At 73.7% G+C, this 43,262-nt stretch carries 33 protein-coding genes and 1 tRNA gene; 15 read left to right on the forward strand and 19 right to left on the reverse strand.

Going from position 1 to position 43,262, the window contains the following annotated elements:
- Positions 1-45 precede the first annotated feature (45 nt).
- The 11 genes from QC029_RS24200 to QC029_RS24250 form a co-directional block, all read right to left on the reverse strand.
- On the reverse strand, positions 46-1,521 hold the full coding sequence (locus QC029_RS24200) for a polysialyltransferase family glycosyltransferase (RefSeq protein ID WP_279557891.1): 1,476 nt from the start codon (positions 1,519-1,521) through the stop codon (positions 46-48).
- A 1-nt stretch (position 1,522) separates the two neighbouring features.
- Positions 1,523-2,506 carry a glycosyltransferase gene (locus tag QC029_RS24205; RefSeq protein ID WP_279557892.1) on the reverse strand — a complete coding sequence of 328 codons (984 nt, stop codon included), beginning with the start codon at positions 2,504-2,506 and terminating at the stop codon, positions 1,523-1,525.
- Positions 2,507-2,681: 175 nt separating this feature from the next.
- Positions 2,682-3,380 (reverse strand): GNAT family N-acetyltransferase, encoded by a 699-nt coding sequence (locus tag QC029_RS24210; protein WP_279557893.1) that lies wholly within the window; start codon positions 3,378-3,380, stop codon positions 2,682-2,684.
- A gap of 130 nt (positions 3,381-3,510) precedes the next feature.
- Complete coding sequence (locus QC029_RS24215) at positions 3,511-5,532, reverse strand: CocE/NonD family hydrolase (protein ID WP_279557894.1); 2,022 nt, start codon at positions 5,530-5,532, stop codon at positions 3,511-3,513.
- A 28-nt stretch (positions 5,533-5,560) separates the two neighbouring features.
- A complete protein-coding gene (locus QC029_RS24220) occupies positions 5,561-6,886 on the reverse strand; it encodes an acetyl-CoA carboxylase biotin carboxylase subunit family protein (protein WP_279557895.1) in 1,326 nt (441 codons plus the stop codon).
- A gap of 212 nt (positions 6,887-7,098) precedes the next feature.
- Entirely contained in the window at positions 7,099-8,082 is a 984-nt protein-coding gene (locus tag QC029_RS24225) for an aldo/keto reductase (RefSeq protein ID WP_279557896.1), read from the reverse strand.
- A 103-nt stretch (positions 8,083-8,185) separates the two neighbouring features.
- Positions 8,186-11,734 carry a transcription-repair coupling factor gene (mfd, locus tag QC029_RS24230; protein ID WP_279557897.1) on the reverse strand — a complete coding sequence of 1,183 codons (3,549 nt, stop codon included), beginning with the start codon at positions 11,732-11,734 and terminating at the stop codon, positions 8,186-8,188.
- Between the two features lie 215 nt (positions 11,735-11,949).
- The gene (locus tag QC029_RS24235; RefSeq protein ID WP_279557898.1) at positions 11,950-14,523 is read right to left on the reverse strand and encodes an ABC transporter permease; all 2,574 of its coding nucleotides are present in this window, start codon (positions 14,521-14,523) and stop codon (positions 11,950-11,952) included.
- On the reverse strand, positions 14,520-15,308 hold the full coding sequence (locus QC029_RS24240) for an ABC transporter ATP-binding protein (RefSeq protein WP_279557899.1): 789 nt from the start codon (positions 15,306-15,308) through the stop codon (positions 14,520-14,522). The genes QC029_RS24235 and QC029_RS24240 overlap by 4 nt, the downstream gene beginning before the upstream one ends.
- A gap of 449 nt (positions 15,309-15,757) precedes the next feature.
- Positions 15,758-15,829: transfer RNA gene (locus QC029_RS24245), tRNA-Gln, on the reverse strand.
- 7 nt (positions 15,830-15,836) lie between these two features.
- Positions 15,837-16,538: a hypothetical protein gene (locus tag QC029_RS24250; RefSeq protein WP_279557900.1), complete on the reverse strand. Its 702-nt coding sequence runs from the start codon at positions 16,536-16,538 to the stop codon at positions 15,837-15,839.
- 155 nt (positions 16,539-16,693) lie between these two features.
- Between QC029_RS24250 and QC029_RS24255 the strand changes: the two genes are divergently transcribed.
- Positions 16,694-18,121: a sensor histidine kinase gene (locus QC029_RS24255; RefSeq protein WP_279557901.1), complete on the forward strand. Its 1,428-nt coding sequence runs from the start codon at positions 16,694-16,696 to the stop codon at positions 18,119-18,121.
- On the opposite strand, the gene QC029_RS24260 is transcribed toward QC029_RS24255, so the two are convergent.
- A complete protein-coding gene (locus QC029_RS24260; RefSeq protein ID WP_279557919.1) occupies positions 18,102-18,602 on the reverse strand; it encodes an SUKH-3 domain-containing protein in 501 nt (166 codons plus the stop codon). The genes QC029_RS24255 and QC029_RS24260 overlap by 20 nt on opposite strands.
- 8 nt (positions 18,603-18,610) lie before the next feature.
- On the reverse strand, positions 18,611-19,117 hold the full coding sequence (locus QC029_RS24265) for a YwqJ-related putative deaminase (RefSeq protein WP_279557902.1): 507 nt from the start codon (positions 19,115-19,117) through the stop codon (positions 18,611-18,613).
- 272 nt (positions 19,118-19,389) lie between these two features.
- Here QC029_RS24265 and QC029_RS24270 point away from each other — a divergent pair, with 272 nt between their 5' ends.
- The 9 genes from QC029_RS24270 to QC029_RS24310 all read left to right on the forward strand — a co-directional run bounded on the left by QC029_RS24270 (position 19,390) and on the right by QC029_RS24310 (position 30,096).
- Entirely contained in the window at positions 19,390-20,394 is a 1,005-nt protein-coding gene (locus QC029_RS24270) for an SMI1/KNR4 family protein (protein ID WP_279557903.1), read from the forward strand.
- Positions 20,395-20,400: 6 nt separating this feature from the next.
- A complete protein-coding gene (locus QC029_RS24275) occupies positions 20,401-22,770 on the forward strand; it encodes an SUKH-4 family immunity protein (RefSeq protein ID WP_279557904.1) in 2,370 nt (789 codons plus the stop codon).
- Between the two features lie 289 nt (positions 22,771-23,059).
- Positions 23,060-24,109, forward strand: coding sequence for a cellulose-binding protein (locus QC029_RS24280; protein WP_279557905.1), 1,050 nt, complete (start codon positions 23,060-23,062; stop codon positions 24,107-24,109).
- A 198-nt stretch (positions 24,110-24,307) separates the two neighbouring features.
- Positions 24,308-25,774, forward strand: coding sequence for a bifunctional UDP-N-acetylglucosamine diphosphorylase/glucosamine-1-phosphate N-acetyltransferase GlmU (gene glmU / locus QC029_RS24285; RefSeq protein WP_279557906.1), 1,467 nt, complete (start codon positions 24,308-24,310; stop codon positions 25,772-25,774).
- Between the two features lie 90 nt (positions 25,775-25,864).
- Complete coding sequence (locus tag QC029_RS24290; protein WP_279557907.1) at positions 25,865-26,842, forward strand: ribose-phosphate diphosphokinase; 978 nt, start codon at positions 25,865-25,867, stop codon at positions 26,840-26,842.
- A gap of 224 nt (positions 26,843-27,066) precedes the next feature.
- Positions 27,067-27,657, forward strand: a complete 591-nt coding sequence (locus tag QC029_RS24295; protein WP_279557920.1) for a 50S ribosomal protein L25/general stress protein Ctc — start codon at positions 27,067-27,069, stop codon at positions 27,655-27,657.
- 101 nt (positions 27,658-27,758) lie between these two features.
- Positions 27,759-28,349: an aminoacyl-tRNA hydrolase gene (gene pth, locus QC029_RS24300; RefSeq protein ID WP_279557908.1), complete on the forward strand. Its 591-nt coding sequence runs from the start codon at positions 27,759-27,761 to the stop codon at positions 28,347-28,349.
- A 67-nt stretch (positions 28,350-28,416) separates the two neighbouring features.
- Entirely contained in the window at positions 28,417-28,977 is a 561-nt protein-coding gene (locus QC029_RS24305) for a hypothetical protein (RefSeq protein WP_279557909.1), read from the forward strand.
- Positions 28,978-29,187: 210 nt separating this feature from the next.
- Positions 29,188-30,096 carry an LPXTG cell wall anchor domain-containing protein gene (locus tag QC029_RS24310; protein ID WP_279557910.1) on the forward strand — a complete coding sequence of 303 codons (909 nt, stop codon included), beginning with the start codon at positions 29,188-29,190 and terminating at the stop codon, positions 30,094-30,096.
- A gap of 117 nt (positions 30,097-30,213) precedes the next feature.
- On the opposite strand, the gene ppc is transcribed toward QC029_RS24310, so the two are convergent.
- Positions 30,214-32,901 (reverse strand): phosphoenolpyruvate carboxylase, encoded by a 2,688-nt coding sequence (gene ppc, locus QC029_RS24315; RefSeq protein WP_279557921.1) that lies wholly within the window; start codon positions 32,899-32,901, stop codon positions 30,214-30,216.
- A 380-nt stretch (positions 32,902-33,281) separates the two neighbouring features.
- Here ppc and QC029_RS24320 point away from each other — a divergent pair, with 380 nt between their 5' ends.
- Positions 33,282-34,283 carry a fatty acid desaturase gene (locus tag QC029_RS24320; protein WP_279557911.1) on the forward strand — a complete coding sequence of 334 codons (1,002 nt, stop codon included), beginning with the start codon at positions 33,282-33,284 and terminating at the stop codon, positions 34,281-34,283.
- A gap of 7 nt (positions 34,284-34,290) precedes the next feature.
- Positions 34,291-34,962 (forward strand): TetR/AcrR family transcriptional regulator, encoded by a 672-nt coding sequence (locus tag QC029_RS24325; protein WP_279557912.1) that lies wholly within the window; start codon positions 34,291-34,293, stop codon positions 34,960-34,962.
- A gap of 109 nt (positions 34,963-35,071) precedes the next feature.
- On the opposite strand, the gene QC029_RS24330 is transcribed toward QC029_RS24325, so the two are convergent.
- Positions 35,072-35,905: a trans-aconitate 2-methyltransferase gene (locus tag QC029_RS24330; protein ID WP_279557913.1), complete on the reverse strand. Its 834-nt coding sequence runs from the start codon at positions 35,903-35,905 to the stop codon at positions 35,072-35,074.
- A gap of 72 nt (positions 35,906-35,977) precedes the next feature.
- Between QC029_RS24330 and QC029_RS24335 the strand changes: the two genes are divergently transcribed.
- Positions 35,978-36,472, forward strand: a complete 495-nt coding sequence (locus QC029_RS24335; protein WP_279557914.1) for a MarR family winged helix-turn-helix transcriptional regulator — start codon at positions 35,978-35,980, stop codon at positions 36,470-36,472.
- A 60-nt stretch (positions 36,473-36,532) separates the two neighbouring features.
- Here QC029_RS24335 and QC029_RS24340 read toward each other — a convergent pair whose 3' ends face one another.
- The 4 genes from QC029_RS24340 to galT form a co-directional block, all read right to left on the reverse strand.
- Positions 36,533-37,282, reverse strand: coding sequence for a response regulator transcription factor (locus tag QC029_RS24340; RefSeq protein ID WP_279557915.1), 750 nt, complete (start codon positions 37,280-37,282; stop codon positions 36,533-36,535).
- 340 nt (positions 37,283-37,622) lie between these two features.
- The gene (gene galK, locus QC029_RS24345; protein WP_279557922.1) at positions 37,623-38,795 is read right to left on the reverse strand and encodes a galactokinase; all 1,173 of its coding nucleotides are present in this window, start codon (positions 38,793-38,795) and stop codon (positions 37,623-37,625) included.
- Positions 38,796-38,830: 35 nt separating this feature from the next.
- Entirely contained in the window at positions 38,831-39,829 is a 999-nt protein-coding gene (galE, locus tag QC029_RS24350; RefSeq protein WP_279557916.1) for a UDP-glucose 4-epimerase GalE, read from the reverse strand.
- Entirely contained in the window at positions 39,826-40,941 is a 1,116-nt protein-coding gene (gene galT / locus QC029_RS24355) for a galactose-1-phosphate uridylyltransferase (RefSeq protein ID WP_279557917.1), read from the reverse strand. The genes galE and galT overlap by 4 nt, the downstream gene beginning before the upstream one ends.
- 117 nt (positions 40,942-41,058) lie before the next feature.
- Between galT and QC029_RS24360 the strand changes: the two genes are divergently transcribed.
- Together QC029_RS24360 and QC029_RS24365 are read left to right on the forward strand one after the other, a co-directional pair.
- Positions 41,059-42,732 carry a sodium:solute symporter family protein gene (locus QC029_RS24360; protein WP_279557918.1) on the forward strand — a complete coding sequence of 558 codons (1,674 nt, stop codon included), beginning with the start codon at positions 41,059-41,061 and terminating at the stop codon, positions 42,730-42,732.
- Positions 42,733-42,885: 153 nt separating this feature from the next.
- The gene (locus tag QC029_RS24365; protein WP_279557923.1) at positions 42,886-43,203 is read left to right on the forward strand and encodes a hypothetical protein; all 318 of its coding nucleotides are present in this window, start codon (positions 42,886-42,888) and stop codon (positions 43,201-43,203) included.
- The last annotated feature ends 59 nt before the right edge of the window (positions 43,204-43,262 follow it).

A 43,262-nucleotide genomic window follows, 5' to 3' on the forward strand; every position in this document is an offset into this window, starting at 1 on the left:
GGCCGGGACCGATCCACGGTCCCGGCCTTCGGCCTCCTCCCGGTGTCACTTCCCGCGGGCGCGGGAAGCGGCGGCCCGCTTCACCCGGCGCGCGGCGCGCAGCGCGTGGTCGCTGCCCGGCAGACGGCGCACCAGGCCGGGCGTGAGCCCGCCGGGCAGCCGGAGCGCGGTCAGGCGGCGCCGCTTGAAGTAGCGGGCGGTGCTCTCGTCGAGGTGGGCGGTCAGCCACGCCTCGGCCTCGGCGCGCAGGGCCGGGTAGCGGTCGGCCTGCATGCAGTACCCGACGGCCCGCACCAGCGGCTCGATCCGCCGCACCGCCTCCACGGACTCGGTGACCACCTCGCCGCGCGCGGCCTCCCCCGTGTCCGGGGCCTCCAGGTCGGGCACGAGGGCGTCGACGATGGTCAGCGGGACGCGGTTGCTGTTCTGGTACGGCGTCAGCCGGTCCAGCAACGGCTCGGTGCCCACCCGTGCGACGGGCACGCCGTACAGGGCGGAGGCGGTGAGCATCGCGGTGGAGAAGCAGCCCACGACCAGCTCCGGGCGGCACCGCCGGAAGACGGTCTCGGCCAGCATCGGCTTCTCCAGGACCACCAGCCGTACGCCCGTGTCGGCGGCGGCCTTGTCCAGCGCCCTGGAGTAGCGGACGGGGGCCGTGGGGTGGGGCTTGAAGAGGACCGAGCGGTGCCCGGCCGCGGCGGCGCCGCGCAGCATCCGCTCGTGCAGCGCCTCCTCCTCGTCCACGGTGAGGATGCCGAGCGCCGCCAGGTACTGGCCCAGCAGGACGGCGGTGGGGGCGCCCTCGCCGTCCGGGTCGAGGGCCGCGTCCGAACCGCTGTCCGAACCGCCGTCCGGGCCGCCGTCCGGGGATGCGTCGTCGAGTTCGTCCAGGACCGAGCGGAAGACCCCGCTCGGCACCAGTTCGGACGGCACCCCGTACTCGGTCAGCAGCAGCGGCGTCAGGCCGGGCACGAGGTCGAGGTGGAGCAGGCGCTGGATGCGGCAGGCGAGGGTCTGCGGCAGCTTCTCGCGGGTGGGGCCGTAGCTCATCAGGCCGTCGGCGTAGACGTGGACGGACGCGCTCGCGAAGATCGCGGCCAGCGCCTTGGCCGGGCTGACGTGCACGGACTCCACGACCAGGTCGACCGGCCCGTCGCCCAGGCCCCAGCTCGCGCGGAACATCCGCTCCCACAGCGGGCAGTCGTTGCCCGCCGGGCTCCAGGTGCTGGGGTGGTGGGGGCGGATGGTGTCGTTCCAGTCGACCACCTGGTCGAAGCGGGCGGCCAGCCGGTGCCAGCCGCGCATCCCGTCCAGGCGGGAGGCGGTCTCGGGCACCTCGGCGTTGTTGGAGACCAGCAGGACGCGCCGCACCCCGTGGCGCGGCCCGAACAGGCCCGCGTCCAGGGCGGCGGCGAGCGTGGCCGTGCCGTAGAGGGTGGAGACCTCGAAGAGCTGGACGCGGGTGCGCGCGCCGGCGCCCGTCCCGCGGGTGGCGCCGCCGGTGCTGTCGGTGCCGGTCATCTCAGGCCGCCTTCCGTGCCGTGCCGCCCAGCAGCCGCCGCAGCGTCCTGGCGCGCTCGTGGTCCATGGACGTCAGCGTCCGCTCCAGCACCTCGCGCGGCATCCGGCGCAGCGCCGCGGCCGACTCGTGCTTCAGCCGCCGTGCGGCGGAGGGCTCGTAGCGGTGGGCGCCGGCCGCGTGGAAGGCGATCATGGCGCAGTAGGTCCGCACGATCTTGGGCAGGAAGCGGTCGGCCTCCCGGTCGGCGGCGACCTCGGCCAGGACCAGGTCGTGGGCCGGTATGAAGTCCAGCTGCCGGGCGTCGCGGATCTGGGTCAGCGAGGTGGTGACCCCGCGCCGGTAGAAGACGCCGAGCAGGCCGACGGTCGCGAACGTCCTCGCCCTCAGGTGGAGCTGCCACATGAAGACGCGGTCCTCGGCGGTGCGCAGGTGGGTGGTGAACCGCATCCCCAGGCCGTCGCCGCCCGTTTCGAAGATCCCGCGGCGGTAGATCCCGGCCCAGACGAAGGGGTAGTCCACCATCGTCTCCATCTCGGGCGGTGCTATGGCGTCCCGGGTGCTGAGGACCGCGTCCCGCCGCCGCGCCGGCGCCCGCTTGACGACGCGGTCGCGGCCGGTGGACTGCACGTGGTCGGTGCGCACGAAGTCGCAGCCGAACTCCTCGATGGAGCGGACCAGTTCGTCCAGGTAGCCGGGCGCGTACCAGTCGTCGCCGTCGAGGAAGGTCAGGTAGTCGCCCTCGGCGGCCTCGATGCCGGTGTTGCGGGCCTGGGCGATCCCCCGGTTCTCCTCGTGCCGCAGCAGCCGGGCGTGCGGCAGATCGGTGACGGCCCGGTCGAGGATCTCCGCGGTGGCGTCCGTGGAGCAGTCGTCGACCAGGATGAACTCCGTCCCCGGCCGCGCGTTGGCCGCGAGGCTGCGCAGGGTGTCCTGCGCGTACTCCTGGACGTTGTGGAAGGGGACGATCACTGAGAGCTTCGGCACGTGGTTTCCAGACGCTGCGGACAGGACGGCGGGGCCGGGCGGCCACTGGCCGCCACTCCCGGCCCCGCAGGTGGAGGCTAGTCACGCGCCGTCCGCTCCGGATGCCGTACGGGGGACGTCCGGGTGAACTCTGAACGTACGCTCGGTGGAAGGCGGTCGCGGCCCGCCCCGCCGGTCAGCGGCCGGGCCGCGCCCCGCCCGGCGACGGCGGCCGGGAGGGCGCCGCCTCCAGCAGGACCTCCCCGCCCACCGGGCGGTAGCCCGCGGCCTGGAAGGCGCGGACGCTGGGGGCGTTGCCGGGGGCCTGCTGCGCCCACACCACCGCGCCGGGGGGCGCCAGCCGACGGGCGGCCAGCGCCAGGGCGCGGCCCAGCCCCCTGCCGCGCGCCCGCTCGTCCACCTCGATCGCGGCCTCCCAGCGGCCCGCCACGCCGCGGCCCAGCACCACCACCCCGCCGTCGGCCGCCCACACCCGCACCTCGTCGCGGCACAGCAGCGCCCGCGCCACGCGCGGATGGCCGGGGTCGCCGAGTTCGGCCAGCGGCAGCGGCGGCGGGCCGGGCAGCGCCCCGGCGGCGGTCAGCAGGTCGACGCAGCCCGCCGTCCGCCCGGTGCGGGCGGACAGGCCGGCCAGGAAGACCGGGCTGAGCGGGGCGGCCAGCCGGTCGCCCGGCGCCCGCCGGATCCGCTCCAGCACCCAGGCCGGGTCCTCGTCGGTGAACACCACCGCGTGCGCGGCCAGCGCCAGCACCCCGGCGTCGCGCGCCGAGGGCTGGGGCACGACCGTCACCGATCCGTCCGGCGGGGGGAAGACCCCCCGTGCCGCGTCCGCCAGGATCTCCGCCAGCGCGCCCCGGTCCGCCGTTCCGTCCACGTCCGCCCCCTGACCGTCCGCCCCCTGACCGTCCGCCCCCTGTCCGCAGCCGGTGCTCCGGCGGCGGTCACTCTCCCACAGGGGGCGGACGGTCAGGGGGCCCGGGAGGCGGGCCGGACCGGACGGCGGGTCAGACGTGGTCGCGCGGCAGGGTCTCGTTCCAGGTGCGGGAGAACACCCGGTCGTCCCCCTCGTACCCGTCGAGGGTGGCGTGCACGACGAACTCCGTCCCGGTGCAGCGCAGCACCGTGCGGGTCACCGTCCGCACGTTCCAGTCGCCGCGCGAGAACGCCATCGTCCACTCCGACTCGCCCCGGGCGGAGGTGAAGTCGTCGGCCACCGAGTCGTAGCGCTCGTAGGCGCGGCGCCGCACGTCCAGGTCGATGTCCTCGAAGTGGACCGTCCCGCCGTCCTTGACGATCTCCAGCGACGACCCGTAGTCCACCAGGTTCCGGGAGACCTCCCAGCGCTGCTCGGGCGGGGTGGTCTGGCGGGTGCGGATCGGCTCGGTCCCCTCGGGCTCGCCGAACGGCTCCCCCTCCACCTCGTCGGACTCCGCGACCGGGCGCACCGGCAGCGTCAGGGCGCTGCCGGGCGCGTACACGCTCAGCAGCACCGGGCGCGGCGGCGGCCAGGCCAGCGGCCAGTACGAGGTCGACAGCGACAGCCGGACGCGGTGGCCCGGCGGGAAGACCTGCGCCACGCCGTTGAGCTGCACCGTCGCCCGGTACCGGCGGCCGGGCTCCAGCGGTTCGGGCTCGTCGCCGCCCGCGCGGGTGAGGTTGAGCAGCCCGTAGGTGACGCGGGTGGCGCGGCCGTCGGGGGCGACGTCGGACAGGCGGGCGGCGACCATCGCCACCGGCTCGCTCACCGACAGCTCCAGCTCCACGGTCGGCGCGCCCAGGATCTCCACCCGCTCGGTCAGCGGCTCGCTGTCGAAGACCATCGACCCGCCGTCCTCCTCGCGCTGGTCGTACGGCAGGTCCGGCGGCGCGTTGTACGAGGCCCACTTCCCGGCGAACTGGCCCACCGACAGCGGCGACTGCACCGTCAGCTCCGTCTCCTCCGGCTTCTCGTCCGGCCGGTGGATCCGGTGCGCGCCCAGCGGCAGTTCGGTGGGGGTGACGTGCGGCGAGGGCCAGGACGGCTCGCCCACCCACCGGCCGGGCCGCTCCTCGTACGACGTCGACGGCGGCACGCTCTCCTGCATCCACGCCCGCAGCATCGGGCCGTCCATCACCCCGTTGTCGGCGCCCTTGAGCCAGTGGTCCCACCAGCGCACCACCTCCTGGAGGTAGCCGATGGCCGGGCCCGGCTGCCCCAGGTGCGGGTACTTGTGCGACCACGGCCCGATCAGGCCCTTGCGGGGCACGTCCAGGTGCTCCAGCAGGCGCGTGACGGCGTTGGAGTAGCCGTCCGCCCAGCCGCTGGAGGCCAGCACCGGCACGTCGACGGCCGCGTAGTCCTCGCAGACCGAGGCGTGCCGCCAGTAGTCGTCGCGCCGCTGGTGGCGCAGCCACTCCAGCACCCAGGGCCGGGTGTTCTCCAGCCGCTCCAGCCACATCCCGCGCCACCGCTCGCCCACCAGCGCCGGGTCCGGCGGGCAGGTGCCGTAGGCGAACATCGTGCCCGCCTCGGCCAGGTTGTCCGACAGCAGGCAGCCGCCCATGTAGTGCATGTCGTCGGCGTACCGGTCGTCGGTGAAGGAGGAGACGACGATCGCCCGCAGGCTCGGCGGGCGGCGGGCGGCGACCTGGAGGGCGGCGAAGGCGCCCCAGGAGATGCCCATCATCCCGGTGCGTCCGTCGCACCAGGGCTGCTCGGCCAGCCAGGCCAGCACGTCCTCGGCGTCGGACTGCTCCACCTCCAGGTACTCGTCGCGCAGCACCCCCTCGGACTCGCCGGTGCCGCGGATGTCCACCCGTACGCAGGCGTAGCCGTGGCCGGCGATGTAGGGGTGGTGGACGGAGTCGCGCACCGAGGTCAGGTCGCGCCTGCGGTACGGGATGTACTCCAGCACCGCCGGCACCGGCGTGTCGTCGGAGGAGACCGGCCGCCAGATGCGGGCCGCCAGCCGGGTCCCGTCCGACACCGGGATCCACACGTGCTGCTCTTCCTTGGTCGCGTACGGCAGGCTGGTCACGTGGCGCACGGCCGGACCACCTCCTCTCCCGCCCGGCTCAGGCGGCCTCGTCGGTCTTCGCGTCGGTCTTCGCGTCGGTCTTCGCGCCGGTCTCCTCGGCGAACTCGAACGGCAGCATCGCCAGGCAGTGGTCGTACTTCGCGCGCATCTCCTCCTCGCTGTCGGCGCCGACGAAGACGTGCGCGAGCTCGAAGCTGTAGCTGTCCTGGCCCGGCATGTCGGACAGCCACTGCCCCTCCTCCGGCTTGACCGTGATCCGCACCCCGGGCACCTCGCGCTCCACGCGCTCGATCTCCTCGGCCGTCGGCACCCGCGTCACCAGGCCGTCGGTGAACTGCCGGTGGTACCACTTGGCGGCCAGCGCGTAGGGGCCCTCCCGGTAGGGCAGCCGCGGGTCGCGGCCCAGGGCCAGGCTGAGCATGGCGTGGTGGTTGGGGACGCCGTCGACGAACTCGAACAGCTCGGCGTGCGACTGCGAGTGCCGCGGGTTGATCTCCAGCAGGCTGATCTCGTCGCTGGCCGCGTCGTAGAAGTACTCGATGCTGAACGTGGCCCAGTCCATGCCGATCTGCTCGATCACGCGCCGGGAGACGTCCCGCAGCCGCAGCTGCACCGGCTCGGGCAGGGCGGCGGGGTACTGGTGGCGCAGGAAGCAGGGGGTGTCGGGGTAGTTGATCGAGTCCAGCACCCCGTAGACGGTCACCTCGCCGTCGTACACGTAGCCCTCGACGGCGGCCTGCACGCCCGTCAGCGACTCCTCGGCCAGGCACGCCTGCCCGCCGGCCTCGGCGACCTCGGGCGGCAGCTGGAGCCTGCGCATCACGTACTCGAAGGGGCGGCCGATGCGGGTGATGCCCTCGCGGATCTCGGCCACCGCCGCCGCGAACCCCTCCTCGTCCTTCACGCCGAAGGCCAGCTCCGAGGAGTAGGACTTGACCGGCTTGAGCCACATCGGGAACCGCAGGCCCTCGGGTGGACGGGGATCGCCCTCCAGGTCCACCAGCGCGAAGCGCGGGTGCTCGCTGATGACCTTCCGCTGCTCCAGCCGGCTCCAGTACTTGTGCTCGCACTTGACCACCGACTCCAGGCTGGTGGCGCGCGTCCCGTAGCGCTCGGCCAGGATCGGGACCAGCGTGCTGACGGGGAAGTCCCAGTAGCCGACGATGGCGTCGATGGTGCCGTCGAAGGCGTCCAGTTCCTTCCGCGCCTTCTCCAGCAGTTCGGCCACCGGTATCTCGCCGTGCTGGAGCTCCTCGATGCTCAGCAGGGGGTGGAAGCGGTACTCCTCCGCGTGCGGCACCGCGCGCAGCGTCCTGACGTTCTCCTCGTCCAGTCCGATGACGAACACGTTGGCCTTGCTCACTGATGACTCCCTCGTGCCGGATTTCCACGAGTCCTCCCGGCTACCCGAGGGGTCCGGCGGGCATTCATCCGCAAGGGGTCATCGATCGCATACGCGACCAACGTTTCCAACAGCGCCAACGGCGCCAACGGGACGAAGACGGCGGGGCCGGTCGCCATCCACGCCGACCGGCCCCGCCGTCCGCCTCTGCCGCGGGCACCCCCGCCGGCGCCCTACCAGCGGTCGTGCACCTGCGGGCGGATCCGCCGGTCGTACAGCCCGGTGATCGCGTCCAGCGTCTCCCGCGGCAGCGGCGGCAGCGCCGCGGCCCCGGCGTTCGCCCGCGCCTGCCCGGGGTTGCGCGCGCCGGGGATCACCGAGGTCACGCCCGGCTGCTGGACGATCCACCGCAGCGCCGTCTGCGCGGGCGTGGCGCCCTCGGGCGCCAGCTCCGCGAACTCCGCGGCGGCCTCCAGACCGGTCTCGTAGTCCACGCCCGAGAACGTCTCGCCCTGGTCGAACGCCTCGCCGTGGCGGTTGAACGCCCGGTGGTCGTCCGGCGAGAACACCGTCTCGCGGGTGTAGCGGCCCGACAGCAGGCCCGACGCCAGCGGCACGCGGGCGATGATGCCCACCCCGGCCTCGGCCGCCGCCGGGAGGACCTCCTCCAGCGGCTTGAGCCGGAACGGGTTGAGGATGATCTGCACGCTCGCCGTGCCCGGCCGCGCGATCGCCGTCAGCGCCTGCGCGCACGTCTCCACGCTCACCCCGTACGCCGCGATCCGCTTCTCGGCCACCAGGGTGTCCAGCGCGTCGAACACCTCGTCCGAGGAGAACACCGGCGTCGGCGGGCAGTGGAGCTGGACCAGGTCCAGGGTCTCCACGCCCAGGTTGGTGCGGGAACGGTCCGTCCAGGACCGGAAGTTGGCCAGGTTGTAGTGCTCGGGCAGCTGGTCCACCCGGCGGCCCATCTTCGTCGCCACGAACACGTCCACGCCCGGGCGCTCCGCGAGGAACCGGCCGATCAGCCGCTCGCTGCGGCCGTCGCCGTAGACGTCGGCGGTGTCGAGGAACGTCACGCCGCACTCCACGGCGGCGTCCAGCACCGCCAGCGCGTCCTCCTCGCGCACCTGGCCCCAGTCGGCACCCAGCTGCCAGGTGCCCAGTCCCACGACGGACACCTCGCGGCCCGTCCTGCCCAGTACTCGCTGCTCCATGGCAGCGATCCTACGTTCCGGCCGGCCCGGAAGCCCGGGCCGGTCCTCGCAGGTCACCGCCTACGGGAACGCTCCCATGAGCGCCCTCCCGCTCAGTCTCGGATCAGCTCAGCACCGTGGTGAGGAACTCCCCCACCCAGGCCAGCAGTTCACGCCCCACCACCGGCTTCCCGCCGATCCGCGCCGTCGTCGGACGCGGCACCAGCACCTGGCGCGCGGACGCCTTCACCACCGACCGCGGGTACAGCCGCTTCAGCCGCAGCTCCTGCGACTCCCGCAGCTCCACCGGCGCGAACCGCACGTTCGGGCCCTGCAGCGTGACGTCCGCCACCCCGAAGGAGCGGGCCAGCATCCGCAGCCCCGCCACCAGCAGCAGGTTCTCCACCGGCTCCGGCAGCGGACCGTAGCGGTCGGCGAGCTCCTCGCGCACCGCCGCGATGTCCTCCTCCGAGTTCGCCGACGCGATCGCCCGGTACGCCTGCAGCCGCAGCCGCTCCCCCGGCGCGTAGTCGTGCGGGACGTGCGCGTCCACCGGAAGCTCGATCCTCACCTCCAGCGGGGCCTCCTCCACCTCCCCGCCCGACTCCAGCGCCGCCCGGTAGTCGGCCACCGCCTCGCCCACCATCCGCACGTACAGGTCGAAGCCCACGCCCGCGATGTGACCCGACTGCTCGCCGCCCAGCAGGTTGCCCGCCCCGCGGATCTCCAGGTCCTTCATCGCCACGTACATGCCCGCGCCCATCTCCGTGTGCTGCGCGATCGTCGCCAGCCGCTCGTGCGCGGTCTCCGTCAGCGGCTTCTCCGGCGGGTACAGGAAGTACGCGTAGCCGCGCTCGCGGCCACGCCCCACCCGGCCCCGCAACTGGTGCAGCTGGGACAGGCCGAAGGTGTCGCCCCGCTCCACGATCAGCGTGTTGGCGTTGGAGATGTCGATGCCCGACTCCACGATCGTCGTCGACACCAGCACGTCGAACTTCTTCTCCCAGAAGTCCACCACCACCCGCTCCAGCGCCGACTCCGACATCTGGCCGTGCGCCGTGGCGATCCGCGCCTCGGGGACGATCTGCCGCAGCCGCGCCGCCGCCCGGTCGATCGACTCCACCCGGTTGTGGATGTAGAACACCTGGCCCTCGCGCAGCAGCTCGCGGCGGATCGCCGCACCGATCTGCCGCTCCTCGTACGGGCCGACGAACGTCAGCACCGGATGCCGCTCCTCCGGCGGCGTGGTGATCGTCGACATCTCCCGGATGCCCGTGACCGCCATCTCCAGGGTCCGCGGGATCGGCGTCGCCGACATCGTCAGCACGTCCACGTTCGCCCGCAGCTTCTTCAGCTGCTCCTTGTGCTCCACACCGAAGCGCTGCTCCTCGTCGACGATCACCAGGCCCAGGTCCTTGAACCGCGTCTCCGACGAGAACAGCCGGTGCGTGCCGATGACCACGTCCACCGAGCCGTCCCGCAGCCCCTCCAGCACCGCCTTCGCCTCGGCGTCCGTCTGGAACCGCGACAGCGCCCGCACCTTCACCGGGAACTGCGCGTACCGCTCCGAGAACGTCCCGAAGTGCTGCTGCACCAGCAGCGTCGTCGGCACCAGCACGGCCACCTGCTTGCCGTCCTGCACCGCCTTGAACGCCGCCCGCACCGCGATCTCCGTCTTGCCGTAGCCGACGTCGCCGCAGACCAGCCGGTCCATCGGGACCGACTTCTCCATGTCCTCCTTGACCTCGGCGATCGTCGTGAGCTGGTCCGGGGTCTCCATGTACGGGAACGCGTCCTCCAGCTCCCGCTGCCACGGGGTGTCCGCGCCGAACGCGTGCCCCGGCGCCGCCATCCGCGCCGAGTACAGCTTGATCAGGTCCGCGGCGATCTCCTTGACCGCCTTCTTCGCCCGCGCCTTCGTCTTCGTCCAGTCCGCGCCGCCCAGCCGGTGCAGCGTCGGCTGCTCACCGCCCACGTACTTGGTGACCAGCTCCAGCTGGTCCGTCGGCACGAACAGCCGGTCCCCCGGCTGGCCCCGCTTGGCCGGGGCGTACTCCACCAGCAGGTACTCGCGCGTCGCCCCCTGCACCGTGCGCTGCACCATCTCGATGTACCGGCCCACACCGTGCTGCTCGTGCACGATGTAGTCGCCCGGCTGCAGCGTCAGCGGATCGATCGTCTTCCGCCGCCGCGCCGGCATCCGCCCCAGATCCCGGCCGGCCGCCTTCTGCCCGGTCAGGTCCGTCTCCGTCAGCACCGCCAGCTTCAGGCCCGGATCGACGAACCCGTTCTCCAGCGTCCCGCACGACACGTGCACCACCGACGGGGTGATCTCCGTCAGCTCCGGCTCCAGCCGCGCCGCGATCCCCTCGCCGCCCAGCACCTCCACCGTGCGGGCCGCCGGACCGTGCCCCTCGGTCAGGTACACGCACCGCCAGCCGTCCGCCAGCCACCCCTTGGTGTCCGCCAGCGCCCGCGCCGTGTCCCCCCGGTAGCTCTCCGGAGCCCGCATCCCCAGCGTCAGCGACTCCGCCTCCCGCTCGGCGTCCGCGGAGCCCGTGGCGAACGGGCTCACCGACCACCACGGCACGCCCAGCTCACGCGCCCGGTCCCGGACGTCCGCGATCCCCCACAGCGACGCCGCGCCCACGTCGATCGGCGCCTCACCGCCACCGGCCGACGCCGCCCACGACGCCTGCAGGAACTCCTGCGAGGTGGCCACCAGGTCCGCCGCCCGCGTGCGCACCCGCTCCGGATCGCACACCACCGCCATGCTCCCCGTCGGCAGCACGTCCAGCAGCAGCTCCATGTCGTCCACCAGCACCGGCGCCAGGGACTCCATCCCCTCCACCGCGATGCCCTCGGCGATCTTCCCCAGCAGCTCGCCCAGCTCCGGATGCTCCCGCGCCAGCTCGGCCGCCCGCGCCCGCACCTCGTCCGTCAGCAGCAGCTCACGGCACGGCGGCGCCCACAGCCCGTGCTCGGCCACCTCCAGGGAGCGCTGGTCGGCCACCTTGAAGTAACGGATCTCCTCGACCTCGTCACCCCAGAACTCCACCCGCAGCGGATGCTCCTCCGTCGGCGGGAACACGTCCAGGATCCCGCCGCGCACGGCGAACTCCCCCCGCTTCTCCACCAGCTCCACCCGCGCGTACGCGGCGGCCGCCAGCGCGTCCACCACCTCGCCCAGATCCGCCTGAGCCCCCGAGCGCAGGCTCACCGGCTCCAGGTCCCCCAGGCCCTTCACCTGCGGCTGCAGCACCGACCGCACCGGAGCCACCACCACGCTCACCGGACCCGCCGCCGGATCGTCCGCGCTCGGATGCGCCAGCCGGCGCAGCACCGCCAGCCTGCGCCCCACCGTGTCCGACCGCGGCGACAGCCGCTCGTGCGGCAGCGTCTCCCACGACGGGTACTCCACCACCGCGTCCTCGCGGCCCGGGGGCATCAGCGACCGCAGCGCCGACGCCAGGTCCTCCGCCTCACGCCCCGTGGCCGTCACCGCCAGCACCGGACGCCCCGCCGACCGCGCCAGCGCCGCCACCGCGAACGGCCGCGCCGCCGGCGGCCCGACCAGGTCCACCTCGCGCCGGTGGCCGTCGGCGGCGGCACGCACCGCCTCCGCCAGCGCGGGATCCCGTACGACCGCATCAAGAAGACCGGTGAGACTCATCGAGACGTTCCATCCCAGAGGCTGGACAACAAGGGCACGCGCGCGCAGGCGCCCCGGACAACACGAACGACCCGACACGCCGAGCGGGCCGGGGGTCCCAGCCTACGACGACCGCACCCCCCTCCGCCGCCGCACGGCACGGCGGCCCGGCCCGGCGGGCGCACACCGCACCCACCGTGACCGGGCCGCACCGGGCCACACAGCCCCACCGCGGACTACTCCGTGGCGATCGCGTTCAGCACGTTCATCCGACCCGCCCGGAACGCCGGCACCAGAGCCGCCACCAGCCCGACCACCGCGGCCCCCAGGAACACCCCCGCGATCGTCGGCCACGGCACCTCCAGGACCTTCAGCCCCTCCAGGGCCAGCAGCCGCTGCGCCGCCACACCCCAGCCCAGCCCCAGGCCCAGCCCCAGCAGCGCGCCGAACAGCGCGATCACCACCGACTCCAGCCGGATCATCCGCCGCAGCTGCCGCCGCGACAGACCGATCGCCCGCATCAGACCGATCTCACGCGTCCGCTCCACCACCGACAGCGCCAGCGTGTTCACCACGCCCAGGATCGCCACCACGATCGCCAGCGCCAGCAGCCCGTAGACCATGTTGAGCAACTGCCCCACCTGGTCCTCCAGCAGCTCCTTGTAGTCCGCCTGGTTGCGGACCTCGTACTGCGGGAACGGATCCAGCTCCTTCTTCAGCGCCGCGTACGCCGCGTCCTCCTGACCCTCCTCCGCCTTCGCGAAGAGCATCATGTTCAGCGGCATCCGCTCCTCGGGCACATACCGCTCGGCCGTCGCGATGCTCAGGTACAGCGCGCCCTGGTCCACACTCGTGTCCGCGGCCGTCACCGCCCGCACCGTCAGCTCCGCCGTACCGCCGGCCGCGAAGTCCACCTCGATCCGGTCGCCGACCTCCACACCGTGCTTCCGCGCGAAGTCCTCCGGCACCGACATCGAGTCCCGCTGGTACGCCGCCGGCAGCTCACCCGCCACCGTCTCCACCCGCAGGTCCTCCGCGTACGTCGGGGACGCCGCCGTCACCGCCTCCCTCACCGGCTCGCCGTCCGGCCCCGTCAGCCGCGCCTCCAGCATCCGGTACTCGGTGACGTGCTCCACGCCCTCCGCGGCGCGCACCCGCTCCACCGCCTCCGGCACCACCGGCCCGGCCGTCGACATCATGATGAAGTCCGCGCCCACCGAGCGGTCCAGCTCGTCACCCGCCGACGCCACCAGCGAGGCGCCCACCACCGACAACGACGCCACCAGCGCCAGCCCGATCATCAGCGCCGCACCCGTCGCCCCCGTACGGCGCGGATTGCGCAGCGCGTTCCGCTCCGCCATCCGCCCCACCGGGCCGAACACCCGCAGCACCACCGCGCCCAGCACCCGCACCACGAACGACGCCAGCAGCGGGCCGATCAGCACGAAACCCACCAGCGTCAGCAGCACGCCCAGGCCCAGGAACGCCGAACCCCCCGCGGCGTCGTCCGACCCCGCCGCCACCACCAGCGCACCCGCGCCGGCCAGCGTCAGCACCAGACCCACACCCGAGCGGACCCGGCCCACCCGGCTCCCCGCCGCCGGCAGACCGTCGTCCCGCAGCGCCGCCATCGGCGACACCCGCCCCGCGCGCCGCGCCGGGAGGTACGCCGCCAGCACCGTCACCACGACGCCCAGCACCACGCCGACCACCGGCGTCGTCCACTTCAGCGTCAGATCGTCCGTGCTCAGGTTCATGCCCATCAGGCCCATGAGCTCCATCAGCCCGACGGCCAGACCCACACCGGCGGCCACACCCGCCACCGACCCCAGCACGCCCAGCAGCACGGCCTCCACCAGCACCGAGCGGTTCACCTGGCGGCGGCTCGAACCGATCGCCCGCATCAGACCGATCTCACGCGTCCGCTGCGCCACCAGCATCGAGAAGGTGTTGACGATCAGGAAGACCCCCACCAGCAGCGCGATCCCCGCGAAGCCCAGCAGCGCGTACTTCATCACGTCCAGGAAGGAACCGATCCCCTCCTTGCTCTCCGCCGCGTACTCCTCCCGCGTCTGGACCCGGTACTCCCCCGAGCCCAGCGCCGCGACGACGTTCCCCTTCAGCTCCTCGTCGCTCACGCCCTCGGCCGCCGTCACCGACACCGCCGTGAACGCGTCCGGGTCGCCCAGCAGCCTCTCCTGCACCGTCTCGGTGTCGAAGTACACCACCGTCGCGCCCGGATTGGTCGACCTGAACGCCGCCACCCCCACGATCTGCGCCCGGAAGTCGCCCAGCGCCGAGATCGTGCGCAACTCCTCGCCCAGCTCCAGACCGTGCTTCTCCGCCGTGTCCGCGTCGACCATCACCTCACCCGGACCGCGCGGCACCCGGCCCTCGGTGATCTCCATCGACCGCTCGTCGATCTCCGTCCAGTTGCTCGCTATCGTCGGCGCGCCCGTGGACGACCCCATGTTCTCGTTCTCGGAGTCCACCACCGTCACGCTCATGCTGAACGCGCCGCCGGCCACCGAGGAGACCCCCTCGACGCCCTCCAGCTCCTCCAGCAGCGAACCCGGCACCGTCTCCGGCCGCCCCGTCTCCGGCAGCTCGTCGCTCTCCGCGCCCTTCGGCGAGACCGTCACGTCCGCGGCCGTCTGCGAGAAGAGGCGGTCGAACGTCGTGTTCATCGTGTCCGTGAACACCAGCGTCCCGCACACGAACGCCACCGACAGCACCACCGCGACACCGCTCAGCAGCATCCGGCCCTTGTGCGCCACGAGATTGCGCAGCGAAGTCCTCAGAACGGTCATGACACCCGCCCGAACGTGTCGAACGCCTTCATCCGGTCCAGCACAGCCTCCGCCGTCGGACGCTGCATCTCGTCCACGAGGCGGCCGTCCGCCAGATAGAGCACCCGATCCGCGTACGCCGCCGCCACCGGGTCGTGCGTCACCATCACGATCGTCTGGCCCAGCTCGTCCACCGAACGCCGCAGGAAGCCCAGCACCTCCGCACCCGCGCGCGAGTCCAGGTTGCCCGTCGGCTCGTCACCGAAGATGATCTCCGGCCGGGCCGCCAGGGCGCGGGCCACCGCCACGCGCTGCTGCTGGCCGCCGGAGAGCTGGTTGGGCCGGTGCTTGAGCCGCCCCGACAGACCGACCGTCTCCACCACCCGGTCGAGCCACTCCCGGTCGGGCCTCCGGCCCGCGATGTCCATCGGCAGCGTGATGTTCTCCAGCGCGTTCAGCGTCGGGAGCAGGTTGAACGCCTGGAAGATGAAACCGATCTTGTCGCGGCGCAGCCGGGTCAGCTTCCCGTCCTTCAGCCCGGTGACCTCGGTCTCCCCGATCCACACCTGCCCGGACGTCACCGAGTCCAGCCCCGCCAGGCAGTGCATCAGCGTGGACTTGCCCGAGCCCGACGGGCCCATGATCGCGGTGAACGCGCCCCGCGCGATGTCCACGTCCACCCGGTCCAGCGCGACCACCCGCGTCTCGCCGGCCCCGTACGCCTTGACGACCTGCCGCGCCCGCGCGGCGACGGCCGTACTTCCTCCGCTGCCCCCGGTCCTGGGATTCACTACAGCCGTTGTCACGGTATGTCTCCTGTTTCGGATAGTTCGATCGCGTCGGAACTTCTCGGGAGTCTTCGGTCGTTCCCCGGGCGCGCACCCCGGATCCCGGTACGCGCACCGGGGCCGGTACGCGCCCCGGCCCCGGTGCGCCCCCCGGCACACACAGAGCCTGCTGCACACGGGCGGGCGCCGCGATGGTGTCCGGTGCCGTATCCGTACGGGGGCCAGCACCACCCCCACCGGTGCGGCGACCCGTAGCAAGCAGCCTAGGGAGCGATCCGCGCCCCCTCGTCCTGCCACGGGACGAGCCGGGGGTAGGAGGAACGGGGTACGGCCCCCTAGGGGACTCGGCCCCGAGGCTGCCCTCTTCCCCTACGTCAACCGCAAGCCGGCACGGGCGCGGACCGCCCCCCGGCACGGCGAAGGGCCCCCGACCCGGGAGGTCGTGGGCCCCGCATGCGAACTTCGAGCTCCCCCGCCAGGACTCGAACCTGGACAAACGACACCAAAAATCGTTGTGCTGCCAATTACACCACAGGGGATGGCAACTCAGGCTAAATCAGACATCTCACCAGAGCGCCGTTCGGCCTCCCCTACTATGCCGTACCACCAGCCCTCGATGCGACGGTAAAGGTCGGCGCTACGCCGGACGCGGACGACCAGGCACCCCCGGTACCCCTCCCCCACGTTCTTGCGGGACGTCTTCGGATTGTGCTTCTTCAGCGTCGTCCTGCCGAACGACGCCACGTCCACCCCCACCAGGTCGGCCCAGAAGCGCTCGGCGGCCCCCACGTCCGCCGACTCGTGGATCATCAGCCGGAACCGCCGTCTGTCGTCCTCGACCCCGAGCAGGGAGAGCCAGGCCAGATAGACCCGGATCATCCCGGGGTCGCTGTTGACGAACACCACCTCCTCCCGCGGCCTGTACGGCTTGCTCTTCGATCCCTCGGCCCAGTAGAGCCCCGCCCCGACCAGGAACAGCTCCCGGTCCGTCATGGGACGGATCTCGCCGGCCGCCTCCAGCCTCGTCTGCCGACGCCTGATCGCCTGCTCCCGTCGGTGCGGCGCCCAGCGCGCCTCCCTCATGCGGTGCAGCCGCTCCGGCGGGACCGCCGGCTTCGGCAGATCCCTCACCCACAGCGACACCGAGCTCTTCGACACCCCCAGCTCGGCCACGATCTCGTCGTACGTGCGGCCCGCGCGGCGCAGGGCGCGGGCGCGTTCCCTCATCTCCGTCTTGGCTCGGACCATGGCGCCAGCCTGGTCCCGCAAAGGAATACGCGGATCGAAAATACGGATGATTCAGCAGTTCGAGTGAAAAGCCCCTCTTTTCCCACGGCGCACACGGACTTTTACGGGCGGAGTCGCCCAGAAAACCGTTGGCGGGCGGTCGTAGGCTGGGCGGTATGACCGAGACGGGGGAAAGCGTCGAGGCCCGTGACCAGGGTGATGCGCCTCGGGGGCCGCTGTGGTGGGCGCGGCGTCGGAGTGCGGTGCTGGACGTCGGGCTCGCGCTGGTGTCGGCCGCCGAGTGCGCGGCCCAGGGAATTCCGTTCGCGCGCGAGGCCGGCATCCCGGTGGGGCTGTCGGTGGCCCTGGGGGCGGTGGCCGGGCTGGCCCTGGTGCTGCGGCGGCGGTGGCCGATCGCGGTGGTGCTGGTGGCGATCGCGGTCACGCCGGCCCAGATGGGCGTCCTGCTGGGGATGGTGGGGCTGTACACGCTGGCGGCGTCGGAGGTGCCGCGGCGGATCATCGTGCTGCTCGCCGGCATGCAGGGCCTGGGGACGCTGATCGTCACCGTGATGGAGATACGGCGGAGCGTGGGCCGGGACGAGTACGGCTACGACGCGCCGGTGTGGTTCGTCCCCCTGGTCTCGGCGCTGATGTCGCTGGGTCTGACGGCGCCGCCGGTGCTGCTGGGGCTGTACGTGGGGGCGCGGCGGCGGCTGGTGGAGAGCCTGCGGGAGCGGGCGGACGGCCTGGAGCGGGAGTTGTCGCTGCTGGCGGACCGCGCGGAGGAGCGTGCGGAGTGGGCGCGCAACGAGGAGCGGACGCGTATCGCGCGGGAGATGCACGACGTGGTGGCGCACCGGGTGAGCCTGATGGTGGTGCACGCGGCGGCGTTGCAGGCGGTGGCGCTGAAGGATCCGGAGAAGGCGTCGCGGAACGCGGCGCTGATCGGGGACATGGGGCGGCAGGCGCTGACGGAGTTGCGGACGATGCTGGGTGTGCTGCGGGCGCACGAGGCGAAGCCCGCGGTGCCGGGGCAGGGACCGGCGCCCGGGTCGGGATCCGGGTCGGGGTCCGGGTCCGCGGGGTCGCAGCGGCCGCTGGCGCGGGTGGCGGAGGTGGCGGCGGCCGCGGCGGCGGGGCGGGGCCCGGCGCGGGGGCCCGGGTCCGGCGGTCCGGACGGGTCCGGGGACCCGGGGGACGGGCGGGGCGGCCCGTGCCTGCGGGAACTGGACGCGCTGGTGGGGCAGTCGCGGGCGGCGGGGATGTCGGTGGAGCTGTCGGTGGAGGGGGAGGTGCGGCCGTACGCGTGGCGGGTGGAGCAGACGGCGTACCGGGTGGTTCAGGAGGCGCTGACGAACGTGCACAAGCACGCGGCGGGGGCGCGTACGCGGGTGCGGCTGGCGCACCGCGCGGGTGAGGTGGCGGTGCTGGTGGAGAACGAGGCGCCGGCGGAGGGCGTGCGGGGCGCGGGGCTGCCGAGCGGCGGCAACGGCCTGGTGGGGATGCGCGAGCGGGTGACGGCGCTGGGCGGGGGGTTCGTGTCGGGGCCGACGGACGGCGGGGGGTTCCGGGTGTCGGCGGTCATCCCGGATCGCGGGTGAGGCGTTTGGGGCTGGTGCCGGTGACGAGGGTGGTGAGGGCCGCGTCGACGGTGGGGCCGAGGTACCAGTCGCCGGTGTGGTCGATGCTGTAGACGCGGCCCTGTTCGTCGATGGCGAGGAGGGCGTTGCCGTTGTCCTCCTCGCCGAGGGGGGCGATGACGGTGTCGAGGGCCCGTCCGAGGTCGGCGAGGGTGCGGGGCCAGTGGAGGCCGTACAGCGGGTCCATGCGGACGGCGGTGGGGGCGATGTGGCGGCCGGGCTCGGCGCCGGCGATGTGGAGCCCGCCGAACTCGGCCCAGGCCTCGACGGCGGCGGGGAAGACGGCGTGCCGATGCCCGGCGGGTGAGCGGTGCGCCCGGAGGGTGTCGGCCCAGATCTCGGCCTGTGCGATGTCCCGGCGTCCGGGTCGCCAGCCCGCGGCGCGCAGGGCGGCGTCGACGGGGACGGGGAAGCGGGTGGTGGTGTCGCGGGGGCCGGGGATGGGGGGGTTCACCGTTCTCCTGTGGGGTCGACCGTGCGGACGCCGAAGTGGGCGAGGAGGGCGGCGCAGGAGCGGCAGGGGGGTGCGTAGCTGCCGTGTCGCGGGTCGCCGTCCTCCCGGATGCGGCGGGTGGTGAGTTTGGCGCCTTTGAGGGCTTTGCGTGCTTCGCCGGTGCTGAGGGGTCTGCGGCTGGCGCGTTTGCCGCGGGCGGCTTCGGCGGAGGCGAGGTGGCGGGAGAGGAGGACGGCCTCGGGGCAGCGTCCGGTGTGGCGTTCGCGCTGCTGGGCGGTGAGGGTGTCGAGGTAGTCCTGGACGAGGGGGTGGAGGGCCGGTGGGGTGTCGGCCTTGCTGGCGGTGCAGGTGAGGGTCCGGCCGCGTACGGAGAGCGCGGCGGCGACGGCCGGCATGATGCCGTCGCGGCGGTGGCGCGGTACCGGGGTGGTGTCGTCGGGGGCGCCCCAGCCGATGCGGGGGTCTCCGGGGCGTTCCGCGGTGTGGTGTCGTGTGGCGTGCATGGCTGGTCTTCCTCCCCGCGCATCCCCCCGATGGCGTTGGTTCAGGGTGCCAAACGCGTGGGCCTCCGGGAAAGCAGGGTCGGCTTCGGCGCACGTCGTGGTGCGTGTCCCGGTCCGCCGGGGCCGTGTGGTGAGTGTGCCGTGCGGAGGTGGCGGGGGGTGCGGCGGGGGTGGTCGGACCGGGGCGGGACCGGTGGCGGGGGCAGCGCATAGGCTGTGCCCGTCAGCGCCCATCGGCGCCCGTAAGCCAGTTGCCAGCAGGGGGCACCGCCATGACGACAGGTAGGCCTGGGCCGGGGGTTCCTCCCGGTTCTCGGTTCGGGGGGGAGTCCGCGCCGCCGAACACGGCCTATGCCGGGCAGGTCGTGCGTTTTCCGGATCCGGTGCGGGCCGCCCGCCATCCGGGGGGTGTGCGGATCGACGAGCGGGGTTACCCGGACTTCTCGCCGTACGCGCGCGCGGCCGTGGAGATCGCGGAGCCGCCGGACGGTTTCGGCGCGGACGAGTTGCGGCTGACGGACTACGTGTCGGCGAACGCGGCGCTGCACGCCGAGGGCCACGAGCTGTGGGCGGAGCTGCCGCCGGTGGCGACGCCGCACGGCTGGACGTGGCACCACGTGGCGCACAGCCGCCGGCTGGAGTTGGTGCCGGTGGAGGTGAAGGCGCTGCTGCGGCACCACGGCGGTCTGGCGACGGCGGCGGTGGACCACGGGAAGCGGGGGACGCGGCCGTTGCAGGAGACGCGTCCGGCGCACGTGGAGGTGCCGCACGGGGTGGCGGTCTCCGAGGAGCAGGTGCTGGACGTGGAGGAGACCCTCGGGTACCGGCTGCCGGAGGCGTACCGGTCGTTCCTGAAGGCGGCGGGCGGTTGCGCGCCGGTGGGGGTGGCGCTGGACGCGGAGTTGGGGCTGCTGGTGGACCAGCCGTTCTTCACGGTGCGCGAGGAGGCGGCGGTCAACGATCTGGTGTACGTGAACAAGTGCCTGCGGGACCACCTGACGAAGGACTACCTGGCGGTGGGGTTCGTGCAGGGCGGGATCGTCGCGGTGAAGGTGCGCGGCGACGCGCGGGGTTCGGTGTGGTTCTGCGCGTACGACGACGCGCGGGACCGTGACGGGCTGACGGTGCAGGAGCGGGTGGCGGAGCTCCTGCTGCCGTGCGGCGCGGACTTCGACGCGTTCCTGCTGCGGCTGGCGGGCAATCCGCCGGAGCTGGAGACCGTGGCCGGCCTGATGGTGGACGGCGGGTTCGCGCGTGCCGTCCCGGTGGAGGGGTGAGGCTCGATGGTGACGTTCGCGCAGGCGCAGGAGCGTGCGGAGCGCTGGATCAACGGCGGTGTTCCGGCGTACCAGCACCGTGAGGTGCGGGTGCGGGAGTTCGATCTGGGTTTCGTGGCGTGGGCGGAGGACCGTGCGGACGGTCCGTCGTCGGAAGGCGGCCGGCAGCGGCTGGTGATCGCGCGGGACAGCGGTGAGTCGACGCTGTGGCCGGCGCTGCCGGTGGGCGAGGTGATCCGGCGGTACGAGGAGGAGTACGGCGCGGTGGCCGCGGAGCCGGCGCCCGCGGCTCCGCCGGAGCGGGTGGACCTGGAGGCGACGTCGTTCCTGCTGACGCCGCCGGAGTGGCTGCAGGAGGCGGCGGACCGGTTGGGGATTCCGGACCGCCGCGGCGGGGGCGGTACGGACGGCGGGGGCGGTACGGACGGTTCGGGCCGGTCGCCGGAGGGCGCCGCGCCCGCGTCCGCCACTCCTCCCCCGGCGCCCGCGGCTCCCGCGGCGCCGACGCCTCCGCCGGCCGCCGCTTCCACTTCTGGTTCCGGTTCCGGTTCCGGTTCCACTTCCGGCTCCGGTTCTGGTTCCGGTTCCGCCGCGTCCCCGGGCGGTTCGCCGTGGGACGCGGCGGACACCAGTGGCAGCGGGAGCGGCTCGGCGTCGGTGCCGCCGCCGATGACGGTGTTCGCGCCGCCGATCAGCGGGAGCGACGAGGACGAGGAGCCGGGTCCGCCGCAGGCGAGTCCGGAGGCGAAGACGGCGCTGATGCCGGAGGGCAGTGCGCTGCCGAGGACGACGGTGGCTCCGGCGGTCGACGATCCGCAGGGTCCGCCGCGGGCGCCCGGGTCCCGGCCGCCCGGTCCGCCGCAGGCGCCGCCCGGCGGGGTGCACCACGCGGCGACGATGCTGGCCGATCCGTCGATGGGCGGCCCCGGCGGTCCCGCCGGTCCGGGCGCCCCGCCTCCGCCGCCGGGCGCGCCCGGTGCGCCGGGGGACGCGGCCACGAGCCGCGCGCCGAAGCGCGGCGGTGGCTCGTCCGTACCGCCGCCGCCCGGTGCGCCGGGGGTGCCGGGGGCGCGTCCCGGGGGTGCGGGCGCGGCGTCGCCGGACGGTTCGTCCGGGGGCGCGGCCTACGCGCCGACGCAGCTGGTGTCGGCGGACGACGTGGCGTCCCGGGGCGGTCCCGGCGGTCCGAGGCCGCCCGGCGCGCCCGGTGCGCCGGGATCGGGCGACGGCGGGTCGTCCGGTGGCGGGGTGCACCACGCGGCGACGATGCTGGCCGATCCGTCGATGGGCGGCCCCGGCGGTCCCGCCGGTCCGGGCGCCCCGTTCCCGCCGCCGGGCGCGCCCGGTGTCCCCCCGGGCGCGCCGTCGTACGGCTATCCGCAGCAGCCCGGCGGTGTGCCGATGGTCGGCCCCGGCTACATGGCGGTGCTGCGCTACCGCGCGCCGGACGGTTCCGAGCAGCAGCTGATCCGCCGCTCGGCGCCGGGCACCCCGCACCCGGAGTGGCAGATCCTGCACGAGCTGCGGGCGATGAACGTCCCGCCGCAGCAGGTGCTGGAGCTGCACACGGAGCTGGAGTGCTGCGACGTGCCCGGTGGTTACTGCGCGCGGATGGTGCGGGAGTCCTGGCCGCAGGTGCGGATCAGCCACACCGCGCCGTACGGCCGCGACCTGGCGTCGCGGCAGCAGGGCGTGCGCCATCTGATCGAGCACCAGGGCGAGTTGCACCAGGTGGCCGACGGCCCGGCGCGTCCGGCGCCGGTGCGGGCGCCGCTGCCGCACCCCGTCCAGCCGGCGCCGCCGCTCCCGCCGGACGGGGTGGCGCAGGAGCTGGCGCAGGCGTTCGGTCCGCAGGCGGTGTTCCGCTTCGACCAGCGGGCGGTCTCCCGGCAGGGGGTGCCGGAGGTGGTGGCGCAGACGCTGATGTGGGCGGGCCTGCCGGCGGACTTCGGTCCGTTCTTCTGGGCGCAGGCGCAGCCGGGGCGTCCGGTGCCGACGCTGGCGGAGCTGGCGCAGGAGCGCGGGGTGCGGCCGGCGGCGGACGCGGCCTCGTACCTGGTGATGGGTCACGACTACGGGCGTCAGCTGTGCGTGCAGTACGGCACGGCGCACATCGTGGCGGTGCCGCTGGAGGCGGGTCCGGACGGCGGGCCGGCGGTGCCGCGGTTCGTCAACAGCGGTCTGCCGGAGTTCGTGCGCTGCCTGGCGCTGCTGGGCCGGATGTGGCGGCTGCGGTACGGGCTGACGCCGGAGCAGGCGGGCCGCTGGACGGTGGACTTCCAGGCGATGCTGGCGTGTCTGGATCCGGCGGCGCTCGCCGGTCCGGAGAACTGGTGGTCGGTGCTGCTCGAGCAGATGTGGGACGGGCTGCTGTAGGCGTTCGCGCCCCGGCCGTCCGCGCACCGTGTCCGGTCTCCGCCCGGCGGGGGCCGGACACGGCTGTTCCTCCGGCCCCCGCCGGTCGTGGCCGTCCGGCCGGCCGCCGGTCGTGGCCGCCCGTCGCGTCGCTCGTGCGGGCGCCGCCGGGCGACGGCCCGAGGGGGCGCGCCGGGAAGATCGTGCTTCCGTGGGTGTTCGTACGGTTTGTGTCGGTTGCGGCCCGTGGTGCCCCATGGCGCATGCTGGGTGGGATATCCGCCGGATTGCGTGAAGGTTGGGGTTCGCCATGTCTGCGTCCAAGTCGCCTCACGGCTTCGTCGTCGTACGGGGCCGCGGTTACCGACCCGAGCAGGTCGACCGCTTCACCAGCGGGCTGTACGGGGATCTGGAGGAGGCGCGGGAGCGCCTGGCCCGGCTGGGGGTGCTGGCCGGGGATCTGGAGGAGGAGGCGGACCGGCTGCGGGGGGTGGTCGCCGCGCTGCCTCCGCAGACGTACGAGGCGCTGGGCGAACGGGCCCGGCTGATCCTGTCCGAGGCGGAGGCCGAGGCCGGTGAGCTGCGGGCCCGGGCCGAGGACGAGGCGCGGCGGGTGCTGGCGCGGGCCGAGGAGGAGGGCCGGACGCTGCGGGAGGCCGCGCACGACGGGGCGGCCCGGGTGCGGGCCGAGAGCGACGCGGCGGCGGAGGCGCTGCTCGGCCTGGCGCGGGAGCGCGCCGGGGAGCTGCGGGCGGCGGCGCGCGCGGAGGCGGAGGAACTGCGGGCCGCGGGCGAGCGCGAGCTGCGGGAGATGGCCGAGCGCTGCGAGGCGCTGCTGCTGGCGCAGGAGCGGAAGCAGGCGGAGGACGCCGAGGCGCAGGGCCGTGAGCTGGCCGCGCACGAGGCGGCGGTGACCGAGCGGATCGAGGGGCTGTCCGAGCGGGGCGAGGCGCTGCTGGAGCGGGCGCGGCGGGAGGCCGCCGGGGCCGAGGAGGAGGCGCGGCGGCTCCAGGCGGAGGCCGAGGAGCGGGCCGCGGAGCTGCTGGCGCGGGCGCGGCTGCGGCAGGAGCGCGTCGAGCGCGAGACGGAGCGGATCGTGGGCGCGCACGAGGAGCGCGCGGAGGCGGTGCGCCAGCACATGGCGCATGTGCGCGCGAGCCTGGCGACGCTCACCGGGCGCGGTGTGGGCGGCACGGGGGACGTGACCGGGGACGCGACCGGCGACACGGCCGGGAGCGGCGCGGACGGGGGCGGAACCGGCGGCGCGGACGGCGGCGGGACCGGCGGCGAGGGAGCTGCCGGCGGGGGCGCTCCGGGGGGCGGGGCGACGGTGCCGGGTCAGGGGGCACCGGCGGAATGACCGGGTCTCCCCGGTATCCTGCGGAGGACACCACACCTTCCCGCGCGGTTCCGCCGCGGTCCTCTTCCGTGAACCGGCGGTGTCCGCCGGGGATACGGGGGTCGTCTCCGGGGTGGGCTCCGTGTCCGCGCGGAGTCCGTCCCGTCATCCGTCCACAAGACGTACCGAAGATCCGTCCCGAAGCCGAAGGGCACACCCGTGAGCGCCAACCGCCCGGCAGCCGTCGTCGTCCTCGCAGCGGGTGAGGGCACCCGCATGAAGTCCGCCAGGCCCAAGGTCCTGCACGACATCTGCGGGCGGTCGCTCGTGGGCCATGTGGTGGCGGCCTCCCGCGAGCTGGATCCCGAGGAACTGGTCGTGGTCGTCGGCCACGGCCGCGAGCAGGTCGCCGAGCACCTGGCGGCGCTGGACGCGAAGGCGCGCACGGCGGTGCAGACCGAGCAGCGGGGCACCGGGCACGCGGTGCGCACGGCGCTGGAGGCGCTGGCGGCCGACGGGGTGCGGCCGGCGGGGACGGTCGTGGTCACCTGCGGCGACACCCCGCTGCTGACGGGCGGGACGCTGTCGCGGCTGGCCGCGGCCCACGCCGAGCAGGGCAACGCGGTGACGGTGCTGTCGGCGGAGGTGCCGGACGCGACCGGCTACGGGCGGATCGTGCGGTCCGGGGACGGCGCGGTCACGGCGATCGTGGAGCACAAGGACGCCACCGAGGAGCAGCGGGCGATCCGGGAGATCAACTCGGGTGTCTTCGCGTTCGACGGGCGGCTGCTGGCCGACGCGCTGGGCCGGATCAGCACGGACAACAGCCAGGGCGAGGAGTACCTGACCGACGTGCTGGGGATCCTGCGCGCGGACGGGCACCGGGTGGGCGCGTGCGTGGCGGGCGACCACCGGGAGATCGTCGGCATCAACAACCGGGTGCAGCTGGCCCAGGCGCGCAGGATGCTGAACGAGCGGCTGCTGGAGCGGGCGATGCTGGCCGGCGTGACGGTGGTGGACCCGGCGTCGACGTGGCTGGACGTGACGGTGACGTACGAGCCGGACGCGCTGGTGCACCCGGGCACGCAGCTGCTGGGGTCCACGCACCTGGGCGCGGGCTGCGAGGTGGGCCCGAACGCGCGGCTGACGGACACCTCCGTCGGCGAGGGCGCGGTGGTGGTCAACGCGGTGACCGACTCGGCGGAGATCGGGCCGGGCGCCTCGGTGGGCCCGTACGCGTACCTGCGGCCCGGGACGAGGCTGGGGCCGAAGTCGAAGGCCGGCACGTACGTGGAGATGAAGAACGCCGAGGTCGGCGAGGGCACGAAGGTGCCGCACCTGTCGTACGTGGGCGACGCGACGATCGGCGAGTACACGAACATCGGCGCCGCCAGCGTCTTCGTGAACTACGACGGGGTGAACAAGCACCACACCACGATCGGCTCCCACTGCCGTACGGGGTCGGACAACATGTTTGTGGCTCCTGTCACGGTGGGGGACGGCGCCTACACCGCCGCCGGGTCCGTGATCACCAAGGACGTGCCGCCCGGTTCGCTGGCCGTCGCGCGCGGCCAGCAGCGCAACATCGCCGGTTGGGTGGCCCGCAAGCGCCCCGGGAGCGCCGCCGCGCGGGCGGCGCAGGCCGCCGGCGGGGAGGGCGGCGACGGCCCGGTGGCGGGGGGATGACCTGGCGGAAAAGCGCTGGGCAGGGCGTACCGTGAGAAGCGCACACCGTGGTGCGCCCCGACGAATCGATGCTCGCAAGGAGATTGTGTTGTGACCGGGATCAAGACGACCGGCCAGAAGAAAATGATGTTCTTCTCCGGCCGCGCCCACCCCAGTCTGGCGGAGGAGGTCGCGGGGCATCTCGGTGTCAGCGTGGTCCCGACGAAGGCGTTCGACTTCGCCAACGGCGAGATCTACGTGCGCTTCCAGGAGTCCGCCCGTGGCGCCGACTGCTTCCTGATGCAGAGCCACACCGCCCCGATCAACAAGTGGATCATGGAGCAGCTGATCATGGTGGACGCGCTCAAGCGGGCCTCGGCCCGCAGCGTCACCGTGATCGTCCCGTTCTACGGCTACGCGCGGCAGGACAAGAAGCACCGCGGCCGTGAGCCGATCTCGGCGCGGCTGGTCGCCGACCTGCTGGCCACCGCCGGCGCGGACCGGATCCTGACGGTGGATCTGCACACCGACCAGATCCAGGGCTTCTTCGACGGCCCCGTGGACCACCTGTTCGCGCTGCCGGTGCTGACGGACTACGTGGGCGGCAAGGTGGACCGCTCCAAGCTGACGGTGGTCTCGCCGGACGCGGGCCGGGTGCGGGTCGCCGACCGCTGGTGCGACCGGCTGGGCGCGCCGCTGGCGATCGTGCACAAGCGCCGCGACCCGGACGTGGCGAACCAGGTCACCGTCCACGAGGTCGTCGGCGACGTGCGGGGCCGGGTGTGCGTGCTGGTGGACGACATGGTCGACACCGGCGGCACGATCTGCGCGGCGGCGGACGCGCTGTTCGCCAACGGCGCCGAGGACGTCATCGTGGCGGCCACCCACGGCGTGCTGTCCGGCCCGGCGGCGGACCGGCTGAAGAACTCGCAGGTGAGCGAGTTCATCTTCACCAACACCCTGCCGACGCCGAGCGAGGTGGAGGTCGACAAGATCACGGTGCTGTCGATGGCGCCGACGATCGCCCGCGCGGTGCGCGAGGTGTTCGAGGACGGCTCGGTGACGAGCCTCTTCGACGAGCAGGCGTAACGGTTCGGCCGGGGCGCCGCGCCGGGCGGAGGCCCGGGGCGGCGCCCCGGCCGTGTCCGGTCCGGTGTTGCGGGGGCGGTAGACTCGTGGAGTTGCTCGGCGAGGGAGCCGTGCCCGCGGTGGCACGGTGATCCGTTATCGGCGCGCTCTTCGCAGCAGGTCAGTCGTGGCCGAGTAGCTCTGGCAACCGCCACAGAACCGACATGAGAGACGAGGAGTGCGTCATGGCCGACGTCAAGATTTCCGCCGAGGTCCGCAAGGAGTTCGGCAAGGGTGCGTCCCGCCGTCTGCGCCGCGAGGACAAGATCCCGGGTGTCGTCTACGGGCACGGCGGCGAGCCGGTCCACGTGGCCCTTCCCGGCTACGACCTGATGATGGCCCTGAAGACCTCGAACGTGCTGATCACGCTCGACATCGAGGGCCGCCAGGAGCTGGTGATCCCCAAGGCCGTGCAGCGCGAGGCCATCCGCGGCTTCCTGGTCCACATCGACCTGCTGGTGGTCAAGCGGGGCGAGCAGGTCACCGTCGAGATCCCGGTCCACACCGAGGGCGAGCTGGCCCCGGGCCAGTACCTGCTGGAGCACGTGCTGAACACGCTGCCGGTCGAGGCCGAGGCCACCCACATCCCGGAGTCCGTGACCGTCTCCATCGAGGGCCTGGCCGCGGGCGACTCCGTCCTGGCCAAGGACATCCCGCTGCCCAAGGGCTCCTCGCTGGCCGTCGAGGAGGACACCGTCGTCCTCAACGTGCTGGCCGCCCAGGCCTCCGAGGCCGCCGAGGGCGAGGGCGCCGAGGGCGAGTCCGCCGCGGAGTGACCCGCGGCCCGCTCCTCCCGGCCGCCGCCCCGCCCCGTGGGCGCGGGGCGGCGGCCGGCGTGGTGCTTCCCCCCGTAGGTCCGCTGTAGGAGAGGACGACGATGAGCGACGCCGACGCCCCCTGGCTGGTGGTGGGCCTGGGCAACCCCGGCCCGGAGTACGCGGCGAACCGGCACAACGTGGGGTTCATGGTCGCCGACCTGCTCGCCGGGCGGATCGGGGGGAAGTTCAGGACCCACCGGGCGCGGGCGCAGGTCCTGGAGGGCCGGCTGGGCGCTCCGGGCGCCGGGAGCCGCCGGGTGGTGCTGGCCAAGCCGATGTCGTACATGAACCTCTCCGGCGGTCCCGTCACCGCGCTGCGCGACTTCTACAAGGTGCCGCTGGAGCAGCTGGTCGTGGTCCACGACGAACTGGACATCGACTACGGGACGCTGCGGCTGAAGAAGGGCGGCGGCGACAACGGCCACAACGGGCTGAAGTCCCTCACCAAGTCGCTCGGGCCCGGCTACCACCGGGTGCGCTTCGGCATCGGCCGCCCGCCGGGCCGGATGCCGGTGGCCGACTTCGTGCTGAAGGACTTCTCCTCCACCGAGCGCAAGGAACTGGACTACCTCGTGGACCGGGCCGCGGACGCCGTGGAGTGCCTGCTGGTGGACGGCCTGGAACGGGCGCAGGGCACCTACAACTCCTGAGGCGGGCCCCGCGGACGGGGGCGCACGGAGGTTGACCCTCCGCCCCCCGTGTTCCAGGATCGCCGCCATGTCTCCTGGGTTCCCCGGCCCCCCGGTCAGGCGCGGTCCGGTGCGCCGGGCCGGCGAGAGCGCGTACGGCCTGCTGCTGCTGGCGAGGGCCGCGCTGATGGGCGTGGTCGCGACGGTGCTGCTGATGGCCGGCGTGTGGACCTCCCTCGACGGCACGCGGCAGGCGGTGGCCGGCCGCGGCGCGGTGCGCGGCACGGTGACCGTCGAGGAGTGCGACGGGTGGACGTGCACGGGGCCGTTCGCGCCGGAGGGCGGCGGCGCGGGTGCGCGCGCCCGGGTCGCCGTCGACGCGCCGGTCTCGCACGAGGCCGGGGAACGGATCCCGGCCGCCCTGTGGCCGGCCTCCGGGGGCACGGGCGGCGGCGAGGGCGGCACGGGCGGCGGGGAGACGGTGGTGCGCACCGGCACCGCCGGGGTGCTGTACGCGTGGCTGCCGCTGGCGGGCTCCCTGGTGCTGGCCTCGCCGGTGATCGCCGGGGGCCTGCGGATGCGGCGCACGGCGTGGGCGGCCGGGCTGCTGGGGGTCGCGCTGACGGGTGCGGTGTTCGCGCTGCTGTGAGCTGCGCTTTTCCGGCCCCCTCCGATCCAATCATGTGGATCTTGAGATTAACCTGATTGTTATACGACGCCTTCTGGGACAAGAGTGGCGTACGGCAACAGATGTGACGCATCGCGCTTGACCGGACCCGTCGGGCGGGACAGGCTACGGCCACCCCCCTCTCATCCCCCACATGTCCTTGATGTCCCCCGCCACCGAAGGTGGTAGTTCATGCGCATCCTCACTCCGACGCGCGCGGCAGCGGTGGCCGCAGCGGCCTGCATGATGCTGGCCCCGGCCGCCCCCGCTTTCGCGACGGACACCTACTCCCCCGAACTGCGTCAGCCACTGCCCCGTACCGCCACCGAGGGCGACGGCGCGGCGCCGCAGGAGGACGACTGCCCCACCGTCCCGGACGACAAGGACGGCTGGCACTTCGTCCTGCCCGGCAACAAGTCCGTGTTCGTGAAGCTCACGGTCACCTTCGAGCCCGGCGGCACCCAGACGATCACCGACTTCGGCCCGCCGTCCGACAAGCACGCGTACGTGGCGTCGGAGCCCGGGGCGAAGCTCGTCGACATCGAGGCCGAGGTCAAGGGCGGAAGCCTCGAGAAGTTCAACCTGTCCCACACCTGCCCCGCCTCGGAGACCACCGGCGGCACCTCGGAGGGCACCACCGGCGGTTCGACCGGCGAGACCACCGGGGACACCACCGAGGGCACCACGGGCGACACCACCGAGGGCTCGACCGGCGAGACCACCGGGGACACCACCGAGGGCACCACCGGTGACACCACCGAGGGCTCCACCGGCGAGACCACCGAGGGCACCACCGGCGGCTCCGAGGAGACCACCGGCGGCAGCACGGGCGAGACCACCGGTGAGACCACCGAGGGCTCGACCGGCGAGACCACCGGTGACACCACCGAGGGCACCACCGGCGGCTCCGGGGAGACCACCGGCGGCAGCACGGGCGAGACCGCCGGCGACGGCGAGAACCCGGGCGAGTCGCCCAACGGCGGCAACCTGGCCGAGACCGGCTCCGAGGCCCCCGTCGCCGCGCTCGCGGCGGCCGCCGCGGCGCTGCTGGGTGCGGGCTCGTACCTGGCGATGCGCCGCCGCAAGGCCGTCCAGGGCTGACCCGCCGGGGCCCGCGGCCGTACCGCCGCGGGCCTGCGGGGACCGAGCGAAGGGCCCCTCTCCCGGGTGGGAGAGGGGCCCTTCGCCCGTTCGTCCGCGTCCGGCGCGGCGCGCGCGTCAGCCGGTGTTGCGCAGGCCCGCCGCGACGCCGTTGACCGTCAGCAGCAGGGCCCGGCTCAGCAGCGGGTCGGGCTCCTCGCCGCGTTGGGCGGCCTCGCGCTGCCGGGCCAGGAGCGTGACCTGGAGGTAGGAGATCGGGTCCAGGTAGGCGTCGCGGATGGCGAAGGTCTGCTTGAGCACCGGGTTGGAGTCCAGCAGCTCCCGCTCGCCGGTGATCCGCAGCACCTCGCGCACCGTCAGCTCGTGCTCGGCCTCGATGGTGGCGAAGATGTGCCGCAGCTCGGCGGGCACCAGCGTCTCCACGTAGTGCCGGGCGATCCGCAGGTCGGTCTTGGCCAGCGTCATCCCGACGTTGGACAGGAAGTTGCGGAAGAAGTGCCAGCGCTCGTACGCCTCGTCCAGCACGCCGTCGAGCCCCGCCTCGCGCGCCGCCTTCAGGCCGGTGCCCACGCCGAACCAGCCGGGCACGATCTGCCGCGACTGCGTCCAGCCGAAGACCCACGGGATGGCCCGCAGCCCCTCCAGGCCCGCGCCGGAGTCCGGGCGGCGCGAGGGGCGGGAGCCCAGGTGGAGGTCGGCGAGCTGGTCCACGGGGGTGGAGGCGAAGAAGTACGCGGGCAGGTCCGGGTCGTCCACCAGGGCGCGGTAGGCGTCGTGGGCGGCGTCGGAGACGGTGTCCATCGCCGCGTCCCAGCGGGCCAGCGCCTCGTCGGACTGGCGGGGCGCGGTGTGCAGCGCGGACGCCTGGAGGGTGGCGGCGACGGTCTGCTCCAGGTTCTCCCTGGCCAGCGACGGGAGGAGGTACTTGTCGGAGATGACCTCGCCCTGCTCGGTGACCTTGATCTCGCCCTCCAGGGTGCCCCAGGGCTGGGCGAGGATCGCGTCGTGGGTGGGGCCGCCGCCGCGGCCCACGGTGCCGCCGCGGCCGTGGAACAGGCGCAGCCGCACCCCGTGCCGGTGGGCGACGTCGCGCAGCCGCCGCTGGGCCCGGTGGATCTCCCACTGGGAGGTGGTGATGCCGCCGAACTTCGAGGAGTCGGAGTAGCCGAGCATGACCTCCTGGACGTCGCCGCGCAGGGCGACCAGCCGCCGGTAGGAGGGGTCCGACAGCATCGAGTCGAGCAGCTCGTCGGCGATCTTCAGCTCGTCGGTGGTCTCCAGCAGCGGCACGATGCCGATGCGCGCCCAGCCGGCGTGCAGGTCGATCAGGCCCGCCTCGCGGGCCAGCACGGCGACGGCGAACACGTCGTCGGCGCCCTGGCACATGGAGATGATGTACGACTCGATGACCTCGGGCCCGAAGGTGTCCAGCGCCCTGCGGACCGTCTCGAAGACGCCGAGGGTCTTGGCCCCGGCGGCGTCCAGCGGCGCCGGCTGCGGGGCGAGCGGCCGGCGGGAGCGCAGCTCCTTGGCGAGCAGCCGCTGCCGGTAGTCGCGCGGCATGTCGGCGTAGCGCCAGGACTCCTCGCCGAGCCGGTCGAAGAGCTGCCCGAGCGCGTGGTGGTGGGCGTCGGCGTGCTCGCGCACGTCCATGGTGGCGAGCTGGAGGCCGAAGGCGGCCAGGGTGCGCACGACGCGCTCCAGGTGGCCGTCGGCGACCAGCGAGCCGCGGTGCTCGCGCAGGGAGTTCTGGACGAGGGCCAGGTCCTCCAGCAGCTCGCCGGTGCCCAGGTAGTCGCGGCCGGGCACGTGCGGGTCGCCCTCGGCCAGGCGCTCGCGGGTGTTGATCAGCTTCTGCCGGATGCAGGTGACCTTGAGCCGGTAGGGCTCCTCGGCGTTGAGCCGCTTGTAGCGGGGGCTGATCTCGGGGAGGAGTTCGAGGTCGCGCTGGAGGGAGTCCAGCAGCTCCGGTGTGGCGCCGCTGATGCGCAGGGAGTTGGACAGGGCGGCGCGCAGCCCGTCGATGTGCTCCAGGGCGTCCTTGATGCCGTGCTCGTGCTGGAGCAGCAGCACCTCCCAGGTGACGGCGGGGGTGACGTTGGGGTTGCCGTCGCGGTCGCCGCCGATCCAGGTGCCGAAGGTGAGCGGGCGGGTCGCGGGCGGGAGCGGGGCCCCGGCGCGCTCCAGCTCGGCGGCGAGGTCCTCCAGGACGTCGCCGACGGCGTCGCGGTGCAGCTCGTCGAGGTAGTAGACGGCGTTGCGCGCCTCGTCGGCCGGCTCGGGGCGCGCCACGCGCAGCTCGTCGGTCTGCCAGATCAGGTCGATGTTCTCGGCGAGCCGCAGGTCGGTTCGGCGGCGCTCGTTGGGGTCGGTGTTCTCCAGCAGCTCGGCGACCTTGCGGAGCTTGGTGAGCACCGACCGCCGGGCGGCCTCGGTGGGGTGGGCGGTGAAGACGGGCCGCACTCCCAGGTTCCCGGCGGTCTCCCTGAGGTGGGCGGGGTCGGCGTCCTTGAGCATGTCCGCGGTGCGGGCGAGGTTGCCGCCCTCGGCGGCCCGGCGGGCGCGCAGTTCGCGGCCCCGGTGGACCTGCTCGGTGACGTTGGCGAGGTGGAAGTAGATCGAGAAGGCCCGGACGAGCTTGGTCGCCGTGGCGAGATCGGTCCGGCTGAGCAGGGCCGCGGCGGCCTCGCCGTCGGTCCTGGTCAGGGCGCGTACGCGTTCGACGAGTTCCAGCAGCTCGGCGCCCTCCTGGCGTACCAGGGTCTCGCCGAGCAGGTCACCCAGCCGGCGGATGTCGGCCCGCAGGGCCGCGCTGGTCTCGGCGCTGGTCTCGGGGGTGGTTTCAGGACTGGTTTCGGGGCTGCTGGATTCCTTGCGGGCGTCCGGGGTACCCGGAAGGCCCGGCGCGGGGACCTCTCCGCCGGAGGCAGGGTTCGTACCACCGGAGTTCGGGGAGGTGTCGGCACTGCTCACAGGTGCGGCTCCTTGCGGCGATGCTTCTGGCAGGTCACGGACCGCGTTGTCCGACGACCACCAGGATAGGCCGCCCCGGGGGTGCGTGGATCATCCCGTCCACCATGCGGCCCCCTTGCCGGTTCACTCAGGAATGCCATACTTACGATGCCGTAGGTTACGGCACCGTAAGTAAGCGATCCCCGTCCCCCAGCTTCAAACGAGAGTCATCTATGACCATTGGTCCGGACGTGCTCCGCACGAACTCCGAAGCCCCGGCCGCGTCCGTCGCGGCCCCCGAGAGCCCGCTCCCCTCGGCCACGCTCAGCGGCGAGCAGCGCCGCTCCGTCGAGCAGATCACCCTGCTGCTCTTCATCGCCGTCCCCTTCGTCGCCCTGGTGGCCGCGGTTCCGCTCGCCTGGGGCTGGGGGGTGAGCTGGCTGGATCTCGGCCTGCTGGTCGGCATGTACTTCCTGGGCTGCCACGGCATCACCATCGGCTTCCACCGCTACTTCACCCACGGCGCCTTCAAGGCGAGGAAGCCCCTGCGCGTCGCGCTGGCGATCGCCGGGTCGATGGCGGTGGAGGGCCCGCTGGTGCGCTGGGTCGCCGACCACCGCAAGCACCACAAGTTCTCCGACGCCGAGGGCGACCCCCACTCCCCCTGGCGCTACGGCGAGACCGTCCCCGCCCTGCTCAAGGGCCTGTGGTGGGCCCACGTCGGCTGGATGTTCGACGAGGAGCGGACCCCGCAGCACAAGTACGCCCCGGACCTGGTCAGGGACCCGGTGATCCGCCGCATCTCCCGCCAGTTCGTGCTGTGGACGGCCGTGTCGCTGATGATCCCGCCGGTGGTCGGCGGGCTGGTCACGATGAGCTGGCAGGGCGCGCTGACCGCCTTCTTCTGGGGCTCGCTGGTGCGGGTGGCGCTGCTGCACCACGTCACCTGGTCGATCAACTCCATCTGCCACGCCGTCGGCAAGCGCCCGTTCAAGTCGCGCGACCGCTCGGGCAACGTGTGGTGGCTGGCGGTGCTCTCCTGCGGCGAGTCCTGGCACAACCTGCACCACGCCGACCCGACCTGCGCCCGGCACGGGGTGCTGAAGGGGCAGATCGACTCCAGCGCGCGGCTGATCCGCTGGTTCGAGAAGGCCGGCTGGGCGTACGACGTGCGCTGGCCGTCGCAGAAGCGGATCAACGCCCGCCGCCAGCAGGAGGCCGCCGAAGCGGCATGATGGAGGAGTGGCGACCGACGACAGCAGTACCAAGGGCAGGCCCGCGGGCCCCAACCGGCGGCGGACCCGCCGCCGGATGACGGGGAAGGAGCGCCGCGAGCAGCTGCTGGACATCGGTCGCGCGCTCTTCGCCGAACGAGGTTTCGAGGGCACGTCGGTGGAGGAGATCGCGGCCAAGGCCGGGGTCTCCAAACCGGTGGTATACGAGCACTTCGGCGGCAAGGAGGGGCTGTACGCGGTCGTGGTCGACCGGGAGATGCGCCGGCTGCTGGACATGGTGACGGGCGCGCTGACCGGCGGCCACCCGCGCGAACTGCTGGAGCAGGCGGCGTTCGCGCTGCTGGACTACATCGAGCAGTACACCGACGGCTTCCGCATCCTGGTGCGCGACTCGCCCGTCGCCCAGTCGACGGGCACCTTCGCGTCGCTGATCAGCGACATCGCCACCCAGGTGGAGGACATCCTGGGCCTGGAGTTCGAGGCGCGCGGCTTCGACCCGAAGCTGGCGCCGCTGTACGCCCAGGCCCTGGTGGGCATGGTGGCCCTGACGGGCCAGTGGTGGCTGAACGTCCGCAAGCCCGACAAGCCCGAGGTGGCCGCCCACCTGGTCAACCTGGCCTGGCACGGCCTGGACGGGCTGGAGCAGAAGCCCCGGCTGATAGGCCACCGCCGCAGCTAGTCCGACCGCGGCGAAGGCGCGCGGGGCGGCGAGCCGGACGTGGCCGAACGCTCCGGTCGCGGTGTCTCCTCCCGCGGTTCCGGGCGGGTTCCCGGGTGCGCCCGCGCCGTCAGGCGTTCCCGCGGACGACCGCGAAGATCCGGCGGAACGGGAAGAGGGTGCCGTGCGGGCCCGGCGGGTAGGCCTCGCGCAGCAGGTCGCGGTACTCGGCGAGGAAGGCGTCGCGCGCCGCCGGGTCGCCGTCGAGGGCGGTGAGCACCGGGCGCAGGGCGGTGCCCTTGGTCCACTCCAGCACCGGGTCCTCGCCGGTGAGGACGTGCACGTACGTCGTCTCCCACACGTCCGCCTCGCAGCCCGGCCCGGCCAGCGCCTCGGCGTACTCGGCCGGTTCCAGGACGGGCGCGCGCCCGGCGCCGGGGCCGAGGCGGTCGCGCCAGCGCGGGGAGGCGCGCAACCCGTCGAGCAGGGTGTGGCTGGGGGCGGTGAAGTTGCCGGGGACCTGGAAGGCGAGGACGCCGCCGGGGCGCAGGGCGCCGAGCCAGGCGGGGAAGCGCGCGGCGTGACCCGGAACCCAGTGCAGGGCGGCGTTGGAGACGATCAGGTCGTGCGGGAGGCCGGGGCGCCAGGCCGCCAGGTCGGCGCGGACGAAGTCCACGCTCCCGCCCGAGGCGGTGGGCCCGGCGTACGCGCGGGCCTCGGCGAGCATGGCCTCGGACAGGTCGTAGCCGGTGATCCGCGCCGCGGGCCAGCGTTCGGCGAGCAGCGCGGTCGGGCCGCCGGGGCCGCAGCCCAGGTCGGCGACGCGCGGCCGGGGCGAGGGGAGGTCGGGGACACGGGCGAGCAGGTCGTACAGCGGGCGGAGGCGGGGGCCGGCGTGGCGGCGGTACTGCTCGGGGTCCCACACCGGACCGGCGCCGCTCCGGGGGAGGTCGGCGGAGTCCATGGGAGGAGCCTCCACCGCCCCTTATCTTGATGTCAAGAGACTTCACATCGACAGAACTACTACACTGGCCGCATGCAGGACGAGGTCGACCGACTGGTGGCAGCATGGCGCCGCGAGCGCCCCGATCTCGATGTGGAACCCCTGGAGGTGCTCAGCCGGGTCAGCAGGCTCGCCCGCCATCTCGACCGGGCCCGCCGCATCGCCTTCGCCGAGCACGGGCTGGAGCCCTGGGAGTTCGACGTGCTGACCGCGCTGCGCCGGGCGGGCGCCCCCTACCAGCTCTCCCCCGGCCAGCTCCTCACCCAGACCCTGGTCACCTCCGGGACCATGACCAACCGCATCGACCGGCTGGCGAAGAAGGGGCTGGTGGAGCGGCTGCCCGACCCCAGCGACCGGCGCGGCGTCCTGGTCCGGCTGACGGAGGCCGGACGCGACCGGGCCGACCGGGCCCTGGCCGGACTGCTGGAGCACGAGCGGGCCATCCTCTCCGAGCTCTCGCCGCTCCAGCGCGACGAACTGGCCGGGCTGCTGCGGCAGCTCACCGCGCCCTTCGACAACCTCCCCTGACGGCCCGGCGGACGCGCGCACCCGGCGCCTTCGCGTGTCATGCCCCTGCCATGGCGGGCGTCACGTCGTCACGTGCTCCAGGTCCGCCGGTCCGACGCCCGCCCGGCGGGCCAGCGCCACCGCGGCCAGGGTGGAGTGCACCCCGAGCTTGCCCAGCACGTTCTGCATGTGGGTGCGGACGGTGTGCGGGGACAGGTACAGCCGCTCGGCCACCGCCTTGCGGCCCAGCCCGGCGACCATGCAGCGCAGCACCTCGCGCTCGCGCGGGGTCAGCGACTCCACCAGCCGCTCGCTCTCGGTGCGGTGCCTGCGGGTCGCGGTCAGCTCGCGCAGCACCCCGGTCAGCAGCGCGGGCGGCAGGTGCGTCTCCCCGCGCAGCACGCCCCGGACCACCTGGAGCAGCCGGGAGAGCGAGCAGTCCTTGGCGACCCAGCCCGACGCCCCCGCCTGGAGGGCGGCCGCCGCGCGGCGCGCGTCGTCGCGCTCGGCGAGCACGACGGTGCGGACGGCGGGGTGGGCGGTGTGGACCCGCGAGACCAGGGCGATCCCGTCGTCCGCGGCCGGGGCGTCGGCGGACGGATCCGGCGGCGGCGCCTCGCCCGCATCCGGCGGCGCGCCGCCCAGGTCGGCGTCGATCAGCAGGACGTCGAAGCGGCGGCCGTCGGCCGCCCCCCGCTCCAGGGCGCGCAGCGCCGCGGGGCTGCTGCCCGCCGCGGCCACCTCCACGTCCTGCTCCACCGCGAGTGCCGCGGCGAGCGACTCGGCGAATATGCGGTGGTCGTCCACCACGAGAACCCGGATACGTTGCACGCACACCCCCTGCCGCCGAAAAGACCCGCCCGCGCCGGGCACGGCGCCCGGTACGGGAACCGGTGGACCGCACGGCCGCCGCCGTGCCCTGCTCGTACCCCGCCCCCGGGCGTCGCATCCGGCGTGTGCCGCCCCCTGACGGGCACCGGCCCCCGCCGGCGCTGCCCATCAGCGTACGGCGGGGGTCCGGCGGGGGAGGCGGATTGGTGAAAACTGACCGTCCACGCCCCCTCGGCCGACCGAACGGGCACGGTCCGCGGCCTCCTGTGCGATGCGGGGCGACCGTTCGGGACGTGATCCGATCACCGCGCCGGACGTGCCGCCCCGCAGGCCGCCGTCCTCACCCGTCCAGCCTGCGCGCCCCCCGGGAGGGCACCGCCTCGAACAGCCGCGGGGCCCGGTGGCCCGCCGCGTCGAACGCGTCGGCGACCGCCGCGCCGACCTCCTCCGCCCCGGCCGCCTCCACCAGGACCACCGCCGAGCCGCCGAAGCCGCCGCCGGTCATCCGGGCGCCCAGCGCGCCCGCCGCGTTCGCCGTCTCCACCACCAGGTCCAGCTCGGGGCAGGAGACGGCGAAGTCGTCGCGCAGCGAGGCGTGACCGGCGGTCAGGACCGGGCCGATGGAGCGGGGATCGCCGGCGTCGAGGAGGGCGATGACCTCCTCGACCCGCCGGTCCTCGGTGACCACGTGGCGCACCAGGGGCCGCAGCGCCGGATCGGCCAGCCGGGCCAGCGCCGCGTCCAGCTCCCCGTACGGCACGTCGCGCAGGGCCGCGACCCCCAGGGCCGCCGCGGCCTCCTCGCAGCCCGCCCGGCGCCGGGCGTACTCGCCGTCGCCCAGCGCGTGCTTGACCCGGGTGTCCACCACCAGCAGCCGCAGGCCCGCCGCCGCCAGGTCGAACGGGACCTGGCGGGTGGCCAGGTCGCGGGTGTCCAGGTGGAGCGCGTGCCCGGCCGTGCAGCAGGCCGACGCCATCTGGTCCATGATCCCGCAGGGGACGCCGACGAAGTCGTTCTCGGCCCGCTGGCAGAGCCGGGCGATCCGCTCGGGGGGCAGGTCCAGGCCGTACAGGTCGTTCAGCGCCGCCGCCGTGGCCACCTCCAGGGCGGCCGAGGAGGACAGGCCCGCGCCGGCGGGCACGTCGCTGCGGACGTACAGGTCGGCGCCCCCGTCCCGGCCGGACAGCAGGCCGGCCTCGCGCAGCGCCCACACCACGCCGGCCGGGTACGCGGCCCAGCCGTCGGGCCCGCCGGGGGCGAGCTTCTCGACGGACAGGCGCACCGTGCCGCCGGACGCCTCGGCCGAGTGGAGGCCGAGCACGCCGTCGTCGCGGCGGACCGCCGCCACCCGGGTGGTGTGCGGCAGGGCGAACGGCATGACGAAGCCGTCGTTGTAGTCGGTGTGCTCGCCGATGAGGTTGACGCGGCCCGGCGCGGCCCAGATCCCGGCGGGCTCGCCGCCGTGGACCGCGCGGAAGCCGTCGGCCGCCTCCGCCGTCTGCGCCGCGTCCAGCGCCTCGGCCTCCGCCTCCGGGTCCACGGTCCCGTTCACGCCGCGCCTCCCGGGGTGTTCTCCAGCGCCCTGCCCCGGGCGAAGGCCCAGGCGTCGGCGACGATGTCCCTCAGGTCCGCGCGGGAGGGCCGCCAGCCCAGCCGCTCCCTGGCCCGGTCCGCCGAGGCGACCAGGAACGCCGGGTCGCCGCCGCGGCGCGGCGCCACCGTCTCGGGGATGGGGTGGCCGGTGACCTCGCGGACCGTGCGGATCACCTCGCGGACGGAGAAGCCGTTGCCGTTGCCGAGGTTGCACACCAGGTGCTCGCCCGGCTCGGCGGCGTCCAGGGCCAGCAGGTGAGCCTCGGCGAGGTCGGCGACGTGGATGTAGTCGCGGACGCAGGTGCCGTCGGGGGTGGGGTAGTCGTCGCCGTAGACCGAGATCGACTCCCGCTGCCCGAGCGCGACCTGGAGCACCAGCGGGATGAGGTGCGACTCGGGGTCGTGCCGCTCGCCGAGGGCGCCGTGCGCGCTGCGGTACGCGCCCGCCACGTTGAAGTAGCGCAGCGAGACGGCGGCCAGGCCGTGGGCCGCGCACTCCCCGGCGATCATGTGGTCCACGGCGAGCTTGGAGGCGCCGTAGGGGTTGGTCGGCACGGTGACGGAGCCCTCGGTGATGGGGACCTCCTCGGGCTCGCCGTAGGTGGCGGCGGTGGAGGAGAACACCAGGGTGCGCACCCCGGCCGAGCGCATCGCGTCCAGCAGCGCCATCGTGCCGCCGACGTTGTTGCGCCAGTACTTCTCGGGGTGGACGACGGACTCGCCGACCTGGGAGCTGGCCGCGAAGTGCAGCACCGCGTCGTAGGAGCCGTCGATCCAGTCCGCGGCGTCCTGGATCCGTCCCCGGACGAAGTCCGCACCCGCCGGCACGCCCTCGCGGAAGCCGGTGGACAGGTCGTCCACCACGGTCACCCGGTGCCCCGCCTCCAGCAGGTGCGCCGCGACGACGCTCCCGACGTAACCGGCCCCGCCGGTCACCAGATACGTGCCGCTCACTCGCTCGCCACCTCTCGCAGTCGTTCGGCCGCGGTCTCGGGCGGCACGTCGTTGATGAAGACCCCCATGCCGGATTCCGAGCCCGCCAGGTACTTCAGCTTCCCGGACGTGCGGCGGATCGTGAAGAGTTCCAGGTGGAGGGCGAAGTCCGCCCGCCCGGACCACTCCCGTTCACCCTCCGGGCCCAGCGGCGCCTGGTGCCAGCCGGAGATGTACGGCGTCGGCGGCTCGCCGGGGCCGAAGATCCGGTCGAAGCGCCGCAGCAGCTCCAGGTAGACCCCGGGGAGCTCGGCGCGGGCGTCCTCGTCCAGCGCCGTCAGGTCCGGCACCCGCCGCCGGGGGTAGAGGTGCACCTCGTACGGCCAGCGCGCGGCGTGCGGCACGAAGGCGGTCCAGTGCCCGGCGTCCAGCACCACGCGCCGCCCGTCGGCGCGCTCGGCGGCGACGACGTCGTCGAAGAGGTTGCCGCCGGTGCGCTCCCGGTGGGCGGCGGCCGAGCGCAGCGTCCGCGCGGTGCGCGGGGTGACGAAGGGGTAGGCGTAGATCTGGCCGTGGGGGTGGCCGAGGGTGACGCCGATCTCCCGGCCCCGGTTCTCGAAGCAGAACACCTGGCGGACGCCGGGCAGCGCCGACAGTTCGGCGGTGCGGTCGGTCCAGGCGTCCACGACCAGGGCCGCCCGCTCCTCGGTGAGGTCGGCGAAGGACGCCTCGTGGTCGGAGGTGAAGCACACCACCTCGCAGCGCCCGGCGCCCGGGGCGCGCGGGAGGAGACCGCCGTCGTCCTCCGCCTCCGCCGGCCCCGGGGGGCCCGCCAGGGACGGGAAGCGGTTCTCGAAGACGGCCACCTCGTAGTCCTCGGCCGGAACCTCCGTCAGACGGCCGTTCCGGGACGGGCAGAGCGGGCACTCGTCGGCCGGCGGGTGGTACGTACGGGCCTGGCGGTGCGCGGTGACGGCGACCCACTCGTCGAGCAACGGGTCGTGGCGGATCTCCGACGCCGTGGCCACGGCGTCCAGGGGGCGCCGGTCCACGGCATCGCGTCCCGCGGCATCGCGAACGTCGTAGTACACGAGTTCGCGACCGTCGGCGAGGCGGGTCGAGGTCTTTTTCACGTGGGGTCTCCCTATACTACGACCCAAACATAATCGAACATAAAAAACCATGAGTGAACATTGACGTCAAGGGACCACCCCACAACGGCCCCGTCACGCCATGGAGGCGACCTGCTCATGCCGTCGTACCAGTTGGCCCAGGATCTCCGGCTCCCCACGAACGCCCTCGACTACACGATCCTGGCCATCTACTTCATCGTCGTCCTGGGCGTCGGGTTCGCCGCCCGGCGCAGCATCAAGACCAGCCTGGACTTCTTCCTCTCCGGCCGCTCGCTGCCCGCCTGGGTCACCGGCCTCGCCTTCATCGCGGCCAACCTCGGCGCCCTGGAGATCCTGGGCATGGCGGCCAACGGCGCGCAGTACGGCGTCTACACCGTGCACTGGTACTGGGTGGGCGCCATCCCGGCCATGGTCTTCCTGGGCCTGGTGATGATGCCCTTCTACTACGGGTCCCGGGTGCGCTCGGTCCCCGAGTTCCTGCTGCACCGCTTCGGGCCCTCGTCCCACCTGCTCAGCGGCATCCTCTTCTCGGCCGCCTCGGTGCTGATCGCGGGCGTCAACCTCTATGCGCTGGCGATCGTGCTGGAGGCGCTGCTGGGCTGGCCGCAGTGGGTGTCCATCGTGGTCTCGGGCCTGTTCGTCCTGCTCTACATCACCCTGGGCGGCCTGTCCTCGGCCATCTACAACGAGGTCGTGCAGTTCTTCGTCATCCTGGCCGGGCTGATCCCGCTGACCGTCCTCGCCCTGGTCCGCGTGGGCGGCTGGAGCGGGCTGCGCGACTCGCTCACCGCCTCGCAGGGCGGCAACTTCGTCTCCGCCTGGGGCGGGACCGGCATCGGCTCGGACAACCCGCTGGGAGCCAACTGGCTCACCATCGTGCTCGGCCTCGGCTTCGCCCTGAGCTTCGGCTACTGGACGACGAACTTCGCCGAGGTCCAGCGCGCCCTCTCCGCCAAGAACCTCTCCGCCGCCCAGCGCACCCCGCTGATCGCCGCCTTCCCCAAGATCTTCATCCCGGCGATCGTCGTCATCCCCGGTCTGGTCGCGCTGGTGGTGGCGCCGGACATCGGGCCGGGCAGCGGTCTGGAGTACAACGAGGCGGTCCCCCTGCTGATGCGGGACCTGCTGCCCAACGGCGTGCTGGGCATCGCGGTGACCGGTCTGCTCGCCGCCTTCATGGCCGGCATGGCCGCCAACGTCTCCGCCTTCAACACCGTCTTCACCCACGACATCTGGAGGGCCTACCTGGTCAGGGGCCGCCCCGACGCGTACTACGTGACCACCGCCCGCGTGGTCACGGCCGTCGGCGTGCTGCTGGGCATGGGGACGGCGTTCATCGCGGCGACGTTCAGCAACATCATGAACTACCTCCAGACGCTGTTCTCCTTCTTCAACGTGCCGCTGTTCACCGTCTTCATCATCGGCATGTTCTGGAAGCGGATGACGGCCGCCGCCGGCTTCTGGGGGCTGCTGGCGGGCACGCTCTCGGCGATGGTCAACTACTTCTGGTTCTACCGGGGCGGGCTGGTCGACATCCCCTCCGACCAGGGCGCCAACTTCGTCTCGGCCATCGTCGCCTTCGTCGTCGGCGCGATCGTCGTGGTCGTCCTCACCCCGTTCACCAAACCCAAGCCCGTCGAGCGGCTGGCCGGCCTGGTGTACGGCACCCGGGCCCCGGGCGTGGCCGAGCCCCCGGCCGCGGGCGACGAGGCCTGGTACCGCCGGCCCGCGCTGCTGGGCTGGGGCGCCATCGTCCTCGCCGCCCTCTGCTACATCCCGTTCTCCTTCTGAGCGCCCCGCGCACCGCACACCGGCACCGCACACCGAAGGATGTGATCCACCGTGACGAACGGCACCAACGGCACCGACGGTCCGCACGGCGCCCACGAGTACCGGGGCCCGGGGGACTCCCGCGGCCCGGACGGAACCGGCGGAACCGGCGGCCTGGGCGAGGACTGGCGGGAGGAGGAGCTGGAGCTGGAGGCGACCTCGGCCAGCGCCGCCCGGCTGTTCGACATCCGCCGCGTCATCGGCCTCCTGTTCGTGATCTACGGCGTCCTGGTCACCGTCGCCGGGTTCTTCGTCTCCGACGCGGACCTGGCCAAGGCCCAGGACATCAACATCAACCTCTGGACCGGACTGGCGATGCTCGCCCTGGGACTGCTGTTCCTGCTCTGGCTGCGGCTGAGCCCGACGGTCCCGCCGCCCCCGCGCCGGGCGCAGGAGGACGGCCCGGGGGCCGCGCCGCCCGCCGGGGGGTGAGCCGCGGGGACACCGCGCGGGACGCGGGTGCGGGGCCGGGCCGGGGGATCAGCCCGGCC

This window comes from Streptomyces sp. DH37 (assembly GCF_029813835.1).
Lineage (GTDB): Bacteria > Actinomycetota > Actinomycetes > Streptomycetales > Streptomycetaceae > Streptomyces.

Excerpts from the sequence above, each read along its gene's own strand:
- QC029_RS24200 (WP_279557891.1), bottom strand. The coding sequence starts at position 1,521 with ATGACCGGCACCGACAGCACCGGCGGCGCCACCCGCGGGACGGGCGCC.
- QC029_RS24225 (WP_279557896.1), bottom strand. The coding sequence starts at position 8,082 with ATGGAGCAGCGAGTACTGGGCAGGACGGGCCGCGAGGTGTCCGTCGTG.
- mfd (WP_279557897.1), bottom strand. The coding sequence starts at position 11,734 with ATGAGTCTCACCGGTCTTCTTGATGCGGTCGTACGGGATCCCGCGCTG.
- QC029_RS24235 (WP_279557898.1), bottom strand. The coding sequence starts at position 14,523 with ATGACCGTTCTGAGGACTTCGCTGCGCAATCTCGTGGCGCACAAGGGC.
- QC029_RS24250 (WP_279557900.1), bottom strand. The coding sequence starts at position 16,538 with ATGGTCCGAGCCAAGACGGAGATGAGGGAACGCGCCCGCGCCCTGCGC.
- QC029_RS24255 (WP_279557901.1), top strand. The coding sequence starts at position 16,694 with ATGACCGAGACGGGGGAAAGCGTCGAGGCCCGTGACCAGGGTGATGCG.
- QC029_RS24265 (WP_279557902.1), bottom strand. The coding sequence starts at position 19,117 with ATGCACGCCACACGACACCACACCGCGGAACGCCCCGGAGACCCCCGC.
- QC029_RS24270 (WP_279557903.1), top strand. The coding sequence starts at position 19,390 with ATGACGACAGGTAGGCCTGGGCCGGGGGTTCCTCCCGGTTCTCGGTTC.
- QC029_RS24275 (WP_279557904.1), top strand. The coding sequence starts at position 20,401 with ATGGTGACGTTCGCGCAGGCGCAGGAGCGTGCGGAGCGCTGGATCAAC.
- QC029_RS24280 (WP_279557905.1), top strand. The coding sequence starts at position 23,060 with ATGTCTGCGTCCAAGTCGCCTCACGGCTTCGTCGTCGTACGGGGCCGC.
- QC029_RS24295 (WP_279557920.1), top strand. The coding sequence starts at position 27,067 with ATGGCCGACGTCAAGATTTCCGCCGAGGTCCGCAAGGAGTTCGGCAAG.
- pth (WP_279557908.1), top strand. The coding sequence starts at position 27,759 with ATGAGCGACGCCGACGCCCCCTGGCTGGTGGTGGGCCTGGGCAACCCC.
- QC029_RS24305 (WP_279557909.1), top strand. The coding sequence starts at position 28,417 with ATGTCTCCTGGGTTCCCCGGCCCCCCGGTCAGGCGCGGTCCGGTGCGC.
- QC029_RS24310 (WP_279557910.1), top strand. The coding sequence starts at position 29,188 with ATGCGCATCCTCACTCCGACGCGCGCGGCAGCGGTGGCCGCAGCGGCC.
- QC029_RS24320 (WP_279557911.1), top strand. The coding sequence starts at position 33,282 with ATGACCATTGGTCCGGACGTGCTCCGCACGAACTCCGAAGCCCCGGCC.
- QC029_RS24330 (WP_279557913.1), bottom strand. The coding sequence starts at position 35,905 with ATGGACTCCGCCGACCTCCCCCGGAGCGGCGCCGGTCCGGTGTGGGAC.
- QC029_RS24335 (WP_279557914.1), top strand. The coding sequence starts at position 35,978 with ATGCAGGACGAGGTCGACCGACTGGTGGCAGCATGGCGCCGCGAGCGC.
- QC029_RS24360 (WP_279557918.1), top strand. The coding sequence starts at position 41,059 with ATGCCGTCGTACCAGTTGGCCCAGGATCTCCGGCTCCCCACGAACGCC.